Annotated in this window: 44 protein-coding genes and 4 pseudogenes; 16 read left to right on the top strand and 32 right to left on the bottom strand. The window is 60.1% G+C overall.

What is annotated here, in order from left to right; translation table 11 throughout:
* On the top strand, positions 1–600 hold a 600-nt coding region (locus AC0L2K_RS30955), incomplete at its 5' end, for an ISL3 family transposase (RefSeq protein ID WP_473533212.1).
* Between the two features lie 144 nt (positions 601–744).
* On the opposite strand, the gene AC0L2K_RS30950 is transcribed toward AC0L2K_RS30955, so the two are convergent.
* The 4 genes and pseudogenes from AC0L2K_RS30950 to AC0L2K_RS30935 form a co-directional block, all read right to left on the bottom strand.
* A complete protein-coding gene (locus tag AC0L2K_RS30950) occupies positions 745–2,274 on the bottom strand; it encodes a DUF262 domain-containing protein (protein WP_473533211.1) in 1,530 nt (509 codons plus the stop codon).
* Positions 2,275–2,317: 43 nt separating this feature from the next.
* Entirely contained in the window at positions 2,318–3,199 is an 882-nt protein-coding gene (locus AC0L2K_RS30945) for a hypothetical protein (protein ID WP_473533210.1), read from the bottom strand.
* Positions 3,200–3,309: 110 nt separating this feature from the next.
* Positions 3,310–3,851: pseudogene (locus AC0L2K_RS30940) on the bottom strand (DUF4158 domain-containing protein); the annotation flags it as partial.
* Positions 3,852–4,153: 302 nt separating this feature from the next.
* Positions 4,154–4,699, bottom strand: a complete 546-nt coding sequence (locus tag AC0L2K_RS30935) for a hypothetical protein (protein ID WP_473533209.1) — start codon at positions 4,697–4,699, stop codon at positions 4,154–4,156.
* A 438-nt stretch (positions 4,700–5,137) separates the two neighbouring features.
* Between AC0L2K_RS30935 and AC0L2K_RS30930 the strand changes: the two genes are divergently transcribed.
* Genes AC0L2K_RS30930 through AC0L2K_RS30915 form a run of 4 tightly spaced genes read left to right on the top strand, consistent with a single transcriptional unit; the run spans position 5,138 to position 8,339 of the window.
* The gene (locus AC0L2K_RS30930; protein WP_473533208.1) at positions 5,138–5,323 is read left to right on the top strand and encodes a hypothetical protein; all 186 of its coding nucleotides are present in this window, start codon (positions 5,138–5,140) and stop codon (positions 5,321–5,323) included.
* Positions 5,324–5,333: 10 nt separating this feature from the next.
* Positions 5,334–5,918, top strand: a complete 585-nt coding sequence (locus tag AC0L2K_RS30925) for an ABC-three component system protein (protein WP_473533207.1) — start codon at positions 5,334–5,336, stop codon at positions 5,916–5,918.
* The gene (locus AC0L2K_RS30920; RefSeq protein ID WP_473533206.1) at positions 5,894–6,430 is read left to right on the top strand and encodes an ABC-three component system middle component 5; all 537 of its coding nucleotides are present in this window, start codon (positions 5,894–5,896) and stop codon (positions 6,428–6,430) included. Before AC0L2K_RS30925 ends, AC0L2K_RS30920 begins: the two co-directional genes overlap by 25 nt.
* Entirely contained in the window at positions 6,417–8,339 is a 1,923-nt protein-coding gene (locus AC0L2K_RS30915) for an AAA family ATPase (RefSeq protein ID WP_473533205.1), read from the top strand. Before AC0L2K_RS30920 ends, AC0L2K_RS30915 begins: the two co-directional genes overlap by 14 nt.
* 472 nt (positions 8,340–8,811) lie before the next feature.
* Here AC0L2K_RS30915 and AC0L2K_RS30910 read toward each other — a convergent pair.
* Positions 8,812–9,003 (bottom strand): annotated as a pseudogene (locus tag AC0L2K_RS30910) (MucR family transcriptional regulator); the annotation flags it as partial.
* Between the two features lie 1,354 nt (positions 9,004–10,357).
* On the opposite strand from AC0L2K_RS30910, the gene AC0L2K_RS30905 reads away from it, so the two are divergent.
* Both AC0L2K_RS30905 and AC0L2K_RS30900 read left to right on the top strand, forming a co-directional pair.
* Positions 10,358–12,061, top strand: a complete 1,704-nt coding sequence (locus AC0L2K_RS30905; RefSeq protein ID WP_473533204.1) for a phospholipase D-like domain-containing protein — start codon at positions 10,358–10,360, stop codon at positions 12,059–12,061.
* 397 nt (positions 12,062–12,458) lie between these two features.
* A complete protein-coding gene (locus AC0L2K_RS30900; RefSeq protein WP_473533203.1) occupies positions 12,459–12,713 on the top strand; it encodes a hypothetical protein in 255 nt (84 codons plus the stop codon).
* Between the two features lie 160 nt (positions 12,714–12,873).
* Here AC0L2K_RS30900 and AC0L2K_RS30895 read toward each other — a convergent pair whose 3' ends face one another.
* From AC0L2K_RS30895 to AC0L2K_RS30885, 3 genes are all read right to left on the bottom strand, one after another.
* Entirely contained in the window at positions 12,874–13,746 is an 873-nt protein-coding gene (locus AC0L2K_RS30895) for an isocitrate lyase/phosphoenolpyruvate mutase family protein (protein ID WP_473533202.1), read from the bottom strand.
* On the bottom strand, positions 13,721–14,905 hold the full coding sequence (locus tag AC0L2K_RS30890; RefSeq protein ID WP_473533201.1) for a pyridoxal phosphate-dependent aminotransferase: 1,185 nt from the start codon (positions 14,903–14,905) through the stop codon (positions 13,721–13,723). Before AC0L2K_RS30890 ends, AC0L2K_RS30895 begins: the two co-directional genes overlap by 26 nt.
* A gap of 181 nt (positions 14,906–15,086) precedes the next feature.
* The gene (locus AC0L2K_RS30885; protein WP_008872090.1) at positions 15,087–15,998 is read right to left on the bottom strand and encodes a LysR family transcriptional regulator; all 912 of its coding nucleotides are present in this window, start codon (positions 15,996–15,998) and stop codon (positions 15,087–15,089) included.
* Between the two features lie 168 nt (positions 15,999–16,166).
* Between AC0L2K_RS30885 and AC0L2K_RS30880 the strand changes: the two genes are divergently transcribed.
* The 5 genes from AC0L2K_RS30880 (at position 16,167) to AC0L2K_RS30860 (ending at position 21,174) form a co-directional block, all read left to right on the top strand.
* Positions 16,167–17,339, top strand: coding sequence for an ABC transporter ATP-binding protein (locus tag AC0L2K_RS30880; RefSeq protein WP_473533200.1), 1,173 nt, complete (start codon positions 16,167–16,169; stop codon positions 17,337–17,339).
* 95 nt (positions 17,340–17,434) lie between these two features.
* Positions 17,435–18,295 (top strand): carbohydrate ABC transporter permease, encoded by an 861-nt coding sequence (locus tag AC0L2K_RS30875; RefSeq protein WP_473533199.1) that lies wholly within the window; start codon positions 17,435–17,437, stop codon positions 18,293–18,295.
* A complete protein-coding gene (locus AC0L2K_RS30870; protein WP_473533198.1) occupies positions 18,292–19,119 on the top strand; it encodes a carbohydrate ABC transporter permease in 828 nt (275 codons plus the stop codon). The genes AC0L2K_RS30875 and AC0L2K_RS30870 overlap by 4 nt, the downstream gene beginning before the upstream one ends.
* A gap of 235 nt (positions 19,120–19,354) precedes the next feature.
* Entirely contained in the window at positions 19,355–19,768 is a 414-nt protein-coding gene (locus AC0L2K_RS30865) for a Rid family hydrolase (RefSeq protein WP_473533197.1), read from the top strand.
* Positions 19,769–19,920: 152 nt separating this feature from the next.
* Positions 19,921–21,174 carry an NAD(P)/FAD-dependent oxidoreductase gene (locus tag AC0L2K_RS30860; RefSeq protein ID WP_473533196.1) on the top strand — a complete coding sequence of 418 codons (1,254 nt, stop codon included), beginning with the start codon at positions 19,921–19,923 and terminating at the stop codon, positions 21,172–21,174.
* Between the two features lie 129 nt (positions 21,175–21,303).
* On the opposite strand, the gene AC0L2K_RS30855 is transcribed toward AC0L2K_RS30860, so the two are convergent.
* The 3 genes from AC0L2K_RS30855 to AC0L2K_RS30845 are packed head-to-tail and all read right to left on the bottom strand — an operon-like array spanning position 21,304 to position 23,962.
* Complete coding sequence (locus AC0L2K_RS30855) at positions 21,304–21,522, bottom strand: RidA family protein (protein WP_473533195.1); 219 nt, start codon at positions 21,520–21,522, stop codon at positions 21,304–21,306.
* Between the two features lie 60 nt (positions 21,523–21,582).
* On the bottom strand, positions 21,583–22,650 hold the full coding sequence (locus AC0L2K_RS30850) for a uroporphyrinogen decarboxylase/cobalamine-independent methonine synthase family protein (RefSeq protein ID WP_473533194.1): 1,068 nt from the start codon (positions 22,648–22,650) through the stop codon (positions 21,583–21,585).
* Positions 22,651–22,693: 43 nt separating this feature from the next.
* Complete coding sequence (locus tag AC0L2K_RS30845) at positions 22,694–23,962, bottom strand: extracellular solute-binding protein (protein WP_473533193.1); 1,269 nt, start codon at positions 23,960–23,962, stop codon at positions 22,694–22,696.
* 421 nt (positions 23,963–24,383) lie between these two features.
* On the opposite strand from AC0L2K_RS30845, the gene AC0L2K_RS30840 reads away from it, so the two are divergent.
* The 3 genes from AC0L2K_RS30840 to AC0L2K_RS30830 all read left to right on the top strand — a co-directional run bounded on the left by AC0L2K_RS30840 (position 24,384) and on the right by AC0L2K_RS30830 (position 27,253).
* Complete coding sequence (locus AC0L2K_RS30840) at positions 24,384–24,680, top strand: YciI family protein (RefSeq protein ID WP_473533192.1); 297 nt, start codon at positions 24,384–24,386, stop codon at positions 24,678–24,680.
* 436 nt (positions 24,681–25,116) lie between these two features.
* A complete protein-coding gene (locus AC0L2K_RS30835) occupies positions 25,117–26,610 on the top strand; it encodes an alkaline phosphatase family protein (RefSeq protein WP_473533191.1) in 1,494 nt (497 codons plus the stop codon).
* Positions 26,611–26,998: 388 nt separating this feature from the next.
* Positions 26,999–27,253 carry a hypothetical protein gene (locus AC0L2K_RS30830; protein WP_473533214.1) on the top strand — a complete coding sequence of 85 codons (255 nt, stop codon included), beginning with the start codon at positions 26,999–27,001 and terminating at the stop codon, positions 27,251–27,253.
* Positions 27,254–27,260: 7 nt separating this feature from the next.
* Here the strand turns inward: AC0L2K_RS30830 and AC0L2K_RS30825 are convergent, their stop codons facing one another.
* The 10 genes from AC0L2K_RS30825 to aepX form a co-directional block, all read right to left on the bottom strand.
* Positions 27,261–28,082, bottom strand: a complete 822-nt coding sequence (locus AC0L2K_RS30825) for a class I SAM-dependent methyltransferase (protein ID WP_473533190.1) — start codon at positions 28,080–28,082, stop codon at positions 27,261–27,263.
* A 130-nt stretch (positions 28,083–28,212) separates the two neighbouring features.
* Positions 28,213–29,745, bottom strand: a complete 1,533-nt coding sequence (locus tag AC0L2K_RS30820; protein WP_473533189.1) for a hypothetical protein — start codon at positions 29,743–29,745, stop codon at positions 28,213–28,215.
* Between the two features lie 107 nt (positions 29,746–29,852).
* Entirely contained in the window at positions 29,853–30,878 is a 1,026-nt protein-coding gene (locus AC0L2K_RS30815) for a succinylglutamate desuccinylase/aspartoacylase family protein (protein WP_473533188.1), read from the bottom strand.
* A gap of 72 nt (positions 30,879–30,950) precedes the next feature.
* Entirely contained in the window at positions 30,951–31,796 is an 846-nt protein-coding gene (locus AC0L2K_RS30810; protein ID WP_473533187.1) for a class I SAM-dependent methyltransferase, read from the bottom strand.
* A gap of 67 nt (positions 31,797–31,863) precedes the next feature.
* Positions 31,864–32,436 (bottom strand): GNAT family N-acetyltransferase, encoded by a 573-nt coding sequence (locus tag AC0L2K_RS30805; RefSeq protein ID WP_473533186.1) that lies wholly within the window; start codon positions 32,434–32,436, stop codon positions 31,864–31,866.
* Positions 32,418–33,584, bottom strand: coding sequence for an aminotransferase-like domain-containing protein (locus tag AC0L2K_RS30800; RefSeq protein ID WP_473533185.1), 1,167 nt, complete (start codon positions 33,582–33,584; stop codon positions 32,418–32,420). The genes AC0L2K_RS30805 and AC0L2K_RS30800 overlap by 19 nt, the downstream gene beginning before the upstream one ends.
* A gap of 36 nt (positions 33,585–33,620) precedes the next feature.
* Positions 33,621–34,259, bottom strand: a complete 639-nt coding sequence (locus tag AC0L2K_RS30795) for a CDP-alcohol phosphatidyltransferase family protein (RefSeq protein WP_473533184.1) — start codon at positions 34,257–34,259, stop codon at positions 33,621–33,623.
* Positions 34,256–35,077: a phosphocholine cytidylyltransferase family protein gene (locus tag AC0L2K_RS30790; RefSeq protein WP_473533183.1), complete on the bottom strand. Its 822-nt coding sequence runs from the start codon at positions 35,075–35,077 to the stop codon at positions 34,256–34,258. The genes AC0L2K_RS30795 and AC0L2K_RS30790 overlap by 4 nt, the downstream gene beginning before the upstream one ends.
* Positions 35,078–35,100: 23 nt before the next feature.
* Entirely contained in the window at positions 35,101–36,309 is a 1,209-nt protein-coding gene (locus AC0L2K_RS30785; RefSeq protein ID WP_473533182.1) for a pyridoxal phosphate-dependent aminotransferase, read from the bottom strand.
* Between the two features lie 16 nt (positions 36,310–36,325).
* Complete coding sequence (aepX, locus tag AC0L2K_RS30780; RefSeq protein ID WP_473533181.1) at positions 36,326–37,288, bottom strand: phosphoenolpyruvate mutase; 963 nt, start codon at positions 37,286–37,288, stop codon at positions 36,326–36,328.
* A 620-nt stretch (positions 37,289–37,908) separates the two neighbouring features.
* On the opposite strand from aepX, the gene AC0L2K_RS30775 reads away from it, so the two are divergent.
* Complete coding sequence (locus AC0L2K_RS30775) at positions 37,909–38,109, top strand: KTSC domain-containing protein (RefSeq protein WP_473533180.1); 201 nt, start codon at positions 37,909–37,911, stop codon at positions 38,107–38,109.
* A gap of 48 nt (positions 38,110–38,157) precedes the next feature.
* Here the strand turns inward: AC0L2K_RS30775 and AC0L2K_RS30770 are convergent.
* From AC0L2K_RS30770 to AC0L2K_RS30720, 11 genes and pseudogenes are all read right to left on the bottom strand, one after another.
* Positions 38,158–38,297, bottom strand: a pseudogene (locus AC0L2K_RS30770) (IS5/IS1182 family transposase); the annotation flags it as partial.
* A 97-nt stretch (positions 38,298–38,394) separates the two neighbouring features.
* Positions 38,395–39,441: a type 2 isopentenyl-diphosphate Delta-isomerase gene (gene fni / locus AC0L2K_RS30765; protein ID WP_473482514.1), complete on the bottom strand. Its 1,047-nt coding sequence runs from the start codon at positions 39,439–39,441 to the stop codon at positions 38,395–38,397.
* An 84-nt stretch (positions 39,442–39,525) separates the two neighbouring features.
* Positions 39,526–40,424: pseudogene (locus tag AC0L2K_RS30760) on the bottom strand (terpene synthase family protein).
* Positions 40,421–41,971 (bottom strand): hypothetical protein, encoded by a 1,551-nt coding sequence (locus AC0L2K_RS30755; RefSeq protein WP_473533179.1) that lies wholly within the window; start codon positions 41,969–41,971, stop codon positions 40,421–40,423. Before AC0L2K_RS30755 ends, AC0L2K_RS30760 begins: the two are co-directional and overlap by 4 nt.
* Before the next feature lie 277 nt (positions 41,972–42,248).
* The gene (locus AC0L2K_RS30750; RefSeq protein WP_473533213.1) at positions 42,249–43,247 is read right to left on the bottom strand and encodes a polyprenyl synthetase family protein; all 999 of its coding nucleotides are present in this window, start codon (positions 43,245–43,247) and stop codon (positions 42,249–42,251) included.
* A 148-nt stretch (positions 43,248–43,395) separates the two neighbouring features.
* Positions 43,396–44,739 (bottom strand): cytochrome P450, encoded by a 1,344-nt coding sequence (locus AC0L2K_RS30745; RefSeq protein ID WP_473533178.1) that lies wholly within the window; start codon positions 44,737–44,739, stop codon positions 43,396–43,398.
* Entirely contained in the window at positions 44,739–45,584 is an 846-nt protein-coding gene (locus AC0L2K_RS30740) for an SDR family oxidoreductase (protein ID WP_473533177.1), read from the bottom strand. Before AC0L2K_RS30740 ends, AC0L2K_RS30745 begins: the two co-directional genes overlap by 1 nt.
* Positions 45,571–45,879: a ferredoxin gene (locus tag AC0L2K_RS30735; protein ID WP_473512003.1), complete on the bottom strand. Its 309-nt coding sequence runs from the start codon at positions 45,877–45,879 to the stop codon at positions 45,571–45,573. The genes AC0L2K_RS30740 and AC0L2K_RS30735 overlap by 14 nt, the downstream gene beginning before the upstream one ends.
* Before the next feature lies 1 nt (position 45,880).
* Positions 45,881–47,170 (bottom strand): cytochrome P450, encoded by a 1,290-nt coding sequence (locus tag AC0L2K_RS30730; RefSeq protein WP_473533176.1) that lies wholly within the window; start codon positions 47,168–47,170, stop codon positions 45,881–45,883.
* 94 nt (positions 47,171–47,264) lie between these two features.
* Positions 47,265–48,467 (bottom strand): cytochrome P450, encoded by a 1,203-nt coding sequence (locus AC0L2K_RS30725; protein WP_473533175.1) that lies wholly within the window; start codon positions 48,465–48,467, stop codon positions 47,265–47,267.
* 16 nt (positions 48,468–48,483) lie between these two features.
* Entirely contained in the window at positions 48,484–49,689 is a 1,206-nt protein-coding gene (locus tag AC0L2K_RS30720; protein ID WP_473533174.1) for a cytochrome P450 family protein, read from the bottom strand.
* Positions 49,690–50,135: the final 446 nt, after the last annotated feature.

Below are 50,135 nucleotides of genomic sequence, written 5' to 3'. Positions count from 1 at the left end.
ACCCAATGCTGGAAGGATGGGAACCGCTGCGGCCGACACCTGTTTCATGACGTCAAGCAGCGCGGCTACACCGGCAGCTTCGCCAATCTGGAGCGGTTGCTCGGAGCCTGGCGGCGGGCCGAAAGAGAGCAGGCCGATGAGGTGCCGTCTACGGCCTTGAAGTCGGAGCCGGTTCGAGATCCGGACACCGGAAATGCAATCTCGCCAGTGGTTGCCGCAGCACTGTGTATCAAGCCACGAAGCCTACTGACGGACTGGCAGGCAAGGAAGGTCGATGCCCTGAAGCAGGGATCTGAGGCGTTCGCCGAGATGCGGCGCCTGGCGATGCGCTTCAACGGCATCCTTCGCGGCAAGAGATCGGCACCACTGGATGCATGGATCGACGATGCGCTCGACTCCGAACTCATTCCGATCATGCGGTTCGCTCGAGTCCTGCGCAGGGACATCGATGCCGTAAACAACGCCATCGAGCTGCCTTGGAGCAACGGACAGGCCGAAGGCCAGATCAACCGCCTCAAGACCCTCAAGCGCTCGATGTACGGTCGGGCAGGTCCGGAATTGCTGAAGGCACGAATGCTGCCACGGCTTCACACAAAGTGAGGAAGAACCTAATTAAGTGCCAAATGACACCAGTGGTCCGCAGGTTCGCCGGACCATGTGAGAACATACGAGGGTTGACGAACTATCCGCTATCGTATTGCTTCTGTTGAGAAAGCCTTGTCCCTCTGTGAATGTAGATTGCATCTAGAAACCGAGTGAGCCCCTTTCGACTAGCTGCGACGCCTTGTTTTGCATCAACCTAACCCTTGCCCGCATAAACTCCGGCGCGTTGCCTTGCTCCAGTTCAATGATCGCGTCCTCATCTATAAATTGGGACTTGAGGGTAGCCCAATCATCGCGATGCGCAGCTTCGGTGATTGCGGCTTGTATAGCCTCTGGGGAGGCATGGCCCTCAAACATAACCACGTTGCCGAATAATCTTGCGGATATGGTGTGTGGAAGTCCACCGCTGACTAAGTCAGCGCGAGAGAAAACCGGCTGGAATATGCTCAAATCCGAACTCGCCATATATGCCGAAGGGTGGAAGATCGCTCCGTCGGGAATGTCGCAGGCCCCATTCGAGGCGAACATCGCGGCAAAGGTGGAAGACAAGGCACCCCCTGATACCAGCCGCCGCTCGTAAAGTTCGATTTCAGTCAGCTTCAGACGCGGCTCAAGCCCGCGAACCTCACCACGTACAAGGCCTCGCCAATTGTCAATTGCCCGAACAACGTAGTGGTCCGGTTTGCCGCGCAGGCCCTCGTTGAACCCTGTCGCCCAGAACCACCGTATTATCCTATCTAGATCGGGATCATCAGCTTCCTCCATGCCTATTGCCCTAAAGAGAAGCAAGATTTGGCCTTCGTAGGGAACTAAGTCGGTAGAGAAAATCTTCAGGCGCTCGTTTAGGAACTCTGTTACCCGTAACAGCCCGGATGTAGCGTCTTTGAAGGCCTTTGACAGAACCTGCGGTTCGCGAGCCCTCAGCTGTAACAATCCGTCAGTTGTAGGCGGAATTCCAAGGGTTAACCCGACACACTTAATAAGGGTCTCAGAACCTAGGGGAGCGCCCACTTCGGCGAGATCTCCAGCGGATGCATCGAGATAATGGTTGAGATCGAAATCCTCTGCCCAAGTTATTGCCCTCATGAAGTCAACTTGGTTAAGCCGTGTTCCTGTGGAGTTTATCTTTTCGAAAATACCCACTACCCTCTGGATGTCATCACTTCGAATAGTGACTACTGGAACCATATATTCCTGAAAAGCCGCTTGAAGGGATAGAAGCCTCTCCAGCAATAAATCCGAATTTTCCAGCTTCGAGATCCGAGATTGATGGTCAAGAAGCGAACGTGGCACGAACAATGCTGAAAGGGGGACCGATGTGGGGGAGGCGAGCTCCCCCTCGGCATGTGCGAAAACGCCACTCATCAGATCGTAACGAACGTCAAAGCGGCTATCGGTGGTAGAGGCTCCGAAGTGAAAGACCCCGTAGAGGGTCGAGAGACGTTGCATACCGTCGAGTACATAGGTAGTCGGAAATCGTTCCTCCACGTCCGGAAAAGACGTGGCCCCGCTCGGAGCGATACGAAGGATTTTCCGGTCAACGCCCCACAATAGAACGCTTCCAATAGGAAAGCCCTCGTTCACGCTTTCTAACAGTTCAACCATCTGCTTTTCGCTCCAGACGAAATTGCGCTGGAAGGCTGGTATCCGAATTTCACCGCCGGTGATCATTCGGAAGAGTGTCACTAGGTGCAGAACCGAGGGTTGCGGCGAACTAATTCTCATGTTCTTCGCTTCTTTCTTTACTGGCTGCCTCGCGAGGTCCCGCTTCTCCGCTACTCACGGCATTCTCCACGACTACCGTGCCCGTCGAGAACACGTCGTCTTTGAGGGTCTGGATTACTCCCTCCAAAAGGTGCAAGCCATGCCCAAGATAAGCGGACCGAAAACGCTGGGAGCTCGCGTCCCATTTCCATTTCCGGTCGTTAACTTCTCGACCTTCCCGTCGATCTTCATACAGACCGTGGGTTAGTGCCGTGATAACCTCTGCCAATTGGGTCGAAAACTGGAGCTCAACCCACATCAGTCGAGTAGTGACTTCGCCCTCCAGCATTATCTCGACGGAAACTTGAGCATAAAAATGCCAAGCGTAATAACCCGCTTCAGTGCTTAGCTCACGAAAGGAAAAAGGAATACCGTCCTTCTCACAGCATTCCTTCAGACAGGAACAGACAAACTCGGGCCCATCCATATATTTGCAGACGAACCGTGTTCTCAGCAGATCGTCGATGGTTTCATAGAGATCTTTCGGGTCATAAAATCCGTCAGGCGGAGGCTTTGGGTAGTTTCTGTTGAATAATACGTTGCGCCTATAGAGTTTGTGTAAGGCGCTCTTAAAGGGCTTCGTCAGTAGTCGCAGCTCCTCGACGGCATCCGGCGGGTAGAACAAGAGGTCGGGACGTCCACTGACATAGTGACCCTTGGCAGCCCTCAAGGCCTCGATCATGAGAGAAAGGCTCGCGCCGGCAGACGCGGATTGATGTGCCGCTCTCATGTTGAACTCGTAGCTCTTCTCAGCCTTTGCTACATCGCCGCTAGCGTCAAGCGCCTTAGCACAGCTCGCGAGATATTCCTCAAAGTCTGGTTTTGCTGCCACGAAACATCCCCCATCAACATACTAGCTGAGCTGAGTACCTTGTCCAGATCGGCAGTCCCGGTGGCAAACCGACAATTGGTGTGAGATCCTACGCTCCGGCTACCTGCAGGGCGTTCTTGACGTTCGCGACCGTCGATAGCGCGAGCCGCGATCCCCCATCCGCTCAGTAATGTTGGCCGCCGGGAGCAGCGAATTTCGATTGCGGAACTCCGTCACAATGGCGCCAGCTATCGAAGCACCGGCGTCTGTTGTTGAGGCCATCTCAATTGCCGTCAGCAATGCGGCACCCCGATCTTTGGCGGTTGCGTTTCGCTTCCGGAGATAACCCAGGAGATGAGCAATGTGATTGCTGCGGGTCTCCTCACGACGGGCATACAACCTGAATGCCGGTCGAGCTTGCACCTATTTGCCCAGCAACATAGTCTAGCATAGCTTTCGGCGGAACCTCGTTGGCCAACAGTGGCCGGCCGGGATAGCGCATCAAGCAGAGTTGGATCGCAAAGCCGAGCTGATTGTGTTCGCGCCGCCGTAGCTGGATTTCCAGCAAATCGGCGGGCACAAGAGAATAGTGGCGGATCAGACTGTCTTCGTCGATCGGAATGTCGAGTAGCGTCTTTCGTTCGTGTTCTTTGAGAAGCGCACGTCGGGCCACTTTCCCACTCCACTTGAGAACGGTAGTGGCCAAGCCTCTGTCCAAAGCAGCCTAGCGGTACAGGAGGCAAATGACGTATCTACAGCGAACATCCGGGTGTTCACTCTCCGTTCGACCTTAGCGCAAGATTCTGAACAGCTCTTGTTCCGGCCCCAGCTAGGCAGGCGCGTCCCTCGACCCCGACCAGATCACCGCCGCAGTGCCGGAATAAGGGCACAGGTCTCGCGTTCCGGAATGAACTGGACCGCACGATATGAAGACGGGCTGGGGATTTCGCCGGAACGGGATCCTAAGGTACGTGCTCACTTGTAGGCTTTGAGCACGTACTTGGTCTGCTGGTCGACGAACTTGTAGTCGTCCTCCCAGTCGTATTCCATTTCCTCGGCCAGGCTGAAGAAGCCGGGGCCCGGGCTGGTTGTCCCGGCCGTCTTCCGGTGCACCAGCACCGACAGCAGGACGCCATCACGGTCGTAGCTGCGCCTGGAAATCTTACCGAGGATCTCGCCGATCTTCGTTCGGTCTGCCGGAACGGTGGTCTTCATGCCGACCTGCGCCATTACGGGCTCGTAGTAGACGACGCGTTCCCCTTTCTTGGCGGCCTTGATCAGGTAACGCTCGACGACCTCGACCTGCTTCTCGTAGGCCTCCTCTAGGTCGACGAGGCTCTTCAGGGCGACGAACCTGTTCTTGCCGATCCGGATTTCGCCGAGCCGTCCGGAACCGATCATTGCTGTGACGGCGGGCGCGGTGCGTTCGAGGTGCTCCGCGACAAGCGGGATGGGTACGATCGCCAGTTCGCGGTCCTTCGCGAATGCCTTGATATAATCATCGAGTGATTCAAACGTCATGTAACGATCATCCCAGTTAACGATTTGCAAAACATACAATATCGTAACATAAGAGTTTGTCAACTCGCTGATTTCGTCAGCGTCGCATGGTCCTTGCGTGCCCCCGTCCGCCAGAAGCGGGCCACTCCGACATGTGTTCTGGAACGACCACAACGGGGCCGGGAGGAGACTGTCCGGTTTCGGGGTGCGTTGATCATGTAGCTGCCTTCGGTAGCACAACGGTCGGCCCAGACACTTCCCGTCGGGCTCAAGCGCTGGCGGGCTTCTCCGTCCACCGCGTGTGCGCACGAACTCGACAAGCTCAGATCGAGCGACTAGGACGGAATTCAGCAAAAGGATTCATTTATACAGGTTATAAGCTTACGTTCCGATCAAACTTCTGGCGACTCGCAGGGCTCTCTTATATATCGTGGGGGATGGTCGAGCGGGAGGTTACTGATGGAAGAATACTGGTCAGAGATAGTGAGCTTGGTTGTGGGCCTGATCGGCGGCGCGACCATCGGATCGCTCGTTTCGATCCGCGTGGTTAGATCGAGTCACAGCAAAGATTCCCGCACCATCAATCAGTCAAACATTCGAGCGGGACGCGACAATATCAGCGGAGACCGCATAAAAACCAAGTGACGGTCTAGGCATGGCGGGGGAGCTAACCACACAACGGGACATTACCGCTGGACGCGACAATATCGGTGGCGATCAGACCCTTATCAATTCGAACAACGATTTTCATTTCCAGCTGGACGGTGAGAAGTCGCCGATAGCCGCCTGGATGTATCAGCTGGAAATCGAGATCAGCACCAACCAGCAGGTCGTCGAATTCATCGACACTTTGCAGATGTATCAGGCGCGACACAGCCACGATGGCATTGACGGGCTTGAGGGAAAGCTCAAGCACGCGGGCCGCAATCAGGAGATGATCGGTCTCGCCTTGCGGAAGAAGGAACTGTTCCAGCGCCTTCTCACCAAGTATGCGATGTTCGACTCCGCTCAGCAGATTTTCGCGTACCTGCTTTCGAAGGTCGAGGGTGACTTTCGAACGTATGTTCTCCCGAATATCGACGGCAAAGCGGCACACGACGTCGATGTCCTATTCGCGCAGTATCTGATCGGCCCATGTGCTGATGAAATAAAGTCAGGCGTATTCTGTCTGAACTCGGCAATCGCCGCCGGCATGGTGTATTGGCTCGCCGAGCAGTGCTGGGTACGGTGGCACTCATGATCCAACTTTCCTACCATCCGGCATTCGACGCCTTTCACTGCATCTTCCGCATCCTGAGGCTTCGCGCTCGGCGCGGTTTCAGCGAGGTCGAAGTCGATAAGCTCCGTATCCTCGACTATTATCTCTTGTTCCCGTGGCGCGCAGGTAAGATCAGGCTCGCGTCTCGCGATCTCGGCATCAGAAAGATTGCGGCCCGACTCGAGGACGAACAGGATTACGCCACGCTGCCCAAAGGCGAGATGTTGCTTGAGCGGATGAGGCCGGCACAGGCTGCGGCGCTTCAAACAATGGCACGGGACGGTGTCATCGATGTGCAGTCGCTCAGGAACGATCTCGTCCGGTTTGCTCGGGCAGATATCGCGCCGGAGCTTCAAACGCGCGTGGCGCAGCGGAACGAAGCAGAGCCCGAGAGAATGCAGATTATCGATGCCCTCAGCAATTATCCGTTGCTGGGCAACGACGGCCTGAAAGGCCGAACCTCCTTGCTCGAGCACCGCTATGACAAGATTTAAGCCAACACTGCGAGTTGAGAGGCTTCGGGTCGAGCGGCTCAACCAGGCTGTTTATGACCAGCGGTTTCATCAAGGCGTCAATATCATCCGCGGCGACAATTCCTCGGGAAAGTCGACAATACTGAATTTTCTCTACTATGCGATTGGCGGCGACATTTCGGACTGGAGTCCAGTCGCATTGCTTTGCTCGCGCGTGCTGGTCGAGGTTGCGCTCAATGGAAACGTCGCGACGCTGGCGCGAGAGGTGTCCAGCAAAACCGGACAGCCGATGGAAATCTTCGGCGGCTCGATGGAGGAGGCGCTTACGGTGGCCGCATCCAGTTGGACGCGATATCCATACAGACGCTCGGAATCCCGCGAGAGCTTTTCGCAAGTTCTTTTCAAGCTGCTGGATATTCCTGAAGCCACCAACGAGGTGAGCGGGAATGTTACAATCCACCAGATCCTCCGCTTGATGTATGCGGATCAGCTCAGTCCGGTGGGAACCCTCTTCAAGTTCGAGCAGTTCGACCCGCCGCTTCTTCGGGAGACGGTTGGCCGGTTGGTTTTTGGCGCCTACGAAAACGAGCTATACGCAAACGAGTTGCGCCTTCGGGAATTAGACAAGGAATATACGGACGTCAGTTCGGAACTCACCGCCGTCTCCCGTTTGGTGGGGCAGTCTGGACAGGTGCTGACCCCGTCTTGGATAGATGCTGAGCAAACGCGCATCGAGGAAAAACGCGCTGCCGTTGACGACCAAATCGCGCAGGCCGAAAAGGCCATGTTCGAGGCCGCAGCCACGGACACTCTTTCGCTCGATATGCAACGGTCCGCCTATACCGCCGTTCAGAAGCTTCAAAGAGAGATCACCGAGGCGAATGCCGGAATCGATACCCGAAAATTTGAGATCGCCGACGCGGCACTCTTCATCAAGGATCTGGAAGCCAAACTCGCGTCGTTGAATGACTCATCGGCCGCGTCCAATGCGTTCGGCAAAATCACCTTCCAGTATTGCCCGTCCTGCTATTCCGCGATTGAAGCCGAACATCCGGCGCATGCCTGCCATCTATGCAAGACTCCTTTCGACAGTGAGAGGGCACGCACGAGGATCGTCTCGCTCATCAATGACACCTCCAGGCAGCTTCGCCAATCGCGGGCACTGCAAAAAGATCGGAAGAGTGAGCTCGAAAAGCTCGAACTGTCACTCAGCGATCTTACAATGCAATGGAAATCGGCCTCCGAGCGGCTGAACCAGTCAATACGCACTCCGTCATCCGCCGCTTCGCAGACACTGCGAGAATTGCAGCGTGAGGCGGGCTATATCGAACGTGAGATGGATGATCTGCAGTCCAAAAGACAATTGTCTGAATCCGTCGAGAAGCTGATCACCCGCAAAGCCGATCTGAACGCTGAGATGACCCGGCTGAAAGAACGCAACGAGGGTCTGAAGGCCGCACTGAACAAGCGGTTGCTAGTCGCCTACAAAGAAGTCGAACAGCAGATTCTAGCGCTGTTGCGCGGTGACCTGCCGAGGGAATCTGCGTTTATCAATGCTCAATCGATTCAGTTCGAGTTCTCCTCGAACAAACTGAGCGTCGACAACGAATCATATTTCTCGGCAAGCTCGCGCGTCATCCTCCGCAACAGTTTCTTCGTGGGACTGTTGGGTGCCGCCACTCGAGACCCTTCCTTCCGGCATCTCCGGCTGTGCATGCTCGACTCGATTGAAGACAAGGGAATGCAGCCCGAGCGGAGCCATAACTTCCAGCAGCTTGTTGTCGCCACCGCTCAGGCCGCGCTGTGCGAGCGCCAGATAATTTTCGCAACGTCGATGATCGCGCCGGACCTCGATCATCCGCACTTGACGGTTGGACACTATTCCACGTTGGATAAACCAACGCTGGCGATCTCCTCAGGCTCTCGTTGAGCGGGTTCTATGATCCTCGGCAGGACAGGTGCAGTATGGAGCACGTACTACAGCACTATCCTCCGACCTGAAATGACCGCTTTCAAAAATAGGCAAGGTGCCCGTCGACGGCCGAAATTAGGCGCCAAGCTGACCTTGGGGCGGCAAGTTCAAAACCTACCTTCCCGAAGCGCTGGTCGGTGGTGTCGAGCACCTGGTTCATCTGGGGTGTAAGGCGCGACGGGACGTACCAGTTATCGGCCTCGGGGAGCACGAGTTCGCACAGGCGAGCTGCACGCGGCGGTAGTGCACGGGTTCGTCAGCGCTGATGCCCAATGCCTGGCGGGCATTACCCGGCAGCAATTTGTCGTCGCCCTTCACGCGATGAGCGACGATCTTCGCCTCCGGCGCCAGCCCGTGGTCACCACACCACCGTTCCAGCGTGAGCGTGGCGCTGGGGTGGCTGAGCAGGTCGCCGTTGAGCGTTTCCAGCAGGGCCAGAGCCTGGGTGCGGGAGGCGGTGTCGTTGGCGAAGGGATTTGAATTTCTTCCCGTCCTCGAGAGAGATGATGTAGTCCGGTGTTACAGACTTCCTGATCGGGACAGGAGGCTTCAGAGCCTGCAGCTCTTCTGCTGAGACGCTTCCGGCAGTGCCTTTCAGTGCCGCGTGCACTTGGCCGATCATGACCGTCGAATATGACGGCGCTGAATTTGTTGGCCGGACACTATGCGAGGATGCTCGATGACGGTCTGCTCCTCGACGACGCGGAATCTTTCGACTCGCCTTTAATCGATGCCGGCAAACTCAGGAGCATGCCAACACGGAGCTTGCCGGATAGTCGTCTGGGGTCGGTCGAACGGCAAGCAGCGGCCCTACCGGTCGTTCGGAACCGATAAACGCGGGCACCAAGCGTTGGAAACAATCCATTAGCGAGGCCCCGGGGGTTCTCCACGCGGCAATCCTTCCTCGTGAGCCGATTCTATTGTGCAAGTTTCGCAGACCGGGTGGCTATATCGCCTAAGACAGCACGAAGAAGCGTTCTAACTTCCTGTTCGGCGAGCCCCGGTGCAATTCCTGATTCGGACAGTTGAACGCGAATTGTCGTGGCGGTGCTGCGCCAGAAGGCATTCGCGTCCTCCCGTTCTTGGATTCCAGGACCCGGGCGATACCCTCGACCAATTTCCGCCGACGATGCAGCGGAAACGCGCTTATGTTTGAATCACCCATCGATCACCTCTCGCTCTCAGTCTGCGAATAAGCAGTGGCGGGTTAAAAAATTTCGTTAACAGCGCTTTTTTTGACAGTGGTCAGCAATGGAATAAGGCGCCCGCTACGGCCCAATCCGCTGTTGATCTAGAAGTCGAACACGAGAACCCGAGGGAGCAACCTGAACGTTGCGAAAGGGAGGAGGCCCGCCGGTCACCCCTTGAAACGGCATCCGCCGACCAAGCGCAATGGGACACGTCATGGGCTGAAGTTTGCAAGAGCTGCTGGCTCCTTGAGGGACTATCCCCAGCCTCGCGACGGTCAAGGAGGTCATGGACAGACTAACTCAGCCCGGCCGCTCAACGGCAAGCCGGCTTGGCAGATCGCATCTCCAAGATGGAGGAAGGTCAGGCTGCCTTCTTGCGCGAGCTTGCAGTGATGGCCGCGGAACTCGGATTGGAGCGACCAGCAGAAAAAGGCAGAAAGGGAATCCAAACACCTTGCTCTCGAGGACCGGGAGCGCCGATGGCCCTGCGCACTCTGCGTCAGCGTCTTCCCAGCGCGGTCTTCGAAGAGATTGCGAGCGCCCGACCTCGAATGCCTACGTGGCTCGCCGCCGTCGACCCTCGATTTAAGCGACCCGGTGGCTAAAGATGACGTCCCCGCCGAGGGGATCCATGGATCTCGTTCGGCCGCAGAACCAACTGCAAGCAGGTGGGGATTTCCACCGGTTTTGTCACTATACTGTCAGAGGTTGCACTGATACTCGCGAACAAGCAGAAAGAGCGTGGTACGTTGCCGCTATAACGAAACAGCTTAGGAGGGAGCATGAATGTCCGGGATCACTCTCAAAGTATTCTCGAATGCCGACGACGTGCATCTTGTATGGCACCATGAGGATGACATTCCAGGCTGCCTGGGATTTGCCATCGAATGCCGTCGAGGCGATGCGGAGCCCAAATATCTGTCGAACCGCGTCGGCTTCGAGGACGACATCGAGGTCGATGACCAGGGCGAACGTCTAACCTCCCGCTCATCGCAAATTTGGCCGTTCCAACGCTATGACTGGACCGATCATGCGGCGGATCTCGGGGATGTGATCGCCTATCGCGTGGTCGCCAGGGTCCTTGGTGACGATGGCAAACTCGAGGATGGGCCTTCGAGCGACTGGTCGGAAACTCTGACCCTGAGCGCTGATTGCGGCGATGGCGCCAGCGTCCATTTCAATCGTGGCTATGTGCTGTCCCAGTTCATGGCGCGCTACATGAAGCGCAAGGGGATCACCCTAGCAGAACTGAAGGAGACGGCGGTCGTCGTCAGTCAGCAGGTCGACCGGGAAGTCCGTGCCTTCCTCGGCGGAACGCTGCGGGAGACCATGCTGGGGATGATGGGCGAGGTTGCGGCTTCTCCCAGCCTTGAGCTCCATGCCGCGCTCTACGAGTTGAGCGACAAGGAACTGACCGATGCTCTCGTCGCTGTTGGGAGTCGCGCTCATATCGTGCTGGCCAATGGTAGCGTTGACGAAGAGGGTGAAGACGAGAACGCGGGAGCACGAAGCCGGCTGAAAGACGCCGGTTGTGTTGTGCATGACCGGTTCCTTGCCCCCAAGGCTTTGGCGCATAATAAGTTCGTCGTTATTGGCCATCGCGAGGGTGTGGGATTCGCACCGGAAACAGTTTGGACGGGGAGCACCAACTGGACGCCGACCGGTTTGTGCACGCAGCTCAACAACGGCATTACGCTTGTGAACAAGGACCTGGCGGAGCGGTACGAGGCGCAATTCAAACTGCTGGCCGAAGCCGGCGATGTCGTCTCCGATGATCTGCTGGACTCGAACAACGAGCCGAAACGCGGCATCCCGCTTGGCGATGCCACGGTCGATAGCTGGTTTTCCAAGCTGAGCGGCGAGATCGACAACAAGGAACTGGTCGAACTCGTCAAGAGCGCCAAGCAGGGCGTGTTCTTCGTCATGTTCCAGCCCGGCAATGAGCCGGTGCGAACGCTCCTCAAGATGCAGAAGGAAAAAAATCTCTATGTGCGCGGTGTGGCGACACAGTTCACCAGCACCGGCGCCGAGGACTTCAAGCTGCTGAAGCAGGACCCGGAGGAATTTTTTCTCGACGCCGCGCAGACCTCGGGGGTCGGCAAAACGGTCGGACAGTGGGCGGTCGAGGGCACGGCATCACAGTTCCGCACCCACATTGGCCATGCCATCACCCATTCGAAGATGATCGTGATCGATCCGTTCGGCGATGATCCGATCGTGGTCACGGGCTCCCACAATTTCTCAAAGGCCGCGAGCACCAAAAACGACGAGAACTTTATCGTCATCCGGGGTCATCGCGAGATCGCGATGCACTATGCGATCAACGCCATGCAGACCTATAGCCACTATCGCTGGCGCGCTTATCTCGAGGAGGCTGAGCGAGAGGACCGGGACCCATTCCAATATCTGTCGCGCAATCCGAGATGGCAGCGCCGCCGTAACACGGGCGAGACCAAGCGCATGCTGACCTTCTGGCTGCCGCCCGCTTAATGGATGGAAGCATGGCCCGGCGATCCTGTCATCGTAGTTAACGCCGACGACGCTTTTGCGCAGCTCCAAGTATATGTTCCACCGGTTTACGATCGAGACCACGCGTTAGGCCTTGGGACACGTGCCGGTCGTGCCAGATAGGGTTTGCATTTCGTTTGCGACTGAACCGCTGACCACCTGCGCGAAGCGGCAAGCTGACATCACTTGCAATTAGCGTTTGTCTCGGCCATGCAACTCCATGGAGGGGAACTTGGCCGAGCTGGTCGGGGGCAGTGCTGGAAGAACCGGGTTCGATCCGTGCCGCTTCGAGCGGGAATTACCGAGACTTCCTCATCAAGGACATCGGCCGCGCGCTAGCCGCCCTGGGTCAGCTCAAACCCTTCGGGTTCAAATTGCCATGGACGACTTCGGTTTCAAGGATGGCACGCAGGCGCTCGCCCTGCGCATCGTCGTCAATTCAGGCGAGATCGAACGCTTGCAGCACGGGGGTTTACGCCGGCGGCATACTCGGCCGGTCACGAGCGCTGGCGGTACGGCGCGCCCATTTCATGAAGCCTTCCGATCCCGTGATCTGAACAGCGAGAACGTCACACGGCCGTTCAAGCGCCTACCCAACCTGTTTCACCACGGGTTTGACGTTTTGACCGCTTGAGATGTTGAAGGATGGCAGAGAGCAGTCATAGGTCAAACCTCAAACCCACTGGTATAACGTAGATGGCGAAACTCAAATGGGGACGCGCCTTCGGGCATGCAGGAACCTCACAGGACACGGATTGATTGCTCCATCCGCGCTTCCCCTTCCGCAAGTCCGCTTACCGCAGGAAACGTTTTTCATCGGCCTTCGTCTTCTCCATGCCCTGAAGCCGGAAGACCTCCTCGACGGCAACGATGTCCTTATGCACGTTCTGCACGCCACCGTCGGCGACGATGCGGCGGAAGGTGTCCTGCATGGCGGTCGTGGCGGCGCGGATGCCGTAGTTGCCGTAGATCACCATGCGGATGTTGCCGAGTGCCTTGATGCAGGTAGCGTCGAACTCCGGATAGGCATTCGGCACGATGGTGAGCGGCACATCGCCTTCCCAGGCCCGCGCGAAGCTCTCGATTTCGGACGAGTCCTTTTTCTTGGAATGGATCATGACCATGTCGGCCCCGGCTTCAGTATAGGCCTTGGCACGCTTCAGTGCCTCTTCCTCGCCGAGACCGGCGATCAGCGCTTCGGTGCGGGCGATCACCAGAAAGTCCGGATCGGTTCGGGCTTCGATGGCCGCCTCGATCTTGCCCTGGAACTCCTCGACCCGAAGCAGTTCCTGCCGGCCACCAGCGGCGAGGCTGGTGACTTTCGGGAAGGTCTTGTCCTCGATAACGACCGCCGAGGCGCCGGCACGCTCATATTCGGCAATCGCATGGATGACATTGATTGCATTGCCATAACCGGTGTCGATATCGGCGACGATTGGCAGCCAAGACCGCCCGGCGATCGCCCGCAGCATGTCGAGATGCTGCGTCATCGAGATCAGGCTCATGTCCGGCAGGCCGTAAAGGGCAGAGAGCTCGAAGCCTGAGGCCCAGAGTCCGTCAAAGCCGGCTTCCTCGGCCAGCACAGCCGAAAGCGGGCTGTGGACGGCCATGATATGGACGAGGCCGCGCTCAGTCATGCGGTCACGCAGTTGCTTCGCTTTGCTCAAGGGTCTTCTCGCTTTCGGAAAGGGCTGCGCAGGCAGCAAGGATGCGGCCGCAGGCGCGTTTCAGCTCGCCCGCTGATGCAGCATAGGAAATGCGGATATAGGGCGAGGCCATGAAGCCGCTGCCCGGCACGACGGCGACGCCGAATTCCTCCAGCAGATACATGGCGAAATCTATGTCGCTCTCGATCACCTTGCTCTTGCCAGTCGTCTTGCCGATCACACCAGCGCAGGAGACGAAGATGTAGAAGGCGCCGTCAGGCACGCGGCAGCGCAGGCCCTCGGCCTGGTTGATCTGCTCGACGACGAGATCGCGTCGCTTGCGGAAGGCGGACACGAACTCGGCGATGTAGTCCTGGTTGCCGCCGATGGCCTCGATCGCCGCATATTGGGAGATCGAGCTGGTATGCGACGAGGTCTGGCCCTCAATCGTGTTCATCGCCTTGATGAGGTCTTTGGGGCCGGCGCCATAACCGAGGCGCCAGCCGGTCATGGCGCTGGACTTGGATACGCCGTTAACCGTCAGCACCCGGTCGATGAGGTCCGGCGCGGCCTCTGCCAACGTCGCGAAGGGCATGTCATAGACGAGTTTTTCGTAGATGTCGTCGGACAGGACGTGGACTTCGGGATGCCGGCGCAGGACTTCGGCAAGGCCGGCCAGATCGGTCTTGGAATAGACAGTGCCCGTTGGATTGTTAGGCGAATTCAGCATCAGCCATTTGGTGCGCGGCGTGATTGCCGCCTCCACGTCTTCCGGCTTCAGCTTGAAACCCAACCGCTCGAGGCAGGGGACCAGGACCGGCTGGCCGCCGGCGAGCCGCACTATATCAGGGTAGGAGACCCAGCAGGGCGTGGGGATGATGACTTCGTCCCCCGCGTCCAGGCTGGCGAAGAGCGCGTTGAAGACCACCTGCTTGGCGCCACAGCCGACGGTGATCTGGTCGATGTCGTAATCGAGGCCGTTGTCGCGCGAGAGTTTCTCCCGGATTGCCTCGCGTAGCGGCTTGACACCGGCGACCGGAGTATAGCGCGTCTTTCCCTCGATGATGGCGGCGACGCCGGCTTTCTGGACAGCCTCGGGCGTGTCGAAATCCGGTTCACCCTGGCTTAGCGTGACGATATCGACACCTTGTTCGCGCAAGGCGGTCGCCTTGGCAGTCATCGCTTTTGTCTGGGAGGGACGGACGGCCTGCAGTCTTTTGGCGAGCAAGGGCAATGGACTTTCCTCAACGCAAGGGAGTTTATGCCCAGACCTAGATGAGGCGTCCTTCGCTCGCCAGTTTTGGCATCGCGGAAAGCCGCCGAAATGATCGCGTTTTGCGATGCACCATTGCGGCCAGCACCTATTTCCCGGTGTTCTCCTCCTCGGTCTTTTTCCGGCAGAGCCGGGTAAGCCAACGGCAGAAGGCTCGGGCGAGATCCGGATTGCCGCTGCGGTCGACCGCATAGGCCCGGTATTGCATGCCGCTCGGCGCACGCGAGCTGGGAAACACTTCCAGGAGGCCTTGCCTGATCAGATCCGCAACGACGATATGGGGCGTCACCAGCAAGGTCTGGCCGGTCGTGACCGCCGGCAAGGCCAGATAATGGTGGTCGTAGCGTGCCCCCGAGATGATGTCCGACGTCTTCAGATCCATGCCGCGAAGCCAAGTCGGCAGGATGTCCGGCCGCGAGGTGACGGCAATCACCGGTGTGGTGCGCAGCGCCTCTAAGCCGCGACCGGCGACACAGTCCGGCGCGCCGACGCAAACGAGTTGCTCGTCGTAGAAATCCCAGCGATCTCCAGGTTCGGTCAGCGTCAGGTCCCGGGTCAGAAGCACGTCGAAGCTGTCGGTTGAGGCGGGGGCCGACAGGGTGCTGATGACGTCGACCGTGACGCCGCCCATTTCCTTCGAGAAGTCGCGCAGATTGGGGATAAGCAGCGTATAGGCGAAGGTCGAGAGCGACGTCCTCACGACAAGCCGGTTGGCATCTTTCCCGTCACCGCGGCGCATTCGCTTTGCCGTAAAGAAGATCGTGTCGAGCGGCTCGGCAACGGCATCGGCGAATAGCCGCCCGAAATCCGTCAATTGACTCTGGCGTCCGTACCGTTCGAGCAGCTTGGCGCCGAGATACTTTTCCAATACCGCGAGGTGGCGGCTCACCGAGCTCTGGGTGATGCCAAGGGTTTTGGAGGCCCGGGTAACGCTGTTGTCTCGTGCGACCTGCACGAAAGCCCGAACAGCGTTGAGCGAAAGGTCCTTTTCCTCGGTCAAGTCTCACCCCTTGCGCACGCGCGGCAACCATCCGGATTGGCCGGTTTCCCATCGCAATATTCGATATATGTCACGCACCTGTAACAAAAGGCTTTGATCATCCGCCGCGATAACAGTTCAGTAAGGTGGTGGTTTTCCGCCGCGCTCGGCTGAAAGAGGTAAAGCACCATGGCGTCCATCACCATCGAAAAAATAGAAAAATTATTCGGCGTCACGCCTGTGCTGTGTGACGTGTCGCTCGAGATCGCTGACGGCGAGTTCCTGACGCTTCTTGGTCCCTCGGGCTGCGGGAAATCGACGCTGCTGCGAATCCTCGCCGGGCTCGAGGTGCAGACTGGCGGCTCGATCGCAATCGGTGAGCGCGTGGTCGACGGCGTTCAGCCGAAGCGGCGCGACGTGGCGATGGTGTTCCAGTCCTATGCGCTCTACCCGCATATGACGGTGCAAGAGAACATGGCCGTACCGCTCCGGATGCGCCGGCTGTCGGCTTGGCAGCGCCTGCCGGTGGTCGGGCGTATCCTGCCGGGAACCAAGGCGGTGGTCGCGGAAATCGAAAAGGACGTGATGCGCACCGCCAAGGCGCTCGGCATCGGGCACCTTCTGGCGCGCAAGCCGGGCCAGCTTTCCGGTGGCCAGCGGCAGCGGGTCGCCGTCGGCCGCGCCATGGTACGCCAGCCAGCCGTCTTCCTAATGGATGAGCCGCTCTCCAATCTCGACGCCAAGCTTCGAGTGCAGATGCGCGCCGAGATCAAGGAATTGCACGACCGCCTAGGCGTCACGTTCGTCTATGTGACCCATGATCAGTCCGAGGCCATGACCATGTCTGACCGGGTCGCGGTCATGCTCGACGGCGAGCTTCTGCAGGTCGCCCCGCCGCAGGAGATCTATGCCAATCCCGATGATCGGCGTGTCGCCGAGTTCATCGGCTCGCCGAAGATCAACATACTCGAGGCACGGGTGCGCGATGGCGGGCTGGCCGAAACGGCAGCCACGAGCTTCTCCGTTACTGGCGATATCGCGCCGGGGACCAGCCTCGCGCTCGGGATCCGGCCCGAAGCCTTCCACCTCGTCGAGGCGGGCGGACATAACGTCCTGACCGGTGCCGTCCGGATGGTTGAGCACATGGGCTCCGACCTTTATGTGCATCTCGACGTTCCGGGGACGGACAATCCCGTAATCGCACGCCTGCTTGCCGAGCGTGCGCCGCAGATCAGTTCCGGCCAGACGCTGCATCTTGGCGTGAAACCGGAACGGCTGCTGCTCTTTGGTGCCCACGGACAGCGCCTGCGTCCTCTTGGCCAGACGAGCGCGACCGTGCTGCGGATGAAGGAGCGCGCTTAATGAGCATTGCCTCTTCATGTACAGGGGATGCGGTCACATCCTCAGCTGATCGCCGCGCTTCCCAAAAGGCGCTGCGCCGTCACCGGACCACTGAGATGTTCGCCGCTTGGTCGCTCGCCGGCCCGGCGCTCTTTCTGCTCATCGTTTTGTTTTTCCTGCCGGTCTTCGCGGTCTTTACCATCGCGCTCACCGACTGGCAGTTCGGGGCGAGCTCGCTTTCCTTTGTCGGCCTTGGAAACTTCGAGGAAGTCTTCGCTGACCAGGGGTTCCGTACCTCGCTAGTCAACACGATCGTCTACGTCGCGATCGTCGTGCCCGGAACGATCGTCCTCGGTCTTGCGATCGCGCTCCTGATCGAAAGCGGCAAGTCGTACCGGGCCTTCTACCGTGCCATCCATTTCCTGCCCTACATGGCGACGCTGACCGCCATGGCGATTGCCTGGGAGGCGCTGCTTCACCCGACCATCGGCCTCGTCAACCAGACGCTCGCTGGCCTCGGGCTGCCGACGGCCAACTGGCTGCGCGATGACAACACGGTACTGCCAGTGCTTGCGGTCATCGGCATCTGGCAGAACCTCGGCTTCGCCATGGTGCTCTTCATGGCGGGGTTGAAATCGATCCCACAGGACCTCTATGACGCGGCCGACATTGACGGCGCCGACCTCTGGCTCGACCGGCTGCGCACCGTTACCCTGCCGATGCTCGGGCCGGTCTTCATGTTCGTCTTCATCGTCGTGGTGCTCAAGGCGTTCGAGACCTTCGACACTGTGCAGATCCTGACCCAGGGCGGGCCGGGGCACGCCTCCGAGATGCTGCTCTTCACTCTCTACCGCGAGAGCTTCGAATATCTGCGCGCCGGCTATGGCGCCTCGGTGGCCGTCGTCTTCCTCTTCATCGTTGTCGCGCTGACGCTGATCCAGGCCCGCGTCATGGACAAAAGGGTTCACTACCAATGAGCGCCCATCGCCTTGCACGCCCGTCAGCCATTTTGCGCCATGCTGCGCTGCTGGTCACCGGCGCGCTGATCCTCATTCCCTTTGTCTGGATGGTCTCGCTCTCGATCAAGCCCCCGGGCGAGATCTTCTTCAGCTTTTGGCCGGAGCAGTTCTACGGGATCGAGAACTACACCAAGGCGCTGACGAACTCGCCGCTGCCGCGCTACATGCTCAACGGCGTTATCGTCTGTGCGCTGATCCTGGCGCTGCAGATAATCGTCTGCGCTCCGGCCGCCTATGCACTGGCCAAGCTCGACTTCCTGGGCCGCAAGCTGCTGTTCGCAATGGTCCTGATCGCGCTGATCCTGCCGCATGAGGTTCTGTCCCTGCCCCTGTTCGTCTTGGGCTATCAGGTCGGCATTCTCAACAGCTATACGGCGCTGATCTTTCCGTACGTCGTCTCGCCCTTCGGCATCTTCCTGTTCCGGCAGTTCTTCAAGACTATTCCCGACGACGTCATCCACGCCGCTCGCCTCGACGGTCTGTCGGAACTGGCGATCGTCTGGCGGATCATGGTGCCGATGGCGCTGCCTGCAATCATCGCCTTCGGCATCTTTTCCATCGTTTCGCATTGGAACAGCCTGTTCTGGCCGCTGATCGCGGTGCGCGACGAGTCTCTCATGCCGCCGCCGCTCGGCATCATGGTCTTCAAGAACGAGGAGGCCGGCAACGACTACGGCCCGCTCATGGCCGCCTCTACCCTCGTGGTCGCCCCCCTCATCATCGCGTTCCTCTCCGCCCAGCGCTGGTTCGTCGAAGGGCTGACCGGAGGGGCCGTCAAGTGAGACGCGCAAAGCGCTCTCAATACATGTTCAACCTCCACGAAGGGCTGTCAAACTGTGAACACTCTTACTCGTCGTTCCGACAGGCATTGACGCTCAAGGCGCAGCCGGATTCAACCTAAAAGTGATCAGCAAAGATGTTCGGTTGCTCCCTCCCAAGGCTTAATCGTCGTAGGTGCAGAATTAGCCCGCGGCGCAGAACGAGCCACGGAACAAACATCACATCATCGCAAGTTTCGTGGTCGGCTGCTCGTCGATCGCCAACGAGAATTGGAGCATTCAAATGGAAATACAGCGTCTTGCTGGTAAGGCACTCGGCCGAACTGCCGGCTCGGCTTTCGGATCTCTTGTCTTCATCGCAACAGTTGCTCATGATCGAAACGCTGATCTGGTTCTTCAAAGCTCGGATTTGCTTTCTCGCCTCGAGGAACAGCTTGGCGCGCTTGGCAGCGACAAGAGCTGCATACTTTCGGCGACCGTCTATCTCGCCGATATGTCGCGCAAAAGCGAATTCGATCAGATTTGGATTGAATGGGTAGGCGAGGATCAGCGCCATTGGCCGCAACGCGCCTGCGTCGGTGCAGTCCTGGCAGAGCAGACGGCGGTGGAGATCTCCGTCATAGCGGTGCGTCGCGACGAGATCTCATCCTGAAAGCGATAATGAGGTAATCCGTGTCTGATGTATTTGCCAGAGGCGGGCCTTCGACCGAAAAATTGCGGAACACCCAATGCGGGGCAGGCTTTTCGACGAACCGGTTTGTCGGAAAGCCATGACATCTGCCAGCGCTGCCTAGAGATTAGAAAATGCCTCATGTAGCGGTAATCGGTGCCGGCGTAATCGGCGTTATGTCTGCGTATTCGCTCCTTCAATCAGGGTACACCGTCACCGTCATTGATCCCGCTGAACCGGGAAGTACCAGAGCATCGAGCTTCGGGAACGGCGGATGGCTCAGTTCAAGTCTGGTTTTGCCGGGCGCCATGCCTGGGCTTTGGAAACAGGTCCCGAAGTTCCTTCTCGATCCAAAGGGCCCGTTGACAATCGACAAGTGGCGGCTTCCGAAGCTCGCGCCATGGCTGTTACGCTTTCTTTGGAATGGCGCGACCGAAAGCCGTGTACGACCCACAGCTGTTGCGCTAAGCTCCATGGTTGGGACCTGCCCGAACCTTCATCAAGAAGTTGCCCGGCAGATCGGCGCACCGCATCTTGTTGAGGCGAGTGGGCTCCTGTACCTCTACCGCGGTCGAGAAGCATATACGCGCGAGATACTCCCCTGGGCGCTTCGTCGAGAGATGGGAGCAACATGGACAGAGCTTGACGAGCAGGAGCTGCGGCTCAGGGAACCGAATGCGCCGGACGAATATCGGTTTGGCGTGCTGGTTGACGGAGGTCATGCGCTTGATCCTGGCCTGTTCGTCGCGGAAGTGGCAAAATTCTTGTTCGCCAACGGCGTTCGCTACCTGAAAGCCAATGCACTCGATTTCGTCTTCGATGGCGGCCGGTTTGCGGCCGTGAAGACTGACCATGATCGCGTTGAATGCGATAAGGTCGTGATTTCGGCGGGTGCATGGTCCTCCAATCTGGCGGGTTTAGTTGGTGACAGGATTCCGCTGGAAGCGGAGCGCGGTCATCACATCATCATTTCTGGCAAAGGCCCAGATCTTCGACACCCGCTCCTGCTTACGGATCGGAAGATCACCGTGAGGAAGGTTGCTTCCGGCACCAAGAGCACAGGACAAGTGGATTTTTCCGGCTTGGATGCGCCAGCAAACCCCTTGCGCTTTAAGGTCCTTCACGAGTTGGTGACCGAGGCGTTTCCGCTGTTGTGTGAAGGACCGGGACGGCATGTATCAACATGGATGGGGCAACGCCCGTCTTTGCCTGACGGGAAACCCGCTATTGGGCGAAGCAGACGTTCGGCGGATGTTATTCATGCATTCGGCCACGGCCACATGGGGTTTGCCTCTGCTCCCGAGACGGCTCGTCTCGTGACGCGCCTGATACGCGAACCTTCCGAAGAGGAAAACACAGCATTCTCGCCACAGCGCTTCGCCCGATAGGGATTGTTGCCGATGGAGTTCCAGCCGCGTGGAGGCAAGAGCGTGCCGGCCTACGGCCAGGAACAAGCCATTCATTCCATACTGCGTTGAGCCGTTCAGCCAGGCAGCCAGGCGACATTGCGGATAACTTCAGGCGTCCGTCCAGATCGTCGCCGAGACCAGTCTGGACTTATCTGTTCCGACCTGGGCAAGCCGGCGCTTGAATTCCGTCAAATAAGTCTTTGTCTGTTCGGCCACGGAAGCGCTAGAAGACGCAATATACACTACGGCTTCCGAGCAGGGGAGAAACTTGCCGCTATCGAGATTGACCCGGTTCTTGACCTTGAGTTTGCGGGCTCCTTCTTTCAAGATAATAGGCATCCTGGCTAGGGACTGACGCCCCTTCCCGGATCGTCATCCGCAAGCTTTCTAAATCCGTTGGCGCACGAGATTGGTTCCAGCGACCAGGGCGCTGATCTTTCCAAATGCAACCTGGCGCGGCAAGTACCACATGCCGCAATCCGAACATGGATGAAGGCGCTCGGGAGGAACGATCGAGAGCACATCTTGCAGTCTCGCTGCAACATGCTCTGGGGTCTCGATCTCCCGGTTAGCCAGATCTAGCAATCCGAGTACGATGTGCTTTGACCCACAACAGCGCAGGATGTCGGGATTGTGTTTCGGTTGCTCATATTCGAGGCTGATGCCCTGGATCGGGCAGTCGGCCAGAATTTCCAGCGCTTCCGGATAGGTCGGGCTGGTGCTCTTCACCTTGTGAGCAAGGGCATAGCCATAGCAGACGTGGAGGATCACCGGGATCTCGATGCCCTCGACTAGAATTTCAATCGCCTCTTTTCCGAACTGCCGCGCAGCGCTTAAGCGTGTATGGAAATAGGGCTCATCGATCTGAAGAACGTCGGCACCGGCCCGCTGGAGCGCGAGCAGCTCCTGATTGAGCGCCCTTGCAATTGCGACCACCAGCGCTTTCTCACCGCCATAGGCATGATCGCTGACCTGCCCGGCAAGCGTTATCGGGCCGATAAGGTTCGCCTTTACCGGGCGACTTGCGTGGGCTTTTGTAAATTTGAGCTCGTCCACCGTCAAAGGGCCGGCCCAGGAAATTTCCGAGACAACACGGGCCTTGGTTGCGCTGTGGTTGAAATATTCGTCTAGGCCGGTCGAGTCAGTCTTATTGCTCCTCACTTCGGAGGTCGTGTTAATTTTGTCTGGATGGTCATAGTCGATGCCGGTCAGGCATTTGAGAAAGTGTCGGTCGTAAGAGGCGCGTTGCGCCTCTCCGTCGTTGACTAGATCGAGACCAGCTCGTTCCTGTTCGTATAAGGCTAGCAGCGCGGCATCGTGCTTCGCATCCGCCAAAACTTCAGGGTCGGGGCGCCACCAGCTTCCATCGAGCGCCCGCATTTTCAAGTGACGCGCAAGCCAATGCGGCTTGGTATAGCTTCCGACGATCTGGGTGGTGAGCGGTTGAATAGGCATAGTGAGAACCCATAAAAAAAGTGGTGACTGGCGGCGCAACTTCTCAGGGAAGAAGCTTCTTCACGTCCGCAGACATTGCCGATAGCTCCTCGTTCACGTCGCCCCGATTGATTGCGACGTTCCGAAGGTGATCGCGGATGACATCTACAATTCTGGCGGCATTATCTCCCGGAAAGGTATACCAGCCGGTGACGAACGGAAGCGCCTCGATTAATGCGCGCTGGTTCGGGTTGTTCGCGTAGAGCGAGCCCAAGAACTCCGGCTTCTCCACCGCGATGGTGTTGACTGGTGACGTGCCCGTTATCTCTACCAGACGGGTCTGCACCGCAGGGCTGACCATCAGTTTCATGAAATCCCATGCAAGCTTCTGCTTCTTCGGGTCTTTCGTCAGCATCATAATGCTGCGGCCACCGATAGGAATGCGAGAATCCTCCGAGGAAAGAGGCCAGCGCATGGCCTTGATTTCGAAATGCCCTGCAGACTTTTTCTCAAAAGTTGCGAGATAGCTGTTTGCCTGGGTGAGGATGCCGATCTGACCGGCTCCAAACGCCTGAAAGGCCTGATCCTGAGACATGTCCACCATTCCAGTTTCGCCGAGCCGACGAATAATGCTGAAGGCTTTCCGTCCCTCGGAACCATCAAACGCGATGGTGCGATCGTCTTCGCTCATCAAGCGGCCGCCCTGGCCTGTCATCAGTGCCTGAAACGTCCAGTTGCCGGCCGTGTTGTAGTCGAAGAACGCGCCGGTAATGGTGTCTCCGAGTCCATGAATTTTGTTGGCAAGCGCGATGATGTCTTCCCAGTCCCGAGGCAAATTATTCGGGTCGCCACCGGCGCGGCGTACCAGATCGAGATTGAAGAACAACGTTGGCGTGCCGCTTTCAAACGGCAAAGCGTAAGTCTTGCCGCCCACTTTCCCTGCATTCATCGAAGCCGAGGTCAGTCCATTAGACTTCCAGTCGTCTTCTGCAGCAATGAACTCGTCGAGCGAGGTGGCAATGCCTTTTCGAGCCAATGTGGCAATCTGATCGTATGCTTGGAAAGATACATCCTGAAGGCCCCCGGTAACCGCCAGGCGCAACGTACGGGCAAGATGCTCGCCGTGGCTGGCCACGGGCGTCATGAACGAAATCTTCACGCTCGGGTGATCCTTTTCAAACTGACGACCGGCTTCCTCGAGAATGGGCTGATACGCCGGGTTGGAAAAGGACACGCTGAGCGTTTGGTCATCGGCGCTATATGCGGATCCGACGGCCATAAACCCAGGTACGAGAATACCCGCGAGCGCGAGCAACGGAACTGCAAGTTTCATGTAAAATGTCCTAAGTTAGGGTTGTCGAGATTCCATCGGCCGTGTCGCGTGGCCTCGATGTCCAGATTGGATGCAACAGCAAGCTCAGTCCTCACGGCAGAATTCACCGTCTGGCTCTCCCAAGGAGATGTAACACCTGAATGACAAACATCGCAAAAAACGATCATATTGATGTCATTGTGCGATGTTTATCGGGTGATCTTGGGCTGTGGGAGTGCCTTAAGGGCTCTAGAGGCAAAATCATCCCGTCGCAAAGAGTCGAAGTTAAGTGTTTTCCATCGCAAAATTCGATGTCCTTCGTAATTTGCAATACTTTGTTGGCCGAATGGTCTATCTATGACGAAGTAGGATTCGTGAGTTCCCGTGACTCAGTGGCATTTTCTAGGACCTGCTTAATAACGCGATCAGGAGACTACCAAGAATGAGGCTCGTCGCCATTTTCAAAGACGCCACCGGGGCTGAGTGGATCCGAGAGCGCCACTGCGATGATCACCTTGCGTTTCTCGAAACGAACAAGGACAAGATTGCGATAGGCGGTTCGCTGCGGCAGTATCCAGGCGCGACACCCTATGGTGGACTGTGGGTTTTCAACGTAAGTGCAAAAGACGAAGCCGTCGCCCTTATCGAAGCCGATCCATACTATCGCCTCGGACTACGCGCCGGATACGAACTGTTACTGTGGGGAAAGCCAGAATTCTTTGGCGTTGTGGAGCTCTAGGTCCATGTTGATAAGGTGTGGGATAGCCCCTTACTGTCGGGACAGTTGCGAAGGCTACACATGATCTCTTTGTCTTGTCGCTGCGTGCGCAATTTAGCAAAACTGTAGAACCCCGTTGAGCATGCGCTCGAGGTGACTACGATCTTTGTAGGCGCGGTAATCGCGGGTCGGTAGGGTTTTTTTGATTCAGCGCGGCCAGACAGCCGTGCACTTCCATGGAACGGAAGCTCGTTGTCTCGACTGGAACGCCTATCAAAGGCTACGCTAGGGAGATACCAGTTGCCCAAACTGCTCTTCTAGATGTCGCGAAATTCTTCATAAAGCTGGCGGTCAAACACTAAACTTGGATCTTTCGACTTGAGCGTCAACTGTCTCGAGACAATGTCCGTGTGGCATGTCGCAGGCCATTCGTAAGCTATGTTAAGGATAACAGCCCATGAGCACGTGCGATTCGCTGACTAAGGGGCTCATCGTCAGCTTCGATGGCCTTCGCCCTGACCTTATCTCTCCGGAATTGACGCCGAACCTCTGCCGCCTGCAGTCGCTCGGCGTGACGCTGTCAAATCATCGAACGGTCTATCCTAGCGAAACTCGTTCGGCCTTCCCGAGTTTTGTGACTGGCGCGACAACCGGTCGGCACGGCATGGTCGGCAACAAATATGTCGACCGATCGGTCTCGCCATCGCGTTATATCGATACGGCAGACGCCGTGCTCCTGCGCAGGCTCGACCTGGAAAGCGGTGGCCGCTTGATGTCGGCGCCGACACTTGGCGAAATCCTCGCTTCGGCCGGACGCAGTCTTGCCGTGCTGGCGACCAACACGCCGGGCACAACGCGCTTCTTTCATCACAAGGCGGAGGATTTCGGGCACGTCCGCCTCTCGGGCCATTTTCGCGAAGCCTGCACACCGGATGAAGTGCTGGCGGAAGCCGAAGCCCGCGTCGGTGCCCTGCCACCGGAGCCGCCGAAGGTTGAACCTGATACGGCCGGGCAGGACTGGATCACCTCCGCGTTCCTCGAGGTGGTCTGGCCGAAATATCGGCCGGATGTCACGATCCTCTCCTACGGCGAGCCGGACGTCACCTCGCACTTTCATGGCACGGGCGCCTTGCCGACCCGCGGCATCATCGCCCATTGCGACCGGCAGTTTGGTCGCTTGCTCGATTGGTGGGAAGTAGAGGGCCACGCCGCGGGCGTGCAGATCGTTGCCATCTCAGATCACGGTCATATTACCGGCCACACCCGCGTCTTCGTGGCTGACAACCTGCGGGACGCCGGCTTCCGGCCAGGCACTACGCCTGCATCCGATGTTGATGTCGTGGCGGTCCCCGGACAAGTCGGCGCGCTTTATCTCGCCGATCGGAGTGAGAAGCAGATCGCCCGGCTCGTGGCGGCGATCACGCGCGCGCCATGGTGCGGGCCGGTCTTTACACGCGCAAAGAACGAGACGGAGGGCGTCGCCCCGGGAAGTCTCGGCAATCATCTCGTGTTCGCCGATCATGTCCGCGCGCCGGATGTCTCCTTTTGCTTCCGAGCGGACGACCGTGTCGATCCTTCCGGCCTTGTCGGTGGCACTTTTTACGACAACAACCGCCGTACAGGCCTCGGCGTCCATGGCGGTCTGCACCCGAAAGAACTTGCCGCCCTCGGTATCATTGCCGGCTCGGCCGTTTCCGCGCAGGGATCCGTGTCCGCGATCCCCTCCGGTATTTGCGACTTTGCTCCGACTATTCTGCACCTTCTCGGGATTGCGCAGCCGGAAACTATGACTGGGCGCATCCTGCACGAAGTTCTGAAAACTGGAAACAAGGGCGTCATCGATATTTGCAGCGAAGCTTTCGCTGCGAGGCTCGGCAGTTTCAAGCAGGTTTTGCACCGTGTTCACGTTGGAGCCGTAACCTATGTCGGGGGCGGAACGGCGGAGGGATAGTGTGGTAATCTTGAACCGAGGGCGGAAGGCAACCAGCGACTGGGGTTAGCTACAATAATCGTCGTACGTGCTCGACCAGATCGTGGACCGCACTGGTAAGAGCCTCCTTCGGAGCACCTCCGGCGTGCAACTCCGAAGCGAAAACGGAGTATAGTCGAATAGGAAGGTTCGAGTGTTGAATGCTTGGTTCCAGAAGCTGTCCAGGCGATGTTGAAGGACGGGCTCGCCGATGCCGGCCATGAGCTGGGCTTCGATTGCTACGCCTACCTGCACGTCCAGCCAGTGCGGACCTACGCGGTATCGAACTATCCGCCTGAGCGGCAGGACCGTTATCTGGTACGATGTATCCAGGTATGGCGGAGGTCCAGTGACGCCATCGAAGATTTCGATGATGATCATCTTGCCCTTGATGACAGGCCGCGTGCATCGTCATACCATTCGTCGTGCGATCGGTCTTCTTCGCAACAAAGAGCTTGTGCGCGTGACGCGAAAGGAGATCTATGTGCGTGAACCGCAAATATCGTATCGAGTTGCGCCGAGAGATCGTGTAACCGATGCTACGCAACAGAACCAAATCTTTGGCTCTCATGAGCTGAAATATGCGCTGCCGTTTTGGCGACGACAGCATAAGTCGATATACTGATGGACCATTATTTGCGGCGCGCGGTAATGACTTCGGCCTCATACGGCATACGAACCATCCCGTTGGAGTTGCGGTGCAGTTCGAATGCATTGAGAAGTTCAGAAAGGACCTCCGCTTCGCCCTTGATATGAATTGCTTTCTGGATAATAGTGAAAGACAGTGCCCGGTTTTTGAATGTCTCCCAATCGATCGGTTCGCTAAAGATGAAACTAACGCGGCCGACGTTTTCAAAAGCGGGGAGTTCGGTCAGCTCGCCCATGATGTTCAGGTCGAAGTACCCACCCTCAGGCCTTGAGCTTCGCCGTCGCTGATAACTTGGCAGGGCCCGTTCAATCACTGAAAGAAAATTGTCCACAAATGGACTTGTTTTGTCATCGGGTTCATAGTGAACGAATGCCAGCAACCCGTCCCGCGTAAGCATTCGCTCGGCCTCTTTATAAAATAAAGGTCTGTCGAAACGGTGAACGGCGCTTGCCGCTGCAATCAGACGCGCGGACGAGTCCTCCGCTGGCAGTTGCTCAGCGACGCCGTCCAAATATACAATCGGTGCGCCAATTGGGGTCTGGAGCTGAGCATGCTGTCGCATATCTTCGTTGGGTTCGAGCGCTAAAATCGTGAACCTGGGACCAAAAACCTTCGCAAGACTTTTGGTAAAGAGCCCTGTTCCGGCTCCCACCTCGACTATGCGTCCGCCCTCGGCGCTGGAAAGCATAGCTCGAAGTTGTTGGGCTATGCGGGGCGGATATTCCGGTCGGAATCGATAATAATGTCCCAGGCCATCAAAGTCGTTCCAGGGACTGTTTTGTTGAGCTGAGCCTACCTCGTTCATTTGTTCTTCCCTTTTGCGAACCATGCCTTAGAAATGCGACCGGCATTGGTTCGCCTATGGTGCAGCGTGCCGCAACGTTTCGGGTTCGTACGAAAGTGATCGCATCCTGGTATTTGGTCGGCCCCCGCCACTAGCATCCAAGACGGACGCCGTTCCATGAGCCTTTTCCGAATTGGCTGCACAAGTCTGAACCGATGTGTTCCTCCATCGCTGCGCCAGTTGTAACCACTCCTTTGACCGCCCCCTCCGATAGAGCACCACTGAATTTGAAAAATAGCTGGAGGGGGCCGCAGGAAATCTGGGAATGGAGTGTTATCGCGTTCCCAATTACAGCCCCAGCAACAGTCCCGCTCCCGAAGCGGCCGTGATGAACGCCTGCAACAAGCCCGTCGCATTGTTGCTTGAGCTTAAGCTCATGGAATGACCGCCGGTGCAAATAATCGACAACCAAGCGCCACTCTCCCGTCGCGTCCCATCGCGGTGCGGCCTTCTCTGGTGTCGATTGTGATGCATTCAATTCCGCGTCGAACGCTTCAGCTAGCGCATAGCCGACAGTTTCAGCCTCTGCAGGAGACTGGATGCTAAGAGGATCAATAATTATGGAAGTGCCGGCCACCCAGAAATCCTGCAATTTTACGCGGTGGCGCTCGAGAATAGATTTACAGAGTGCGGCGCCAGAGACGATGGACTCGCTGGGCCAAGACAGGCGAAGGCGAGGTGCGATCTGGCCAAAGCTTTGATTGGCGGGAAGCACCTCTCTGACGATCGAAAATTTGCTCAAAGGTTTAGCAATTGTATCGAGGAGGGAGAGCCAATAATCTCCGTCAACCCTCGTCCTGCCGGACAGCCAGTCTTCCAGCGCCGTCACAGCACCAACGATCTCCTCCTTCCCGACTTTCATCCCGCGGCCGATGCTGTAGTGCGGCGGTCCATTTAGCCAAGCCGCCTGGCATAAGTCTTTACGCCCGATCAGGAAGCCACTCGATTGTGGGCCTCGAAGGCATTTTCCGCCGGAATAGATAACCAAATCGGCGCCGCGTGCGATCCATGGATCGGGAGATTTCGGCGCACAACTCGCTGCATCGACTACGATCGGAATCCCGCTCGCTTGTTCTTTGAGATTTTCAAGCTGAACGAAGCCCTCATTCTCAGCGCGGGCTAACAGACAAATCATGACGGGTTCGCGGGAAAGTGCGTCGTTGAGCTCACGTTGATTAGATACCTCAATCAACTTTGCGCCGACCTGCCGCATTACCATGTCATATGCGAATCGATGCGTTTTAAACACGATAATGCCATTTGGGAGATCGGTCGTGTCGGGTAGCCTCAGCATGATTTCGGGATCACCACCTGCGATGCACGCTGCGGCCGCAAGCGCGAGTGCTGCCGTACTCCCCGCAGTAACGATACCCCATTGTGCATTGGCAAGCCTTCCGATCTGCGCTCCCACTGCCTCTGCGAGCTCGTCGAGATCGACAAATGCACGCGCGGCGGCCGACATTGCATCCAACACGTTTTGCGTAGGATTGCTGCCGCCAAAACTAGTTCGTGTAGCGGTACAGTTGATAATTGGACGCACTCCGAGGTTCTGATAAACCGCATCCGTGGTGCTTCCCGGGAATTTATCGATACTCGGATTTGTTAGAGGATCGGACGAAGGCACCGGCAATCTCCAAGAGTTTTGGTCTGATAGATCTCTGACCCGCGATCGCACAGAACCGGGCATTGTTTATTTGCGGGCGGACCGGCGCTAAACGGAATGGTCAATTGCTAATCATCAGATGCCTCCGCCAGGCCGGGCACGCCGAGAGCGAACAAACAATCTCCGATCCTCGCTCGAGCGGGAGCTCGTTTTGCTAAAATTACCCCTCCTGTCGGGAAGAACATCGTCTCGGGAGCTCGCCAGGGTATTTCGGGAAAGTGGATCTGCCCCGCCAAATCCCCTTCGTTGACTGCGTCCCCGAGCTTCACGTACGCTTCGAAGACGCCACTGTCGGTTGCGAAGATCAATTCTCGCGCCGGTTGCCGAAGATAAAACCTTGTCGAGGGTGCGGGTTCTGTATGGTCGTTCGGAGCTAAAACGCCAACGTGACGCAACAGCCGAGGGAGCCCTCGTTCAGCTGCTCGAAATGCGTCGACAGAGAAGGCCGCTGCGCCGCCCAATTCCGTCGACATATGCCCAACGCCCCGCCGACGACAGGAGCCGAGAAGAAGTTGATCGTCATTCGCCAAACCTTCAATGAGGATGCTGTTCGGCATGCCGAACGCGTTGAGGAATCCGAGTGCCTCTTTCCTGAGGGATAGTTCAGACGGCGCTACCAGGTGGGCAGATGGGATGTATTCCAAAGAATAGCCACCCGAGTGGAAATCGAAGCAATAACGAACGAGCGGAAGCAAGACGCTGTCTATATAGTGCGCGATCATTTGGGTAGGTGTGCCATCTGCATCGCCCGGGAAGAGGCGGTTCAGGTTTCCGCCATCAATAGGAGAGACTCTCTGGCCCGCTGCCACGGCGGGAGAGTTGACGCCCGGTAGAATAATAAGGCGTCCTGTAACTTGGTCAGCAGAAAGGCCGCGTAAAAGTTTCATGAGCAAAATTTGGCCTTCATATTCGTCGCCGTGATTACCGGCCATCAGCAGGACGCTGGGACCATAGCCGTTCTTGATAACGGTAACGGGGACCGGGATCCAGCCATAGGCAGAGTCGGTCGTCGAATGGGGAACCTGTAGGTAACCATGCGAGATACCGTCAGCGTCAAAGTTGATGTTTGTACTAACCCGGCTCTTTTCGTTCATTGGGACCCTCCTGAGCACCACGACGCTCTATCCTGCTACTAGCGTTGGCAGGGTGCTTGCCTTCGGGGTTTACTAGGTACGAAGGGGCAAACGCTTCGCCATCGTCACTTCCGTCACGTACGGGACGTCAAGGTGCCCTTCCGTGCCCGAAAAGAGATCGAGGAGATCGTCCAAGGCCTTCATCACCACGCTCTCACCGTTGCCGGCCAATGCTCGTCTTGTGTGACTTGTGGAAAGGCTCAGCGTCTTGAAATCAGCCTTCGACAAGCTCCTGTTCCAATCCCATGATGATTGGCGAACGCCACGAAACTGATCGTGCTTTGTGAGATCATTTACGAAGGTCTCCGCGGCAAACCCGCCGAATCGATCCGGGAACGTGCCTCTGCGATAGCCAGGGACAAACCGCTCGTGGAACTGTTCGTAAGCGTCGAGGAATGGGCTGTCCCACCAGCGCCGTTTGTTTTGGACAATGGCGACGGCGCCGTCGGAGCGGAGGACTCTCGCAGCCTCACTATAAAACTTCGGCAGATCGAACCAATGAGCTGCCGACGCGGCAGTCACTAGAATCGCCGACTTTGCATCGACCGGCAATGCTTCGGATGAACCTGGTATATATGTGATATTTGAGGGTGTTTCTGATGCGAGCATCGCTTGAGCGCGCATATCATCATTCGGCTCGATCCCTAAGATCCTATCGGCTTTGTCGAAGGCGTCAGCGATACGCCGGGTGAAGATGCCGGTGCCGCAGCCAACATCAACGGCGAGCCTTGTTTCGGCTGAAGGAGGGAGTTCCTCCAAAATCCACTCAGGGCATGCAGTAGGATAATCCGGTCTCGTGGCTTGATAGTGGCCAGCCGCACCCGTGTAGATCGACCAGTTCGGGGCTGCCGCAGTCGGTTTCAATGAAAGTTGGTTCATCTATCAATTTCCTATAATTCTTGTCTTCACCAGCGTTTTGACGGACCAGGCTCGCCGCCGTGTTAAATCATGTGCTTCGAGGTTGGCGGCTGTACTTGCCGCTGAAGCTGATTGGCTCGATGTGTCGAACAAGCAGGGAATGGAGACCGGCATCGGGTATGTCGAAGACATCGCCAAACGGTTGAAAGCCATGCCTCCGGTAGAATCGTCCGGCGGTTGTTCTGCCGTAACACCAAACGATTGAACCGTTCCGCCTGCTGACTTCCAAGACTCCCTCTTCGAGCAGAATTCCACCGATCCCGTGGCTTTGCATACCGGGTTCGGTCGCCATGCCCCGAAGCCGCCAATTGGGGCCGGAGTGGCTGAAGGGATCAGGCGACGGTTCAATCAGGAAAGAGACGACCGAAGCCAGGTGGTGCTCTATGAATGCACCCATATGGAAGAAGTCGGACGAGGGAGAGAAAGGAAAGCGCCATGCGTTGTTTCCCGGGCGGAGTACGCGACGCCTTAAAGCTTCGCCATCGTCGAAAGTGATCAGTCTAGCGTCTATCGTCAGGCCGGCCGGACTATGCTTGGCATATGCTGCCGGTTCTGTGATCATTTGTTTCTTCCCCCATTCGTTCACGACGCCGGCGAGCATGAGGAAAGTGCCTGGCGAATTCTCGAAATCGCGTCTTCCAGCACAGGCCGGCTCTCGGGATTCCCGATGCCAATCCTTATTGCTTCAGGGGGGATCCAATCATTTCGGGCGTAGGATATGCTCGTAGCCACCTGAACGCCGCGTTCAAGGGCTGCCGCCGCGATGTCTCCACCGGACGCATCCTTCAGCGGGATCCAAACATGAAGACAACCCGGATCACTGGCAAGCGAATAGCCTCGTAGACCTTTTGCGACCATCTGCTGACGAATACTGAGTTCAGCCTTCACGGCAGCTAAGATCTCCAGGTCTTTGCCAGTCGAGATCAGTTCAGCCATGAGAGCTGCGCTCATAGGAGACGCCATCCAGTACGTTGCCCTGACGCCCGGCCAAAATGCCCGTTCAGCCTCCGCCTTGGTCGGCGCCATGACGAAGGCCAGCTTTAGCCCCGCGGAAAGGCTCTTTGCCGTGCCAAGCAAGTACCAGGAGAGTTCCGGCACGAAAGCAGAGATGGGCGGCAGTGGGGATGACGCTAATAGGCTATACACATCATCTTCAATGAGCTGGACGTTGTATTGACGAGCAATGTTGGCAATCTCTTTCCGCCGATCCATCGGAATGGTTACGGTTGTCGGATTTTGAAAAGTAGAGAGCAAATAGAGTGCGGCAGGTCTCTTGTGCCGACAAATCTGCTTGAATGAATCTGGATCGAGACCGTTCTCATCGGTTCCGACGTCTACGACCGGAATTCCGTAGCGGGCTGCAAATGACCGGATTGGTGGATAGGTCATCTGCTCGACCGCGAGAGGTCGGCCATTGCCAACGATCGCTGGAAGAAGCATGTGAACCGCTGCCTGAGTGCTGTGGGTCACAACAATTCGTTCAGGGCTCGGAGATGCACCCAGGCGCCGCCCTACGAACGCTGCGCCTTGCCGCCTGTCTTCTTCGGTACCCATCCAGCGATGGGTGGCCATCAGTTCTGCTGGCGGCGTCTTTCTAAGCAAGTCGCCCACTGCTTGGGAGACGAGCGGGTTGAAGACACCAGGAACCGGCGGCGGATGATTGAGAGCGAGGCGGATCACTCCGTCAGACGAAACTGCTCGATCAGGAGCCTTTTCCGGGCCAAAGTCTGCAAACGGGATTTTGTCCATGATGGGTTACTCCAAAAACCGTGCATCGGGTCAGCTTCAGGGGCTGTCGGTGAGTGGGGAGAGGGGAGCGGTAAGAAAAGCCAATGCGATTGAAGTGATCACCGCAAATCCAGTCGCGATCGGTATGGCTGCCCCGCGAATGGCTGGCACTTTGATTGTGGTCGTCACGTGGGCCGCTGCGAGCACGATGAAAGCGACTGCTGCGACTGTCGGAAACGCCTCGCCAGAAAAGAGAGGTCGCGAAAGCAGCAGAACTGCCAACAGGGGAGTGTCGTAAGAGACTGGGATGCCCGTGAAGCGGGCGTCTGCCGTCAATCCGACGTTTTCGAAATAGCTTAACCTAATGGCACCCGCCAGAATCAGAGTGAGACTGGCGATAAGAGACAGCATGGAGCCCTTGCCAAGGAGGATTACGACCGCCGCGGGGAACACCACGCCATGAATGAAGTCGGCGAACCCGTCGAAGCTCTTTCCGAAGTCCGCCACGCCCGGGCGGCGAAGGTGGCTCGTCTTGCGCGCAACGTGCCCGTCCCAATGGTCCAGAAACCAGGTCCAAAGCATGGCTGCGACACCGAGCTCGATCCTTCCGTTGAGGGCGAGGTACAGCCCCACGACCGCGAACAAGTATGCGAGCGCAGTGATGGCATTCGCGTAATCACGCAGGTAGGCGATCATCTCGTTGCTCCTGCCGCGAGTGAGACTGAAGATGCACCGGGTGATGCAAGTGCCGGCGGCAACCCGAAAATCTCCTCCGCTAACCGGAGATCGGCCTCACTATCGATCTCGAACCAGCGGGTATCGCTGCAGTCAGCCGCCGAAAGCTGCAGCTCGCGGCTTTCCACCAGAAGCGACAGAATTTGTTCAACATAGGCGATGTGGTACCCGCTCTCGACGGCGCGATGGAGAGCCGGCACTAGCCGATCGTGCAGTGCCGCCGCAGAGAAACGGGTCAGGTTGATCGTCTTGAAGAGACTCCTTGCCTGCGCCTGTGCCGGCGTCTGGTTCATCACGAACGTGGAGACAGAGTGATCTTCGGCCAATTCGACCGCCGACCCGCTCATTGCTTCGGTGAAGGCGGCGACGGCCGCCACATTCTTTTTCGTCGCCGAGACAGTCCGAAGCGTCCGTTCCAGCACCTCGCGCTCAAAGAACACGTCGCCTTCGAGGAAGATAGTGTCGCCGGCAAGCATTGTGTTCCGCGCCAGCCAGAGCGAATAGGCGCTGCTGGTCCGGTCAAATATCGGATTGTGGATATACTCGATTTCCACCTCCTCGAACCGCCGGCCGCACGACTGCTCGATCGATTCCTTGCGGTAGCCTACGACAATAGTCGCTTCGCAAATCCCGAGCTCGGAGAGCTGATGCAGCGCGTTGTGCAGTATAGGGGTGCCGTTTACCTCCACCAGAGGCTTCGGAACGGAATCCGTATACGGGCGCAGTCTCGATCCCGTGCCTGCGGCGAGGATGACGGCAGTCCGAGTACGGTTGCTCATATCGAATGTCCTTCTGATGAGGCTCAGGCAGCCACTTGTCTGGTCTTGAGGCTGTTCAACGTTTCGACGACCTTTTGGAGTCCCTGCTCCAGCTGGCCTGGGGGCGCCCCGAATGACAGTCGCAGACCATTCGGATCACCGAATGTGCCACCGGCGACGGAGCCCACGCCGGTTTCATCGAGAAGCAACTGGGCCACGTCGTCTGTGGTCCGCACGGGCCCCCCCTGCGGCAGCGAAGCGATCAACGTGCTCAAGTCGAGATAGAAGAAAAACGAACCCTCGGCGCGCGGTGCATCGACATCGCGCAGGCCGGACAGAATGTGCAGCCCCACGGTACGAGCATCAGTCAATCGCCGGTGCATCTCCCGTTCGAAACGGCCATCACCAACCTGTAGGTGATGCAGAATGGCGTGTTGCGCAATCACGTTGGGGTTCGAGGTCGTGTGACTCTGCAGTTTCTTGGCCGCGGAAACGATCTCCGGCGGCGCCGCAAAATAGCCCAGGCGCCATCCAGTGATCGCCAGCTCCTTGGAGAAGGCATTTACCAGGATTGTCCGCGACCGAACCCCGGGATGGGCCATGACGACGGATTCATGGCGTCCACCCGTGAAGACAAAGCTGGAATAGCATTCGTCGGAAACGATCCAGAGCTGATAATTGATAGCGATATCGCCAATGGCCTGAAGCGTTGTTCGATCGTAGACAGCGCCTGTGGGATTGTTAGGCGAGTTGATGATGATGGCTTTCGTGCGCGGTGTGACGGCGGCACGGATTGCGCCAATGTCAGGAACATAGGTTGGCGGCCGGACTTCGACGAATACGGGCTTTGCGCCGGCAAGAAGAACTTGGGACGGGAATGTCGGCCAGCACGGGCGAAAGATGATGACCTCGTCGCCTGGGTCGAGCACAGCCAGAGCAGCATCGAGCAATCCTTGTTTTGCGCCCGCGGTGATGACGATATCGTCGATGTTCCAGCCAACGCCTGTTTCGATCGTCAGTTTTTTCGCGACGGCTTCCCGGAGCGGTGCCAGACCGATTGAATCCGTATAGCGGTTCGTGCCGGCATTGATTGCGGCGATCGCTCCATTGCGAACTGACGTGGGCGGCGCGATGATCACCTCGCCGGCCGCCAGATCAATGATCTGACGGCCGGCCGCGGCAGCAACCTTGGCTGCCTCGCGGGCGGCGGCAGTGCCCGGACCTGAAAGCAAGGACATCCGCTGCGCAAGCATGTGCGCCTCTCCTGAGCTAATTGTCGAATTTTTGAACTTGGTCCGAGTCGCTCGGACGTCGCTCTGCTGTCCGCTTCGGCAGATACTGTTCTTCCGCCTGAGCCAGTTCGTGATAGCCGATCAGGCTGAACAGCTCGTCGAGGCCGGCAACCTGGTCCTCTATCCCGGCGATGCTTTCTTCCGACGAGATGCGGCCGCAGATGTCACGCATGCCAGCGATCGCCGCCCGCATCGAATGGTTGGCCCAGATGACCGTCGAAATGCCGGCATCACGAAAAACCGAAGCCGGCGTTTTGTAGTATGTGGTGGGAACGATGACGATCGGCAGCTTGTTGTTCCATTCCTGGGCGAAGGTCAGGATCTCGTCTGCGACTGCCTTGCCGGAGTGTATGAGGATCGCGTCGGGGCCGGCTTCTGCATAAGCCTCGGCCCGGACCAGCGCCTCATCGAGACCGTGACCGGCGATCAGCGCCTCGATCCGCGCGACGACGACGAAATCCGGTCCCGTCGTGTCTTTCACGGCTTTGAGCCGGCCGCAGAATTCGTCGATGTCAGCAAGCGGATGCCGATCCCCGACAAAGGAGTTCAACTTCGGAAAGCCCTTGTCTTCAAGGCACATGCCGCTGGCCCCGCGTTGCTCAAGCTTCCGCGCGACCAAGCGAGCATTGTTGAAATTTCCGAAGCCGCTGTCACCATCAACAAGAACAGGGATGTCCGTCGCATCGACTATGCGCTCGACGACGTCGACGACTTGGGTCCAACTCGCTTCGTTGGCGTCGCGATAGCCGAGCGCCGAGGCGATGGAAAGACCAGAGGCCCAGAGCCCGCGAAAGCCGACACGCTCGGCAATCGCTGCCGAAAGCCCATCATGCGCTTCCATCAAAAATGTGAGGTCGTTGGAAAAAATGAGCTCGCGAAGGGTCGTCGATGACGCCGTCACCGGCAAGACTTCCGCCCCGAACGAAATCGCCTTGCTCATTGTATGACCTCCTCCATAACTCAGGTCCAATGAAGTCAGTGAACGGGACGATTACTCATCGTCACCTGACCTCGCTATCGAAAAGTCCTTTGGCCTACATATGCGCAATGGTCGTGAGATCCGCTGGAAGCGGCTCTGTGCCGGAGCGCACGTTACAGCTCAAGCAGCAAGAGCCATGCCACCTAAAAAGCCGTTGTTATTGCAAAAGGTTGGCTTTGCGCGGCTGGTTCCGTTTGTTAGCGACGAAACCATTCTGTCGGGATTGCGACAGTGGACAAGCTATATCACGGTGCGAGGTTGGCAGGTCGCCCCGTAATTATGAGTCCTTGGCCACGCTAGAGCACGTCCTGATTTAATCCGGCTCATATCTTGCGGCTTTGCTATGTCCTTTGCACCCTTGATTGCCCCAGAGATCTACGCGCCGCGCTCGGATTTTCATCTGCTGGGTATGCATGAGGCCGGCGTAGAAAGAGAGACCCGGAAGACCGTGCCTGCCGCGTTTGCGATGCCGCGATGCCTTAGGTGGCCCGGAGCAAATCCTCGTGCGCTGCTCGGGAGCAACACCACGAAGGAACGTGACAGGCTCTGCGATCGTTGAAGACTTTTGCTCGAGCTGCATCATGCCATCCACCTCGATACGCAAACGGAATACGATCCGAAGCGCAAAGTCCTTTCGGTGTGGTTCGTCGCACAAACGGTACGAGTTTGAGGACGTGCCGCCGGAGACCTTCGCCGCGTTCAAGGCCGCCTTCGCCAAAGGCCGCTTTTTCAACGACCATATCCGCAATCAATTCCGGCACCGCCTGGTTGGTACTCAATAACGAGCTTCAATGGCCTGAACCTGTCGAAGTCCTACGGAGAGTTTCTGTCATTCCTCGCGTCTGGTCTAGCCGCACCAGCGCTTCATTGACCATCAGCCGGATCGGGCACAGTAGATGATCGGCTGGAACGAAATCCTCCAACGCTTCATCGTGAACAGCTGCTCCATGAACACATCGCTCCCCCGCATCGAACCGCTTCGCCAAGGTGGATCAGTAGTCTATGTTTGGCGTAGGTATTTCAGCAGCGTGCTAGGCGCCCGCCGCCACGTGCGGGCGACGCCGGCATCAACCGGCGGGCAGATGCGCCGAGGGCAACAATCGCGCCTGACGCAGCGCCGCCAGATCAGCCGAGCCGGTGCAGAAGCAGGCGACGGCCAACTGGCGGATGACGATCTCGAAATGTGCGACAACCGCCTCGGTGGACACCGTCGCCGCGCGCAGCACGCCGGCCGCCTGCCCGGCGATGTCCGCGCCCAGGTGGATGGCCTTGGCCACGTCGACGCCGTCGCGGATCCCGCCCGACGCGATCAGCTTCACCGTTGGCAGCGCCCGACGTACCGCCTGCACGCTGGCCGGGGTCGGAATCCCCCAATCGGCGAACGCCATCGCCACTGCACGGTCGGCGGCATCGCGGGCGCGCTCGCCCTCCACCGCGGCCCAACTGGTGCCGCCGGCGCCGGCGACATCGATCACCGCCACGCCCGCCTCGACGAGCGCACAGGCCACCGAGGCGGACAGGCCCGCCCCCACTTCCTTGGCCACGATCGGCACGCCCACGCTGCGCGCGGCGCGAGCGATCTGCGCCAGGACGCCGCGCCAGTCGCGGTCGCCCTCCGGCTGTACCGCTTCCTGCAGCGGATTGAGATGGACGATGAGTCCATCGGCCTCCAGCGCATCCACCGCCCGGCGCGCCAGGTCCAGGCCGTCGGCCTCGCGCAGTTGCGCGGCGCCGATATTGGCCAGCAAGGGAATGTCTGGGGCCAGGCGGCGCAGCGCGCGCGTCAGCCCCTGGAAGTTGCGGGATTGCAGGCTCACGCGCTGCGAACCGACGCACATGGCGATCCCCAAGGCTTGCGCTGCTTCGCTCAGATGCCGGTTGACGGCCTCGGCGCGTGGCATGCCGCCGGTCATGGAGCTGATCAGCAGCGGCGCGCGCATGGTCTTGCCCAGCAGCGAGGCGCGCAGGTCGATCTGCGTCAAGTCCAACTCGGGCAATGCGCAGTGTTCGAACCGGATGTACTCCCAGCCGGCGACCGTGGCCGGCGCCGTTCGCCGATCCAGCACGATGTCCAGATGGTCGTCCTTGCGCCGGCTCAGGGCGGTGTCGCTCATGCTCGCTCCATCGTCCCATCGGGCGACGGCGTTGCGTCGGATCGGACCGACGGCAGCGCGCGCACGCCGCCGTCTCCCGCGCGTTCAGGCCGGCGCACGCTGGCCTCCCCCGCACCGTCGCTGCGGTAGCGGCTGGTCGAGGTCTGGTAGTACTGCGCGCGTATGGCTGCCATGGCCTCGATCAACCGTTCCCATGGCGCGGGAAAGCGTTCTTGCGTCATCACCCGGTGCAGCATGCGCGTATGGCCGGCCAGCTCGTCGTTGAGGAACTCCACCACTGGCATAGCCGGATAGCGCTGCAGCAGGATCGCCGCGTTGTCGGCCTCGCCGGCCGACCTGTCCTTGTCGCGTCCATGCAGATCGTTCTGCAGGCGCCCTATCGCGGAGATGAGCCGCAGGACCTGGCGAAACGCCGGACGCGCGCGCAAGGTCGCCATGTCCAGCCCCCACAGCAACGACAGGCAACAGAACACGTTCGCGTAGGCAATCGAATCGATGCCGTTGTGCAGGTACTCGGCGTAGGACCAGCGTCCCGCCCCTGCCGCCTGCGCGTGTCCGGCGTGCAGCGCCGCGCAGTAGCACCGGGTATCGTCGAGAAGCTGAGCATAGTCGCGACGATCGTAGGCGAGCCCGGCCAGCGAAGCGCGCAGCACAGCGCAGCCCTCGAATCCGGGGAGCGCGCACGGTACGCCCTGCCCCAGCGCCTGCTCCACCGCGTCGAGCTGCTCCGGCGCGATCAGGCCAAGGTCGTTGCAATCGTCGAGCCAGAACAGCAGCGCCAGTTCGCGATAGAACGCCACGATCAGCGTTTCGTCCTGCGGATCGCGGCCGGTGCGGGCGCTGGTGTCGCGCAGGCTCGGTTGGATACGCTGCAGGATGTACTGGCCGCCCCTGACCGCTTCCACGGCATGCTCGTCGGCGAACCCGGTCAGGGAACGCCCCCACTCCAGCACCTGCTGCAGCGCCCGTTCGGTCTGGATCATGGCGCCGCTCCTGGTCCCTCGGCCAGGACGCGCCGCCCCCAACGAAGCGCCAGCAACAACCCGGCAAGTTCGGCCACGCGCACGACCCGGGTGGGGCAATACAGTTCCTTGCCGATCCACAGCGGCGTCTGCGGCAATGCATGCGCCGCATGGCGGGCGAGCATCCACTCTAGCGCACGCGCCACCGCCTGCGCGATGCGCCGGCGCCCTGTCGGCTCTTCGCTCCCGTCCATCACGTGCAACGCGAACAGCGCATAGGCGGTTTCCTCGAATGTGGACGCGCGACCGGCGCCCCAGCCGCCGCCGTCACGCTGCGCCTGCAGCAGCGCCGCCAGCGCGCGCTCGTCGCGCCACTGGGGATTGCCTTGCGCCAGCGCAGCGACCGCATGCGCGGTGGGATACAGCCACGAGACGTGCCATTTTTCGTTGTCCCATAGGCCGTGCGGGTTGCGATTGGCCTCGACGTAGGCGCTGGTGTCAGCGGCGGGCTTTCCCAACAGTCGCAACGCATGCAGGGCATGGATGTTGGTCGACACCGAGGCATTGCGCTCGCCGGGGAAGGTGACGAACAGCTCGCCGATTTCGAAATGGCGCAACGCATCGACCGCCGGGTCGCGGCCTGCAAGGCGCAGGACGCACAGCGCAACGGCGGTGTCGTCCGCATCGGCCGCGAAGTGCAAGGCCGGGCCCAGACCGCGCACGCCCAGGCGGGCGTCGAGCTGCGCGACGATCACGCGCACCGCCTCGGCGAGCGCGGGATGCGCGAACAGCCCGGCCAGATGCAGGGTGTACAGCGACCAGCATGGCTCGAACACATTGATCGGCCAGACGTTGGGAACGACACCTTCGATGCCGCTGCGCGTCGCCCGCGATGCCGCCTGCAGATACGCGTCGGCGCGCTCGACCTGCGGCGTGCTCCCCTGTGTCACGGCGTGCGCACGCCACGCGGCGGTGGCCGCCGGACTGATGCCGATGCTGCCGTCGTCATCGGGGCATGCGGTGGTCGGCGACGTCCCCCAGGCTTCCCAGGAGTGCAGCAACGGATGGCCGCTCGGCAACGTCGCCACCGCACCCAGCCTGACCAGGCACGCTTGCCGCAACGGCAACAGCGCCGGGTGGCGCGGAAACGCCGCGCCGACCATGAAGGATGCGGCCTCACCGCACAACTGCGGCAGGATCAGCTCCGCGCCGATCGGCGCGTCTTCCGGCACCGCATGCGCGTAGGGATCGGGCTGGCGCTCGAGGAACCGGGTTGCAGCCTGGACTGCGTCGGCAGCGCCGGGAAGAGGATCGGCACGCTGCAATGCCAGCAACGCCGCCCACGTGGGCGCATGGCGGAACAGCGGGAAGTCCGCGCTTCCCCATCCGCCATCTGCCTGTTGCTGTGCGAGGAGCCACGCGTATGCGTCCTGCCGACCGGTGACGTTGCCGTGGAACTGCAGAGCTCGCGCCGTGTCGTAGACGGACGGACCGACGCTGCCACCGTCGCTCATCTCGCTCAGCAGGTGGCGCAATTCGGAAAGGATCTGTTCGGACAGCCCATTCAAGCGGGATGTTCCTTCTGCAAAAGGTTGGCGAGAACCAGGATCGGGCAGACGCCGGGCACGTCGCCGCAGGCCCGTCGCGGCCCGGCGCACGGGCAGCGCCGGACGGTCGCCCTGCTCCGGCGCGGCGACGCGCCCGGATGCTGGCGCCGGTCCGACGCGTGCGCCGCGGCCGTGCTGGGCAACCGCTGCGATCGGCGCCGCTGACTCGGACACAGTGCAGCATGCACCGCTGCCGCCGGCCGATCGCAGCGGCACAGGGGCGACTCCATGCGGACGCTCATGCGCAAGGCGCGTGCTTGAACAGATACGCTTTGGCCCGCTGCAACATCTGCGCCAACAGTTCCGCACGCGGCCCCATCGGGGCGATGGCCTCCCCGGCGTCGCGCAACAGATCCAGCGCGAACTGGCGCGCTGCCTGCAGCCCCATGATCGACGCGCAGGTCGGCTTCTGCGCCGCCGCGTCCTTGCCGGGGGTCTTGCCCAGCATCGCGGTATCCGCTGTCGCGTCGAGAATGTCGTCGACCACCTGCAACGCCAGGCCGAAACAGGCGCTGTAGCGATCGAGCGCACAGTACAGCGCAGCGTGCGCGGCATCCTCCGCGATGGCGCATAGCGCGCCCATGCGAACGGACGCGCGCACTAGCGCTCCGCTCTTCATCCGGTGCATCGCCACGATCCTGTCCAGCTCCACGTGCTTTCCGACCAGCGACAGATCCATGGCCTGCCCGCCTGCGGCACCCTCGGCGGACACCGCCTGCGCCAGTTCGCGCACGAGCGCGATACGGTTGTGGCCCGGCGCATCCAGGCTCGCCAGGGTCAGGAAGGCGTGCGCCTGCAACGCATCGCCGACCAGGATCGCAGTGGCTTCGCCGAACTTGACGTGCACGGTCGGAAGGCCGCGGCGAAGCACGTCGTCGTCCATCGCGGGCAGGTCGTCGTGGACCAGGGTACAGGCGTGCATCATCTCGATGGCGGCGCCGACGTCGTCGAGCATGTGCGCCGGCGTGTCGGCCAGTGCGCCGGCAGCCAGACAGAGCAAGGCGCGGGTGCGCTTTCCGCCATGCAAGGTGGCATAGCGCATCGCCGTCATCAGCTCGGTCTCACCGTCGTCTTCGGCGCAGAGAAGACGCGCCAGCGCCTGATCAACCCGCTTTGCACCGTCCTGCATCCAGATCTCCGGCAGCAGCCTGTCGGACGCGCCGCGCGCCTGCGCGCCCAATCCGCCGAGCGCGGAAACGCCAGTTCGGTCGTCGTGTAGCGTGGAACCGGTCTGCATGTTGTTCATGTCCTTGTACCTGACACGGCCACGGCGAGCGCCGAGCCGCCGCGGTGTTGCCGGTGTCGGACCGAGCGCGCGCGCCGAGGCAGCAATGCCGGGCGTCGCCGGCGCCGCTGCCTCGCCACACGGGGCGTGCGATTCCAGCTCATGAGAATCCGATGCGGATTGTCATGGACGGATGTGCGGTCGGGTAATAGCGCCGGCCCTTTTCGACGCCGCTCAGCAACCGCGGCCGCACCCCAGCCTTGTGCATGGTCAGCGCCAAGGCGACGGAGAACTGCACCAGTTCCAGCCATACCAGGTGGTAGCCGATGCAGACGTGTGGGCCGGTACCGAACTGCAGCATGTCCACCGGCCGGATCGGCTCCGTGCGTTGCAGCCACCGCGCCAGACGGAACTGATCAGGCGCCTCGTGCAGCAGCGCCGAGGTCGAGAAATGCAGCAGCGGGATGCACAGATGGGTGCCCGCGGGAATGCGCCGTTGGCCGAGCTGCAATTCCTGCAGCGCGCGACGCGGCAGGACCGTGGTCGCCGGATGCACGCGTAGCGTTTCGCGGAACAGCGCCTCGGCGACCGGACACTGCGCCAGGTCCGCGTGCCGGGTCGGCACCGCGCCCACGCGTTGCGCCTCCTCGACCAGGGCGTCCCACAGCACAGGCTGCCGCGCCAGCTCGATCACCATCCAGGCCATCGTCGAGGCGGTGGTGTCGTGACCGCCAAGCAGCAGCAAGCGGATATTGGCGACCAGGACGTCATCGGAGAGCGCATCATCGCTGCGATCGAAGGCGCTCACCATGTCGTTGATCAACCCGGTTCGCGCGGCATGCGCGCGCGCGTCCCGGACGAACTGGCGCAACTGCGCGTCGATCCAGTCGCGGGCGGCGCGGCCGCGCCGCAAGGGCAGTCCGGGCAGGTCGATCGGGGGCGCGACGATCAACTGCAGCAGTTGCCGGTACTTGCGATGCCATCCCGGCAGGTCGTTCGCGGGGATTCCCATGAGGCTGAAGATGAGCTTGAGCGTCAGATCGCCGGTTTCGCGCAGGATGGTTACGTCGCCGCGGTCGCGCCACGCCTGCACCCGCTCCAGGATGATGGGCGCGAACAGGTCGCCGATGCCGGCATGGGTCAGCCCCTTGGGCAGGAACGCCGCCTTGATCGCATCGCGCGCCTGCCGGTGCGCGCCGCCGTCCTGGGCGACCAACGTTCCGCGAAGCAATTCGGGCGCGATCTCTTCCATCAGCGCCGAGGACACGTCCTTGTGCCGGAGCAGTGCGAACGCATCCGGATGCGTGCAGGTCATCAGGTGGCCGGCAGGGCCGAAATCCAGCCAGAAGTGGCTGCCCAGCGTCCGTTCCGCGCGCCGCAGCAGGCGCGGCAGGTCGCAGACGATGGCGGGAAGATGCCCGACGAGGGGGAAAGCGCCGGGCACGACCGGGATGTCGTGCCGCAGCCGGTGCCGACGATCCAGCGGGTTGAGCAGCATGTCCATCAGCAGCGCGGCGCCGCGGCCGCTTCGGCGATGTCGCCGGCAGGCCGCGCGGCGCGGCTGTTGCCACCGTCGGCGTATGTCGGCACATGCGCCAGCATGCCGCCGTCGATGCACACGACCTGGCCAGTGATGAACGCAGCATCGTCGCAGAGCAGGAAAGCCACCAGCGCGGCCACATCCTCGGGGCGGCCGACGCGCGGCAGGAGCTGGTGCCGGCGCAGATGCCGTTGCATGCACTCGTCCAGCTTGGCGAGGAGACGCTCGGTCATGATGAGACCCGGCGCAACCGCGTTGCAGCGGATCTGCGCGTGACCGTACTGGGTGGCGAGCGAGGCCGACAGCATGTTCATCGCCGCCTTCGACGCGGCGTAGGACGTCTGCGCGGTGTCACCGCTGAGCCCCTGGCACGACGACATGTTGACGATAGCGCCACCGCCGCGGGCGATCATCCGTGGGATGGCCTGCCGGCAGCAGAGCAGCGTCCCGCGCAGATTGATCGCCATGATCTGATCCCAGACCGCCAGGTCCAGGTCGAGGATCGCGTGGTCGCGCGGGCTCAGATGCATGGCGCTCGCGTTGTTCACCAGCAGGTCGACCCCACCGAAGTGCCGATCCGCCGTCTTGAACAGCGCTGCCACCGCCTGCGCATCGGCAATGTCCATGGCCAGGGCCAGCGCGTGGCCGGCTTCGGCCGCGATCTGCGCGGTGCAGGCGATGGCCGCCGAGCCATCAATGTCGGCCACCACGACTCTGCCGCCCTCGCGCGCGAGGGCGAGGGCGCATGCCTTGCCGATGCCGGCGCCGGCGCCGGTCACCACGGCCACCTTGCCTTCAAACCGTCCCATCGTGGCCTCCTGGATTGCGTTGGTCTTTCGCGGCATGCCGATAGGCCTCAGCCGGAGAAGGCGCAGGGTCGGCGCTGGCGCGCTCGCCATCGCCAGAGTCGCTTTCGATGACCCGAATGGCGGCGACCGGGCACTGGCTGGCCGCGAGCCGCACGGCGGCGTGCAGCGCCTGTGGGACCGTCACCACGCACACTTCAGCCACGCCGTCCGGTTCGCGCTGGCGAAAGGTCCCCGGCAGCGTCAGCACGCACTGCCCGGTGGTTCCGCACAGATCCTGGTCGACCACGACGCGCATCTCAGCCCCCCTGCGCATGCAGCCGCACCGGCAGCGCGCGGAACGTCCTAAGGAACGCGGAGGGCTCCCGGGTCGGCTGCTCGGCCAATGCCAGCGTGGGGAAGCGCGCCTGGATCCGCGGCAAGCTCTCGGCCAACTGCACCCGGGCCAGTTGCGCACCGAGGCAGAAGTGGATGCCGTGACCGAAGCTCAGCATGATCTTCCCGTCGCTCGACATGCCAGGACTGGTGCCGTAGAACCGCACGGGATCGAAGCGGTCGGGATCGGCGAAGGCGTCCGGGTCGCGATTGCCTGCCGCGATCAGCACGCGCACGTCCGCGTTCTTCGGAATCACCACGCCGCCCAGTTCGATGTCGCGCTGGGCGATCCGCGGAATGGAGCTGAACATGGCGGGCGCGTCGCAGCGCAGGACTTCTTCCACGAATGCCTTCACCCCCACGGCGTCTCCCTGCAGCCAGTGCCGCTGTTCGGGATACGCCAGCATCGCCAGGACTGCATGGTCGATGGTCGCAGCAGTGGTGGCGAAGCCGCCCAGCAGCATGCCCCACAACATGCTGATCAACTCCGCATCCGACAGCGTGTCGGCATCGTCGTCGTGTGCGCCGACCAGCATCGACACGATGTCGTGGTGGGGGTCGGTGCGCTTGCGCTGTATGAGGTCGCCGAAGTAGGCCTGCACCTTGGCGCTGGCCGCGTCCGCCGCGGCGAGCTGGGGATCGCTGGCGTGCGGGCTCAGGCCTTCCAGAATGGGGCCGATGCCGGCGGCGAGCCCGAACATGTCATCCTGGGGCATGCCGAACAGTTCGGCGAAGACCAGCATGGGCAAGGCCAGCGCGAATTCCCGATGCAGGTCCACCGCGTCCCCGCGCTCCAGCGCGGGCGCCATGCCGTCCAGGCGCGCTGCGGCGATGCGCGCGATGCTCGGCCGCAGGTCGTCGATCTGGCGCATGGTGAAATCGCGCGAGATCAGCCGGCGCAGACGCGTATGCGTCGGGGGGTCCATCATCGCTAGCGTGGACGCCAGCAGATTGAGCGACAGGCTGGTCGCCGCACGGGGGAAATAGCGCGCCAGTTCGCCCGGCGCCGGTCCCCGAAACGCATCGCCCGTCTCCTTCAGCGCCCAGTAAATGTCGACGTGGCGGCTCAACAGAAAGAGGCCCGACGCCGCGCGATGCACCGGATCGTGCTCGCGCAACCACCGCATGAACGGATACGGGTCGTGGATGCATGCTGGCGACGCCAGTTCGGCGAAGGCGTCCCGGCATGCTGCTGTGGTTTCTTGCACGTCCATCCTGGTTACCTGTTGGCTGGCTGATCTGACCGGTGCGCGCCCAGGCGCGCCGGCAAATTGCGGAGAAGATCCCGATCCCGGCGGCGTCCGCGCGTCACCAGAGCACCGGGAGCTCCTCGAACCCGCCAGTGATGATCTCCTTGCGCAACTTCAGTTCTTCGGGCAACACGGCCAGGCGTAGCGCGGGAAAGCGCTGGAAGATCGAACCGAACACCACCTTGAGTTCCAGCCTGGCCAGCGCCGCGCCGGTACAGTTGTGCGGCCCGTAGGAGAACGCCAGGTGCGGGTTTTCGTCGCGTCCGATGTCGAAGATTTCCGGGTCGTCGAAATGGCGCGGATCGAACGACGTCGCCGGCAGGCCGACCAGCACCTTGCTCTCCGCGGGAATATGCACGCCCGCGATGGTCACGTCGGTCCTCGGATAGCGCATGATTCCGTCCCAGCCCGCGCCCGGCGGGTACATGCGCAGGATTTCCTCCACCGCCTTGTCCACCAGGGATGGATCGCCGACCAGGCGTTCGCGCTGTTGCGGATGGCGGAACATGGCCAGCAGGCCGAATTCGATCTGCGCCACGGTGCTCTCGTGCCCCGCCACCAGTATGCCCGCCGCCAGGCCGATCGCCTCTTCCTCGGTTGCCTTGCCCTGGTCGACCGCCGCGAGCAGATCCGTCAGCAGGTTGTCGCCCGGATCCTGGCGCTTGTCCCGCATCTTGTCGCGAATGTAGGCGCGCAGTTCTTCCCAGGCTAGGCGTGACGCGGTGCGCGGGCCGCTTTCATGCTGGTGCGTCATCACCTCGTCGGACAGCCCGGCGAAAAAGGCGTGATCCTCGTAGAGCACGCCCATCAGCGCGCTGATGACCATGGCTGGAAGCGGAAAGGAGAGGTGGCGCCGCAGGTCGGCGGGCTGGGGCTGGGTCGCCAGCGTCTCGAACAACTGCGCGGCGATCGCTTCGACCTGCTGCGCGAGCAGCTTCACCCTGCGGTTGCTGAAGGCCGGCGCCACGATCGTGCGCAACCGGGCATGCTCGCCCCCCTCGTGCGAGACCAGCCATCCCGGCGAACCGAGAATCACCGAATCCGGGGTGAATGCCGCCGGCGGCATTCCCGCGGGCCGGAATGCTGCGTCGGACAGCACCGCCTTGGCCTCGTCGTAGCCTGTCACCCACCAGCCTTCGTGCCCGGACGGGAACCGCACGCGGTGGATCGGACCATTGGCGCATAGCGCCAACATCTCGGGCGAGGGCTCGATGTGATCGATGCGCCACATCGGCAGCGTCGGCAAGGGTTGTTCGGACATGGTGGCACTTCACTCTCTAAGCGATGGAAGGGCGGAAGGTGACCGGCAGGCGCTGCGGGCAGCGAATGACGTAAGACGGCATGTAGACGACGTCCTCCGCGGCGATGGTCAGCGCCAGATCCTCCAGCCGCCCGAACAGCGCGGGGAAGGCGCAGCGCAATTCCAGGCGCGCCAGCTCAGCGCCCAGGCAGGAATGCGGCCCCTCGCCGAACGACAGGTGCGGGTTGTGCCGCCGGGTGACATCGAACCTGTCGGCGCCGGGACCGAAGGCCTTTTCGTCCCGGTTCGCCGCATGGAACGCCATCAGGACGGCGTCGCCGCGGCGGACCATGCATCCGTCGATCTCCACGTCCTGGGTGGCATAGCGGAACGGCAGATTGGCCACTGCGCTGCCCCAGCGCAGGATCTCCTCGATCGCCTGTGACCACGGAACTTGGCCGCTGCGCACCAGGTGCAGTTGCTGCGGATGCGTCAGCAATGCCAGCACGCCATTGCCGATGACGCCGGTGGTGGTCACGAAGCCCGCAGATAGCACCATGAACAGCATGTCGATGAGCTCGGTGTCGGAAACGAGCTCGCCGTTGTCGCGCGCGACGATCAGGGCCGAAGCCAGATCGTCGCCGAGCTGGCCCCGCTTGAGCGCGATCAGGCGACGGAAGAACTCCGGGATGCGCTGCCGCGTCTGTCGCACCTCTGCGGCTGTGGCGGAGGTGTTGGCCCGGCTGTAGGTAAGCGCGACGATCTCCTCGCGCTGTTCGTCCGGCAAACCGAACAGTTCGGCGATCACGTTGGTGGGCAGCGGAACGGCGAACTCGCACATCAGATCGGCACTGCCGCCGCGCTGCGCCATCTCGGCCAGGAGTCGATCGACGCATTGTTCGATCCGTGGCGCCAGCGAGGCGATACGACTGGGCGCGAAGCTCCTGGACAGCAGGCCGCGCAAGCGCCGGTGATCGGCGCCATGCGCCGTGACCATGTTGTCCACTTTGCACATCCCGATCAGCGGATGATCCTCGGGAATCTCGCCGTCCTGCAGCGCCCGCCACTGTCGCCAGTCCCTGTTGAAACGCTGGTCGGAAAACATCCGCCTGAGCGTCTGGTGACGGCCTGCCGCCCAGGTCACCACATTGCCTGGCAGCGACACTCGCGCCATCCCCCGCTGCCGCAGGATCGCAGCAGACAGACTATTAAGTTGCGTGGGAGCGACCGAGACACCGATCACATCGCAATGATCGTTTTCTACGCGCATGCCAACAACTCCTTAAAGAACCATTATGTAATAAAGCTACAAAATCATTTGCAGCTTCCCGCAAATGCGTAGCGTCTCATCCCTCAACAAGCACCAGCAAAATTGGATTTCGACTAACCCGCTTGATCTTGCCGGGTTCGGGCGCCCTAGTTAATTGAATAACAAGCCCCAAAACTCAAGTGAAAGAATGTTAAGTTTATTTGTTACTGGAATGTCTAAAATTTCATAATGCCGCAATATATTAACGCCATGGTCAGCCAGCCCTCAAGCCGACCTTAAGGTCGTGTCCCACCGCGTGGTGTAGGTCGGGCGGTAGCGAAGCCGCTCGCGAGCGCGCCCTCAACAGCGCTGTAGATGCTATGGGCGGCGGCGAGCGTGTGGCACCCTCGACGCTGTTGAGCAGCTACCTAAGGAGCGCC

The sequence above is a fragment of the Mesorhizobium sp. WSM4817 genome (assembly GCF_055811135.1).
This window is presented reverse-complemented; position numbering and strand designations above follow the sequence as displayed.

Coding starts and splice junctions, on each gene's coding strand:
- AC0L2K_RS30950 (WP_473533211.1), bottom strand. CDS start 2,274: ATGATCACCGGCGGTGAAATTCGGATACCAGCCTTCCAGCGCAATTTC.
- AC0L2K_RS30935 (WP_473533209.1), bottom strand. CDS start 4,699: ATGACGTTTGAATCACTCGATGATTATATCAAGGCATTCGCGAAGGAC.
- AC0L2K_RS30930 (WP_473533208.1), top strand. CDS start 5,138: ATGGAAGAATACTGGTCAGAGATAGTGAGCTTGGTTGTGGGCCTGATC.
- AC0L2K_RS30925 (WP_473533207.1), top strand. CDS start 5,334: ATGGCGGGGGAGCTAACCACACAACGGGACATTACCGCTGGACGCGAC.
- AC0L2K_RS30915 (WP_473533205.1), top strand. CDS start 6,417: ATGACAAGATTTAAGCCAACACTGCGAGTTGAGAGGCTTCGGGTCGAG.
- AC0L2K_RS30905 (WP_473533204.1), top strand. CDS start 10,358: ATGTCCGGGATCACTCTCAAAGTATTCTCGAATGCCGACGACGTGCAT.
- AC0L2K_RS30900 (WP_473533203.1), top strand. CDS start 12,459: ATGGACGACTTCGGTTTCAAGGATGGCACGCAGGCGCTCGCCCTGCGC.
- AC0L2K_RS30890 (WP_473533201.1), bottom strand. CDS start 14,905: ATGACTGCCAAGGCGACCGCCTTGCGCGAACAAGGTGTCGATATCGTC.
- AC0L2K_RS30880 (WP_473533200.1), top strand. CDS start 16,167: ATGGCGTCCATCACCATCGAAAAAATAGAAAAATTATTCGGCGTCACG.
- AC0L2K_RS30875 (WP_473533199.1), top strand. CDS start 17,435: ATGTTCGCCGCTTGGTCGCTCGCCGGCCCGGCGCTCTTTCTGCTCATC.
- AC0L2K_RS30870 (WP_473533198.1), top strand. CDS start 18,292: ATGAGCGCCCATCGCCTTGCACGCCCGTCAGCCATTTTGCGCCATGCT.
- AC0L2K_RS30860 (WP_473533196.1), top strand. CDS start 19,921: ATGCCTCATGTAGCGGTAATCGGTGCCGGCGTAATCGGCGTTATGTCT.
- AC0L2K_RS30850 (WP_473533194.1), bottom strand. CDS start 22,650: ATGCCTATTCAACCGCTCACCACCCAGATCGTCGGAAGCTATACCAAG.
- AC0L2K_RS30845 (WP_473533193.1), bottom strand. CDS start 23,962: ATGAAACTTGCAGTTCCGTTGCTCGCGCTCGCGGGTATTCTCGTACCT.
- AC0L2K_RS30840 (WP_473533192.1), top strand. CDS start 24,384: ATGAGGCTCGTCGCCATTTTCAAAGACGCCACCGGGGCTGAGTGGATC.
- AC0L2K_RS30835 (WP_473533191.1), top strand. CDS start 25,117: ATGAGCACGTGCGATTCGCTGACTAAGGGGCTCATCGTCAGCTTCGAT.
- AC0L2K_RS30830 (WP_473533214.1), top strand. CDS start 26,999: ATGATGATCATCTTGCCCTTGATGACAGGCCGCGTGCATCGTCATACC.
- AC0L2K_RS30825 (WP_473533190.1), bottom strand. CDS start 28,082: ATGAACGAGGTAGGCTCAGCTCAACAAAACAGTCCCTGGAACGACTTT.
- AC0L2K_RS30815 (WP_473533188.1), bottom strand. CDS start 30,878: ATGAACGAAAAGAGCCGGGTTAGTACAAACATCAACTTTGACGCTGAC.
- AC0L2K_RS30810 (WP_473533187.1), bottom strand. CDS start 31,796: ATGAACCAACTTTCATTGAAACCGACTGCGGCAGCCCCGAACTGGTCG.
- AC0L2K_RS30805 (WP_473533186.1), bottom strand. CDS start 32,436: ATGCTCGCCGGCGTCGTGAACGAATGGGGGAAGAAACAAATGATCACA.
- AC0L2K_RS30800 (WP_473533185.1), bottom strand. CDS start 33,584: ATGGACAAAATCCCGTTTGCAGACTTTGGCCCGGAAAAGGCTCCTGAT.
- AC0L2K_RS30795 (WP_473533184.1), bottom strand. CDS start 34,259: ATGATCGCCTACCTGCGTGATTACGCGAATGCCATCACTGCGCTCGCA.
- AC0L2K_RS30790 (WP_473533183.1), bottom strand. CDS start 35,077: ATGAGCAACCGTACTCGGACTGCCGTCATCCTCGCCGCAGGCACGGGA.
- AC0L2K_RS30785 (WP_473533182.1), bottom strand. CDS start 36,309: ATGCTTGCGCAGCGGATGTCCTTGCTTTCAGGTCCGGGCACTGCCGCC.
- aepX (WP_473533181.1), bottom strand. CDS start 37,288: ATGAGCAAGGCGATTTCGTTCGGGGCGGAAGTCTTGCCGGTGACGGCG.
- AC0L2K_RS30775 (WP_473533180.1), top strand. CDS start 37,909: ATGCCATCCACCTCGATACGCAAACGGAATACGATCCGAAGCGCAAAG.
- fni (WP_473482514.1), bottom strand. CDS start 39,441: ATGAGCGACACCGCCCTGAGCCGGCGCAAGGACGACCATCTGGACATC.
- AC0L2K_RS30750 (WP_473533213.1), bottom strand. CDS start 43,247: ATGCAGACCGGTTCCACGCTACACGACGACCGAACTGGCGTTTCCGCG.
- AC0L2K_RS30745 (WP_473533178.1), bottom strand. CDS start 44,739: ATGGACATGCTGCTCAACCCGCTGGATCGTCGGCACCGGCTGCGGCAC.
- AC0L2K_RS30740 (WP_473533177.1), bottom strand. CDS start 45,584: ATGGGACGGTTTGAAGGCAAGGTGGCCGTGGTGACCGGCGCCGGCGCC.
- AC0L2K_RS30735 (WP_473512003.1), bottom strand. CDS start 45,879: ATGCGCGTCGTGGTCGACCAGGATCTGTGCGGAACCACCGGGCAGTGC.
- AC0L2K_RS30730 (WP_473533176.1), bottom strand. CDS start 47,170: ATGGACGTGCAAGAAACCACAGCAGCATGCCGGGACGCCTTCGCCGAA.
- AC0L2K_RS30725 (WP_473533175.1), bottom strand. CDS start 48,467: ATGTCCGAACAACCCTTGCCGACGCTGCCGATGTGGCGCATCGATCAC.